Genomic DNA, 46,939 nt, shown 5'->3' on the forward strand with positions numbered 1-46,939 from the left:
TAACTGATAATCAATACTTTATGTTGAAACCTAAATTATTTTTTTAATATTATTTGGCAGTTAATAAAAAAATAATTTTCTTTATTTATTAGAAAATATTCAGTTGGCACGAAAAATGTGGAGGGGTCATTAAATGTCCCTAAAATGAATGAAAAAACTCTACTTACACGATGCAAAAATTAAGTCTTAATCAATCCCTACAGCAGCGTCTGTCTCCTCAGCAGATACAGTTCATTAAACTGTTGCAGATTCCTTCTGCCGAGCTTGAGCAACGAATAGAAGAAGAGCTTGAGATAAATCCAGCTTTAGAGGAAGGCATGGACATGGATGAGCGTGTAAAAGATGAGTATGAAGATGATTATAATGTTGATGACCATGATGATTATAGTGAATATAGTGAGTATGATACTTATGAGGGGCTTGATGTAAAACAATATTTAGACCAAGATGACTATGCCGGCTATAAAATGCAAGGTGATGGATGGGGCGATGATGACCGCGATGCGATGCCGGTAGTTGCTACCAGCACATTAGCAGAATCTTTGGTGCAACAATTAGGTTTTTTACGTCTTGATTCTCGTCAAGAAGCTATTGGAATGCAGCTTATTGGTAGTATTGAGGAAGATGGTTATATTCGACGTGCTCTTCGTTCGATTTGTAATGATTTGGCCTTCACGCAAAATATTTATACGAGTGAAGAAGAAGTAGCAAACCTTCTCAAAAAAGTACAAACATTTGAGCCAGCTGGTATTGGTGCAAGAGATTTAAGAGAATGTCTTTTACTACAACTCGACCGCAAAAACCACGATGATATTGCGGTGGAAACAGCTATTAGAATCATAGATGCTCACTTTGACGAGTTTACAAAAAAACATTACGAAAAAATCCAACGCCGCCTCGATATTGACGATGAAACGTTGAAGCAAGCTATTAAAGTTATCACTCGTCTGAATCCTAAACCAGGTAGTATTGGAAGCGGCGATAGTGCAGCAGCCTACTTAATGGCCGATTTTATCGTAACAAATAATAATGGCAAACTTGATGTTATTTTAAACTCAAAAAATGCCCCAGAATTACGTGTGAGTCGTTCATTTGCTGAAATGCTTGATGCGTATGACAAAACAGATAAAAATGGTTCTGCTCAACACAAAAGCATTAAAGAGACGGTTACTTTCGTAAAACAAAAACTCGATGCCGCTAAATGGTTTATTGATGCTATTAAACAGCGTCAGCAGACTTTATTGAAAACCATGAAAGCAATTGTTGAGTTTCAACGTGAGTTTTTCTTAGAAGGCGATGAGACAAAGCTCAAACCAATGATTCTGAAAGATATTGCTAACCGCATTGATATGGATATTTCTACGGTTTCGCGGGTAGCTAATAGTAAATCTGTTCAAGCAGACTTTGGTATTTATCCACTTAAATATTTCTTCTCAGAAGGTATCGCAACCGATTCGGGCGAAGATGCTTCAAGCCGTGAAGTGAAAAACATTTTGAAAGAATTGATAGAAAATGAGCCTAAGAACTCACCACTTTCAGATGATAAACTTGAAAAACTATTGAATAAGCGTGGTTATAATATCGCTCGTCGTACAGTGGCAAAATACCGTGAGCAATTGAATATTCCAGTAGCACGTTTACGTAAGCAGTTATAGATTAAAAATATCATATATATATGAAGGTCGGCATGATTCAAAATCGTGCCGACCTTTTTTTGCAGCAAAATCCAAAACAAAAAACCTTCTTGATTGCTCAAGAAGGTTTTTCAATTTCTTTATGCCTGTGAAATTATGCTTTCAATGCATTTTGTAACTCTTCCATAGGAACCATTTCTTCCTTGAAAGTGTAAGCACCAGTTTTTGGTGATTTCACAGCTTTGATAACTTTCGCAAAGTTTTTACCTGCGGTTTTATCACGGAGCGTTGCAACTACTTTCTTTGCCATTTCTAATTTGATTTTAGATGCGAGAAAAACTCACATTCATTTCTTTAATATTATTTAATTTCTTTGTGGAGCGTGTGAGCTTTCAAAAATGGATTATATTTTTTCAACTCTAAACGACCTGTAGTGTTTTTACGGTTTTTTGTCGTTACGTAACGAGACATACCTGCTACACCGCTTGTTTTTTGTACAGTACATTCTAAAATTACTTGTACACGATTGCCTTTCTTAGCCATTGTTTTATCTATTTGAATGTATTGACTTTTATTGATAAGCAATCAAATCAAGCCAAAATTGATATTTTAAAGAATAAATTTCATTTCAAAATGCTTAGACTCTTTAGCTAAACGCCTGTGTGTCTTGCATTTGGGGTTGCAAAGTTACAAAATTGTGATTGTTTTTTCAAAAATCTTTCAAAAGTTTTTTGATTAATTGTTTGATTTCTCTTCTCGAAGTATCAAACAAGTGCTTTCAAAGGTTTTCGGACTCAACTTTACACTTAATTTCTTGATGCTTTCTTGCATTTTGGCCACTCTCTTCAGAAGAGCCGTCAACCAAATAACGTTTTTATTGCACTTTTACTTCCATGGATTAGGTATATCAGCCACTTTAATCTGCTGAAAGAATCTTTTAATAAGCTACTGTTGTCGTTTACAGCTTCATAAAATATGTTGTTTGCCTTGGGCTATGATATAGAATGATATTTTTATGCATGCATACTATTTTCAGAAATTTGATTTAACTTCGCCAACATTTCAAATTAAATCGACTATTTAAACTAATAACCTAGTAATGAAAAATACCCAAGTAAACTTGATTGCACGCCCAATAGGCGAACCAACGGCCGCTTGTTGGGAAATTATAGAAAATGAAACCCCAGAATTGGCTGAAAACCAACTTTTGGTTCAAACGCAATATTTATCAATTGACCCAGCGATGCGTGGATGGATGAATGAAGGGAAATCGTATATTCGCCCAGTAAGAATTGGCGAAGTAATGAGAGCCTTAGGTGCAGGAGTTGTGATAGAATCGAAACACCCAGATTTCAAAGCAGGTGATTTTGTAACTGCTGGAATGGGTGTACAAGAATATGCCGTGATTGAAGGAAAAGATGCCGTAAAAGTTGACCCTAATTTTATTCCATTACCTGCTTATTTAGGCACTTTAGGAATGTCAGGTCTAACGGCTTACTTTGGTTTATTGGATACTGGACAACCAAAAGAAGGAGAGACTGTGGTTGTATCGGGAGCTGCGGGTGCGGTTGGTAGTGTGGTTGGGCAAATTGCAAAAATTAAAGGCTGTAGAGTAGTTGGCATTGCAGGCGGAGCAGATAAATGTAAATATGTTGTAGAAGAATTGGGCTTTGATGCTTGTGTTGATTATAAGGCAGGAGATTTAAGAAATCAACTAAAAAACGCATGTCCATCGGGCGTTGATGTGTATTTTGATAACGTAGGCGGCGAAATTTTAGATACAGTATTGACACTCATCAACCTTCGTGCAAGAATTGTTATTTGTGGAGCTATTTCACAATATAATGCTACTCAAAAGCCAGTTGGCCCAAGCAATTACCTCTCGCTTTTGGTGAATCGTGCGAGAATGGAAGGAATTGTAGTGTTTGATAATGCTGCTAATTATGGAAAAGCAGTCAAAGAAATGGCTGGTTGGATTGCTCAAGGCAAACTTAATTCGAATGTGTATGTAGCCGAAGGTGGAGTAAGAGCATTTCCTGAAACTTTAATGAAGTTGTTTAAAGGTGAAAATACAGGTAAATTGGTGTTGAAAGTTTCTTAGTCGATTTATAGTCAAAAGGCAACTGTCAAGAGATTGAGTAAGTGACAAGTTTTTATGACAGACGAGCGAAATTTACATATTGATTCTTTGATAGAACGCATTGCTTCGTGCCAGTCGCGAGGCGATGCGTTTTTTCCTGAAGGCATTTTTCCTTCTTATCGACATAATAAATATCTTTTTTATCGCAGACCTGATACAAATATTTTCTATACTGCTACGATTGTTTTTGTTTTGAATCAGGTAAAAGCAAAGGTTTCGGTAAAATCTCAAAAGATTATTGAAGAAATTACAGCAAAGGCCGTAAAAAACTACTCAGATTTTCAGAATAAAGATGGTTTAAAAACCTATAACTTCTGGAAAACAAAACCTTCGAAGCATTTTCCGAATGGACATATTTTTTATCGTTATGACCATTTTAGAATTCCTGATGATATTGATGATACTTCATTGATTTACCTAACTTTACCGCATTCAAAAGAAGATGTATTGTGGTTGAAGGAAAAAGTGAAACTACATACAAACTCTCCAGCATCTAATGGAGGAGTTTATTCAACTTGGTTTGGGAAAAATATGCCGATTGAGCATGATGTGTGTGCTTTGTGTAATTTGATGTATTTGTTTAAAAAACATGAATTACCACACAACGAATATGATGAAGCTGTTTATGGATTTCTGAAAAAGGTGATTTTAGAAGAAAAGTTTATAAATGATGCTTTTGAAATAGCTCATAATTATGCTACTACACCGCTTATAATTTATCACTATGCTCGCCTTTTGGGAGATTTTGAGATACCCCAACTCGAAGTTTGTCGAGAGAAGCTAATAGATGCTACTAAGCAATTACTTTTAAACCAAAAATTAGATAAAATGAATAGATTGGTTTTGGAAACGTCTTTGTTGAAGTTGGATAAAAATGAAAAATTCACAGGGAAGCAATTGCCAATTGCCAATAATCAATCATCGTTTACTTATTTTATTGCAGGACTTTTGAGTTCTTACAGAACCCCAATTTTATATTTTTTCGCCCCATTTAAAATCACGCAAATGGAATGGCAATGTGAAGCACATGAATTGGCACTCATTGTGGAGCGAATATTAAAATAAGATGAGTTCGGGTTGTGGATATTGTATAAGGTTTTGATAATCAGTAATTTAAAATTCATAAAATACTCCGTAGGAGTTAAGTATCGACCGCCGGCCACAGCCGTAGAAAATGCGACCTTCTTAGCAGTATAGCTCCGATGGGGCTGGAGATGAGGTTCTCACATATATTTCTACCGATATTCAACTCCGTAGGGGCAAATTCGACTCATTTTAACTCTGAATTCACGATAAAATAGTAAGGGTGAACATCATGTTCGCCCTATAGATTAGATTCTCATCGGAATACCTTTATCTTTCAAGTAGTTTTTCAGTTCTGGAATACCTATTTCTTTAAAGTGGAAAATACTGGCTGCCAAGCCTGCATCGGCTTTTCCCGAGGTAAATACATCATAGAAGTGTTCCATTGTACCAGCTCCACCCGAGGCAATAATCGGAATATTTGAATTCTCAGAAATTTCGGCCGTTAATTCTAATGCAAACCCTGCTTTCGTGCCGTCGGTATCCATCGAGGTCAATAATATTTCACCCGCTCCACGGTCTTCTACTTCTTTTGCCCAAGCGATTGTTCTTAGTTCGGTTGGTTTTCTACCTCCGTGTGTATGTACGATATGCTCATAGCCGTTGGCTTGCTCAATATATCGAGTATCAATAGCCACAACAATACACTGCGAGCCAAACTCAAGAGCTAATTCATTGATTAATTGAGGATTACGCACTGCCGAAGAATTAATTGAAACTTTATCCGCTCCAGCATTTAAAAGCTTGGAAACATCAGCAACTGAACCAATTCCGCCACCTACACAAAATGGAATATTGATGGTATGGGCAACTCTACGTACTAAATCGAGCAAAGTTTTGCGTTCTTCAACAGTGGCTGTAATATCGAGAAATACTAACTCGTCAGCTCCTTGACGAGCATATTCGGCTCCAAGTTCTACGGGGTCGCCCGCATCGCGAAGATTGACAAAATTTGTACCTTTAACGGTTCTACCGTCTTTTATATCCAAGCAAGGAATAATTCTTTTTGTGAGCATAGTTTCAAAGGTTCGAAAACCGTATGATTATTTTTCGTTATAAATATTTGGTCGGGCAATCTGCATCATTATATCGGGGTTATCCAGTGGAGTGAAGCCGAATTGTGCATAAAGTCCGTGGGCATCGCGAGTAGCGAGCATCCATCTACGAAGTCCTTGTAAATCAGGGTGTTGTGTAATACACTGCATCAACCATTTTGAAATCCCTTTGCCTCTTTCGCTCTCTAAAACAAAAACATCGGCCAAGTAAGCAAAAGTAGCATAGTCAGAAATGATTCGGGCATAGCCTATTTGAGAAGCCCCACCCCAACCCTCCCCGATAGAGAGGGAGTGTTTGTAAATACCAAAAGTTGTTGAATGTTCGGCGGCACGCTTCACGATTTCCATCGGAATATTGGGAGACCAATAACTTGTCGATAAGAAACCATGAATTACGTCAAATTGTAATTTGGCTTTATCGGTGCTAATGGTGTATTCGTCTTTTTGAAATTCGTGAATCATATCGGACGACTAATTTTATTTAAATTTTAACAATGACAGGTTTTAAACCTGTCCTACAAGAATCTTTTTTCTATTTCTTTCAAAGTTACACGCCCTTCGTAAATGGCTTTACCAACAATTACTCCAAAAATATTGAGTTCAGCCAAATCCTCTAAGTCCTTCATTGAACTTACGCCACCACTGGCAATAACTTGCAAATCAGGGAATTGTGCTTGCATTTTCTTGTATAAATCTACAGAAGGGCCTTGTAGAAGTCCGTCTTTCGCTACATCGGTGCTGATGGTGTATTTTACGCCTTTTTCTATCCACTGAGCAATGAAATCATATACCCAAACGCCCGAATCTTCTTCCCAACCACTTACGGCAATTTTTTCGTTTCGTGCATCGGCTCCCAAAATAATGGCTTCTCCACCAAATCGTTTGAGCCAATCTTCGAATAACGCTGGATTTTTGATGGCGATACTTCCGCCAGTTACTTGCTTGGCTCCGCAATCGAAAGCCAATCGGATATCTTCATTAGATTGTACTCCACCGCCAAAATCAATGTGTAAATTGGTTTTACTGGCAATGGTTTCGAGTACTTTAGCGTTGGTGATTTTTTTATTTTTAGCTCCATCTAAATCAACCAAATGAAGGCGTTTGATACCCGCATCTTCAAACATCTTGGCAACTTCGAGTGGGTTTTCGTTGTATGTTTTTTTCTGTGAATAATCACCTTGTGTAAGTCTTACACACTTACCTTCGATGAGGTCAATGGCTGGAATGATTTGAAACATAGTTTCTAACCGAAGCGTCGGACCGTCCCTAAATTGGGAATTTATATAGTTTAGAAATATAATATTGAAACGGGTTGATTTGATAAATGATTACTCTATCAAACCCCCAAAAAATTCTTGAAAATCTGTTCGCCTACATCACCACTGATTTCTGAGTGAAACTGTGCCGCAAAGAAATTATCTCGCTGCAACATGGCCGAATATTCAAGAATATAATTGGTTTTAGCTACTGTGTAATCACAAAGTGGAGCGTAATATCCGTGGTTATAATAGACGTATTCGCTTTCACGCAAACCTTTCAAAAGTGGATTTGGCTGCTCGGCCAAGATATTATTCCAGCCAGTTTGTGGAACTTTGAAGCCTTTTACTCTCGGAAACTTCAAGATTGGAATATCGAAAACTCCCAAACATTCGGTATTATTTTCTTCGGATGATTGGCAGAGAAGCTGCATTCCTACGCAAGTTCCCAAGAAAGGTTGTTTAAGTGTAGGAATTACTTTGTCGAGTCCGTTTTCTCGTAAACTTTTCATGGCAGTTGAAGCTTCTCCCACGCCTGGGAAAATTATTCTTTCGGCAGAGCGAATGACTTCGGCATCATCAGAGAGTTCGTAGCTTGCTCCGATTCTTTCAAGTGCGTACATAACCGACTGCACATTGCCCGCATTGTATTTGATAATGACTACTTTCAATTTTCAATGATTAAATGAGTACCACAATGTAATTGAACGATTTGTAATATGTTGAGAAAAAGCTCCTTCTCAACATATTACAAATCTAAACTTATAGCTAGACAAAACATTATTTTTTATAAAAAAGTACTATTTAATCTTGAATAAGTTTTATAAATATTGATTTAAACAAAAATATTCATTCAATCACCCATTCAATCATTTAGGCATTGGTTATCTTGCGGCGAAATTTTACGACCCCAAAAATGAATTGGCAAACGCTTTTCTCTAATAAACGACTTGGTGCCGAACACCGCAACGCTCAAGAACATTTCCGTACTGATTATATGCGAGACTATGACCGATTGATTTTTTCGTCACAGTTTCGCCGATTACAAAATAAGACTCAAGTTTTTCCATTACCAGGAGCAGTTTTCGTACATAATCGCCTAACTCATAGCTTAGAAGTGGCCTCGGTAGGCCGTTCGCTGGGGAAGGCAATTGGTGAGAAAATTGTTGAAAAATACCAAGATTCGCTTAATCAAGAAGCCATAGAGTTTTACAAATTTGAGCTTTCGGCGGTAGTCATGACAGCCTGTATTGCTCACGATATTGGTAATCCACCATTCGGGCATTCGGGTGAAGAAGCCATTCGTACATATTTTAGAGAATTGGAGGGCGAAAAACTTCAATTTTTAACTGAAAACCTAACTGAAAATCAATTTAACGATTTTAAATGGTTTGAAGGAAATGCAAATGCTTTCAGAATTTTAACAACAATTTTTAATAAAAGCAGTTTAAATTTAACTTATGCTACTTTAGCTTCAATCATTAAATATCCAGCTGATTCGAGTAGTGGATTTAAGAAAAAAACAGGCTTGATTTCAACCAAAAAATCTGGTTTTTTTGATTCAGAAAGTGAGTTTTTTCGCCGAATTGCCACCGAACTAAGCTTACATCCGCTTAATGATGAACAAACGGTTTTCGCCCGTCATCCTTTCGTATTTTTGGTAGAAGCGGCCGATGATATTTGTTATCGAATCATTGATTTAGAAGATGCTCATCGCTTAAATATTATTTCTATTCAAGAAGCTCGTGAGTTGCTCGAACCTTTCTTCGAAACACAAGAAGGCAAAAGAAGTATTAAAGAAAAAGTAGATACGATTGAAGATGACAAACAAAAATTGTCGTTTTTACGGGCGATGTTAATTGGTAAATTGGTCAATCAATGCACAGAAGTATTTTTTGAATACGAAAAACAGCTTTTAGACGGTACGCTCAATAAACCACTTATTGATTTACTAGATGAAAAAACAATTTCATTGATTAAACGAATAGACGATATTTCGGTCAAGAAAATTTATAACCACAAATCGGTTATTGAAATAGAAATTGCTGGTTATCATGTGATTGGAGGTTTGTTGAAAGAGTTTGTATCAGCGGTTTTATCGCCCGAGACGGCTAAATCTCGAAAACTTTTACAGCTCATGCCAAGCCAGTTTGAGATTAAAAAAGAAGATAATGCTTACCAAAATATTTTATCGGTAGTAGATTTTATTTCAGGTATGACCGACGTTTTTGCCATTGACCTTTACCGAAAAATTACAGGTATTCAAATTCCACAATTATAATTTTTACCCAAAGTGTGGCACACATTATTAATCGTTGAAAACTGGTTTGCCATGCTTAATTTGTAGATTTAAGCAATTAAGGAACTTCAAAACCGAAAAAAACTGTTGTTTCTGTAAGTACCTAAACCACAAAAAGTTCACACTTTTTGGCTGAAATTCGCATGAAACAAAGCAAAGACCCGTACGCAGCTCTGCGATACCCCGAATTTAGATATTTTATTTCGGCACAGTTTCTTTTTACTATTGCCGTATTAGTTCAAGAAGTAGTTATAAGTTTTTATCTCTACGAAATCACGCACGACCCTCTTTCGTTGGGTCTGATAGGCCTTTTCGAAGCAGTTCCTTATATTTCTCTGGCTCTTTTTGGAGGATATTTTGCCGACCGACGCGATAAAAAAACAATCATTCAAATTTGTTATGGCATTATTGTACTATGCTCTTTTTTATTGCTTTGGGTTACATATCCTTTAGAAAATCATCCACTTGATATTCAGAAAATTAAATTTGTCATTTATCTAACAGTCTTTATTTTAGGCTTAGCTCGTGGATTTTACGGCCCTGCATGGTCTTCACTTAAACCATTTTTAGTACCTGCCGAACATTATCCAAATTCGGCCTCTTGGAGTAGTCAATTTTGGCAATCAGGTATGATTCTTGGCCCAGCTTCTGCTGGATTTTTATATAGTTGGTTAGGACTTACGAATACCCTTATTTTGGTTATTGTGCTGTTTTGTGTGGCTTTTATATTGGTATCTCTGATTTCCAGAAAACCTATACAAGTACCCGAAGTTCACCAAAGTATTTTCAAAAGCTTAAAAGAAGGAATAGATTTCGTGCTAAAAAACAGAATTCTGTTTTATGCTATTTTGCTTGATATGTTCTCGGTGCTCTTTGGTGGAGTAGTAGCTATTTTGCCAGTATTCGCCAAAGATATTTTGCAAGTCGGAGCTGAAGGTTTAGGAATTTTAAGAGCCGCTCCAGGAATAGGAGCAGTGCTAACCATGCTCGGTACGGCATATTTCCCGCCTACACGTAAAGCATGGCGAAATATGCTTATTGCAGTAGCTGGTTTTGGTGTAGCTACTTTGGTTTTTGCCCTTTCAACCAACTTTTGGTTGTCGGTAGCAGCATTGTTTTTAACAGGTGCTTTTGATAGTATCAGTGTAATTGTACGCCAAACAATCTTGCAAGTGCTTCCTCCCGACGAAATGCGTGGGCGTGTAAGTGGTGTAAATGGTATTTTTGTGAGTTGCTCAAACGAATTAGGTGCTTTTGAATCGGGAGTGGCAGCTAAATTATTAGGCCCAGTTAATTCTGTTTTATTTGGAGGAGTAATGACATTAGTCATTGTCAGTATTTTATATCTGAGGTCTGGCGAATTGTTTGAAGTTAAATTAGAAAGAAATTGAGTTGTTAACTTAGAATCATAACAATATATTTGTGCAACCTCACAACTGTTGTTATGATTTTACTTTTTGCTGTTACTAAAAAAATATTTCAAAAAATTGCATTAAAATGCCCGCGTGTGGGCTTGCAAACGCTATTGATTTTATTGTCAATACAGGAAATTTCTGCACAAAACAAACCACGAAGTGAAATAAACCTCGATGCGTTTATTCAGCGGGTTTTTCCTGTTCAGCAAGAAAATATCAATTATGAAGACCTCTACGAGTCGCTTTATCAGCTTTATCAAAATCCATTAAATCTAAATACTGCAACTGCTGAAGAATTGGCTTCGATTTATATTCTTTCACAGGCTCAGATAAATAGCATCGTACAACATCGAGAGCAGAATGGCGATTTTTTGAGTATTTATGAACTTCAAGCTGTACAGAACCTTGATTTAGAAACTATTAGTAAAATTCTACCCTTTGTAGAGGTGAGATATAAATTTTCGGCAGGAGATTTACGAAATAGACTTACAAATCCTACGGAGCATTATTTAGTTTTACGAAATAGTCAGACTTTAGAGCAATCGAAGGGTTTTGCAGAAGATAAATACTTGGGTTCTCCTCAACATTTATACGCTCGTTATCGCTTGAGTCACCCAAAAGATTTTCAAGTAGGATTTATTGTAGAAAAAGATGCTGGCGAAAAACACTACCTCGATTTCTATACTTTTCATTTTCAGTTAAAAAATAAGGGAAACCTTAGAAACCTAATTTTAGGCGATTACCAAGCTCAGTTTGGTCAAGGCTTGATTATGTCGGCGGGTTTTTCCTTGGGAAAAAGCAGTGAAGCCATTGCAACTACTCGACGAAGCAATTTGGGTTTACGACCCTATGGTTCGTTGCTTGAAGGAGGCTATTTTAGGGGTGCTGCGGCCACTTATCAAATAGACAAAATTGATTTGACGGGCTTTTATTCTTATGCCAAACGAGATGCTAATATCAATGAAACAGATGGCGAACGAGAAGATTATTTTAGTTCGATACTAACAGGGGGTTTGCACAGAACAGCAACCGAATTGGCTCGAAAAAATCAATTAACTGAACAAAGTTTTGGCCTAAATGCTACCTTTCGGTTTAAAAATGGTCAGGTTGGAGCAACAATTCTAAATACACAGTTTGATGCATTTTTACAAAGAACACCCGTACTTTACAATAAATTTGAATTTGTAGGGAAACAAAACTTAGTTGCTGGTGCAAATGCGACCTATACTTGGCAAAATTTTAACTTCTTTGGCGAAGCTGCTCGTTCGAGTAGTGGTGGCGTGGGAGCAATTGGTGGCTTTGTTGCGGCTCTCAGTAAGCAAGTAGAATGGGCGGTGAATCTTCGCAACTTCGACCGCAATTTTCATAGTTTTTATGCCAATGCTTTGAGCGAAGGTAGTAGGAATATTAACGAACGGGGTATTTATTGGGGATTGAAATATACGCCTAAGAAAGGGCTTATTTTTAGTGGTTTCTATGACCGTTTTCAGTTTCCGTGGCTAAGGTATTTAGTAGATGCTCCTTCGAGTGGCTTCGATTATCTCTTACGAATGAGTTATCAAATCAATAAAAAGGCTCTCTTTTATGCCCAATATCATGAAGAACATAAAGGAAAAAATCTACCCAATAATACCACTGTTTCAGATTTGGTAGTAAATACCATTCGGCAAAGTGTTTTGGTCAACTTTGAATATGCAATTAATAGAGATTTTAAGACCCAAACTCGTGTGCAGTTGAATACTTTTCAATATGAAACACGTTCAAAATCTAAAGGGTATGTTTTGATGCAAGATATAGAAGGCACAATTAGAAAAGTACAGTTGAAAGGCCGAATCGCTTATTATAGTACCGATGATTATGATTCGAGAATTTATGTTTACGAAAATGATGTTCTTTATGCCATTTCGTTTCCTGCTTATTACGGAAATGGTTTGCGAACTTATTTGATAGCTCGTTATGGACTGACTAAAAATCTTGATTTATGGGTACGATATGCACGGACGCAACTGAGTGGCGTAACTAGCATCGGTAGTGGCAACGACCAAATTAATGCCCCGCATCGTAGCGAAATAAAGGCTCAGATTAAGTATTCGTTTTAAGTGTTTTATTCATGAAAATGTACCAAACCATCAATAGGGCTCTTTAATATTTTGCCTATCGTTAAATGATATTTTTGGGCAGTCTCGGTGAGTAAGTTATTATAATAAAATGCCACCGAACCGACAAAGTTGATAGTAACTTCTTGGCACATTGGATATTTAATAATGTATTTTTCGAAAAACTGTGCAAAGCAATTTTCTACTAAATTTTTACAAAAGTCATTTTCGAAGTTATCAAATAAGAACTTGGAAAAAGAAGCAAAATAACGATTTGGAAATGGCTTATGGTAAGCATTTTCGAGTACTGTAAGGCGGTCTATTGTGCCATATTTTTGCTCAAATCTTTCTCTTATTTCAAGAGGCATTTCATTGTGCAAATAGCTCAGTAAAAGACTTTTCCCTAAATGACCACCACTACCTTCATCTCCTAACCAAAAACCCAAAGGTGGAACCTGAAACCCCGTTTTTACACCATCAAAAAATATTGAGTTTGAGCCAGTACCTAAAATACAAGCAATTCCAGCGGTTCGCCCACAGGCGGCTCTTGCTGCACCAACAACATCGCTGTATGCTTCTATGTGTTGGCAATTGGGAAAAACCATTAAAATAGCTTCTTTAATGATTGCGGCTTTTTCTTCATTCGTCACACCAGTTCCGTAGTAAAATACCTTTTCAATGACTTTTGTACACAATGGAGCAACTTTTTCTTTTATTTCTTGAGCAATCGAATCGGCCCCTTGGTAGTATGGATTAAAACCAACGGTTTGTATTTCGGCAATTACCTTGTTTTGGTCTAAAAGTCTCCAATCGGTTTTGGTTGAGCCGCTATCTGCAATCAGAATCATATATAAAGTTGAGCTATTGATGATGATTTTGGGTGTAAATATCAGAATTGTAGGACAGGTTTGCAACCCGTCGATGCGTAGAAATAGCTTTTATCAATTCCTTGTTATTGACAACTTAAAGTAAAAAACATAATATTTTTAATTTTTTATTAAACAAATTCAATAAAATATAGTGTTAGTTAGATAGTAATAGACGGAAAACTTAAAAAATAGTTAAATTCGCAAAAAAGCAACAACACCACTTTATAGGATTATGGCAGAAGAAAAATCATTGAACTTTATCGAACAAATTATTGAAGATGACATTGCAGCAGGCAAAAACGACGGCCGAGTACTGACTCGTTTCCCTCCTGAGCCAAATGGCTACTTGCACATAGGTCATGCTAAATCTATCTGTCTGAATTTTGGAGTTGCCCAGAAATATGGTGGAAAAACAAATCTTAGATTTGACGATACTAACCCAGTTACCGAAGAAACCGAATACGTTGAGTCGATTAAGGCCGATGTTAAATGGTTAGGCTTCGATTGGGCAGAGGAACTATACGCCTCTGATTATTTTGACCAGTTATACGAATTGGCAGTAAAACTTATCAAGAAAGGCCTTGCTTACGTTGATGATAGCACATCAGAAGAAATGGCTGCTATGAAAGGTACACCAACTGTTCCGGGCATCAATAGCCCTTATCGTGAGCGTAGTATCGAAGAAAACCTTGATTTGTTTACTCGTATGAAAAACGGCGAATTTGCTGAAGGAACACGAGTTTTAAGAGCTAAGATTAATATGGCTTCGAGCAATATGCTCATGCGTGACCCAATCATTTATCGTATTAAATTTGCCACCCATCATCGCACAGGCGATAAATGGTGCATTTATCCGATGTATGATTTTGCACACGGACAATCAGATTCTATTGAGCAAATTACACATTCAATCTGTACACTTGAGTTTGTGCCTCATCGTGAATTGTATGATTGGTGTATCGAAAATCTTGAAATTTTCCCTTCAAAACAATACGAATTTGCTCGTCTGAATCTTTCGTATGCCATTACAAGTAAGCGTAAACTTTTGCAATTGGTGAACGAAAAATTTGTAAGTGGCTGGGACGACCCACGTATGCCTACAATTTCAGGGATGCGACGCCGTGGTTATACACCAGAAGCCATTCGTGAGTTTTGTGATAGAATTGGTGTAGCCAAACGCGATAATTTGATTGATGTAAGTTTATTAGAATTTTGTGTTCGCGAACATCTCAATAAAGTAGCTACCCGTGTCATGGCGGTGCTTGACCCGATTAAAGTTGTAATTACTAATTATCCAGAAGGAAAAGTTGAAGAACTAAAAGCAGAAAATAATCCAGAAGATGCTGAAAGTGGTTCAAGACCAATGCCATTTAGTCGTGAGATTTTAATCGAAAAAGATGATTTCATGGAAAACCCAACGAAAAAATACTTCCGTTTGGGGCCAGGCTTGATGGTTCGTTTGAAACATGCCTATATCATTAAATGTGATGAGGTAGTGAAGGACGAAAATGGCGAAATCGTAGAACTTCATTGTTCGTATATCGAAAACTCTCGCAGTGGTAGCGATACCTCTGGTATAAATGTAAAAGGAACTATCCATTGGGTTTCAGAGGCTCATGCAGTAGATGCAGAAGTAAGACTCTACGACCGCCTCTTTAAGGTAGAAGACCCAAGTCGTGAAGATGGAGATTTTAAAGAATACTTAAACGGAGATTCCTTAGAAGTTATAACAGCCAAAGTAGAACCTGCTCTAAAAGAAGCAACTGTAGGAACACCGTATCAGTTTTTGCGTAAAGGTTATTTCTGTTTAGACCCTGATTCAACAACCAATCAATTGGTCTTTAATAAAACAGTTGGTTTAAAAGATACTTGGGCCAAAGAAGCCAATAAATAATGCACCGATTAATTTTAAAACCTGCAAGTGTCAAAACTTGCAGGTTTTATTTTAGTATTTCAGAGACCTTTTTATACGAACTAAGTCAAATAGGCGTTAGTAATTGATAATAACAAAGAATCCTTACGATGAAAAACACAGCAATTAAGATTTTAACTTTTCTGCTTATTAGTGTAAGTACTTTTGCACAAACAGCCGATGATGTTTTCAATAAATATTATACCGCTACCGGTGGAAAAGCCTTATGGGATAGTATCGCTACATATACTATAAAACAATCTTATAAAGGCAATACCGCGGCCGATTATGATATGGAGCTCAGAGGTTCATTTAAAGAGGCAGGCCTCTATAAAGCCAAAACAATTTTGAAGCGTACTTTTATTTTTGGAATAAAAGGAAATGAAGGTTGGAGAAAAGTGCCTCTCGGAAGTACTGATAAAGCAACGCAGTATGAGACCAATTCATTGAGTGAAAAAGAGCAAGAAAATATGCGTAGAGAACTTAAGGAAAACTTATTACCATTTCTTGATTATGAAGCCAAAGGGTATATTGCTACACTCGTTGGAAGCGAAACACTTAATAATGTGAAAGTAAAACAAGTAGAATTGAGTGGTAGAGGCACAAAATATAATCTCTATTTTGATGAATCAACTGGTTTGTTAGTAAGAAAAAAACTTACACTCAATACGGGAGAGGTAATTACAGAAGATTACACTAAATATGCTGATACAGCTTACGGAATTAAGTTTCCTGTAGAATCAAACTATACCAGTAGTGTTGATAAACGTACTTTAAAAGTAACAACTTCAGTTATTTTAAATGATAAAATTGCTCCTGAATATCTAATGAAATAACAGAAATATAATAACAAGCTTTGAGGCCTCTCATTTTTGAGGGGCTTTTTTGTGTAACTTTAATTCTAATTCTGAAAAATCTTTAATCAACTTCCAACCATTCTATGTGAATCAGTGTCTTACTGATGTCAACCATTTAAAATTTAACACGGTTGGAATATAAAACTACCCTTTTCATGTATAGCGAACAAGATTTAATACAGGCTTGTATTCGCCAAGAACGACCAGCCCAACGGCAGCTTTACGAGCGTTTTGCTAGTAAGTTGTTCGCTACGGCTATGCGTTACATGAAAAATCGGAGTGATGCCGAAGATGTTTTACAAGATTCATTCATCAAAATCTTTCAAAAAATTGACACCTTCCGATTCGATTGCCCACTTGAAGCTTGGCTGCGAAAGATTGTAGTAAATACTGCTCTCAAACAATTACAAAGCCAGCCAAACTATATGGAGCATACTGATAGCCAATTGATTGCCGATGACCTAGAGCAAGATGAGTTTACACTCTCAGGTTTTGAATTTGAGCAACTCATGGGAATAGTACAGAGTTTGCCCGATGGCTGTCGTACGATTTTCAACTTATATGCCATAGAGGGATATCAACATAATGAAATAGCAGCAATGCTTGGGATTTCTGAAGGTACATCCAAATCTCAGTATTCAAGGGCAAAAATGCTATTACAAGGTAAATTGAAGGCAATTGGTATTGTTCCGAAAACCATAAAATAATTTAAGATTTAGATACGAAGGCGTAAATACAATAAAATGGAATTAGAAAGGCCAAATAATTTTGAAGAAGAGTGGAAAGATGCGTTTAATGACGCTTCCTTTGCTCCGCCTAATGATATGTGGGAGCGAATAGAGCGTGAATTAGATAAAAAAGAACGCCGTCCATTTTTGTTCTTCTTCAGTTCATCGGGCATGCTTGCAGGCATTGCCGCAACGCTTATTTTAGTGTTGGGTGGAATTCTATTTTTTATGAAAACCCCTTCGGATAATTTAGTAACATCGAGCATTGCAACTACTCCAAAATCAATTAATCAAACGCCTCAAAGTATTCAAAAAACAATAGAAGAAAGTAATCCAATAGCACTGAATTCGGCAGAACCTGCTATTTCAATGAAAGAAAAAGCTCTGACAGCTATGGCTGAAACGAGATTTAGCAAACGTATTACTAACCATAACAACTACACTCAAGAATTAGCTGTGATAGGTGCTCCTTTCTCGGCTAATTCGAATAGTGAAATAAATGAGCGAGCAGTTACAAGTTTAAAAGTAAGTTCGATAAGTGAAGGTAAAATTGGTCAAACGTCTGCACTTTTAGCCCAAAATAACCAACCAAAGGAGTTACAATTCCTTGTGCCGAAGACTTACCAGTATTTTGGTAGTAGATATACCTTAAAGCGAAATAAATTACTTTTCGATGTTCCTGAAGAAGAGGAATCTAAAAACTTAGCTTCGAATGATTCGAAATTTTGGTTGGGAGTACAATCTGGCGTATCTCCTTTCGACCCCAATATGAAACTCAATAATTTGAATACTGTAGCATTAGCTCAGGCCGATAATTTTGCCCAAGTCTCAAACAAACCATCTGTTGGAGCATCTCCTTCGGGCGATAAACAAGGACAGGTTTTGGTTTCACAGCCAGAAAATGCCATCAGAGGTGGTATTGGTATCAATACTGGAGTAGCAATGGGATATAAAATTTCAAAAAAATGGAATTTTGAGAGTGGTATTCGCTACCTAAGAGGTAACTCTACACTTAATAGCAATACGTATGCTTTTCAGCAAAATGGTTATGTAAATACTTTTTTTGCTGATTATTTATTGCAGAACTCAGCGAGTAAAGAATATTCCATAGCCAGTAGTACGGTCAATACAGTTGTAGCTGATGCGTCGAAGTTTGGGAATAGATATGAATATTTAATGGTTCCACTTCAAATGGGCTATGAAATTGCTATTTCTAAGAAAGTAGGTTTAAATGTATTGGCCGGTATTTCGGCAGATATTTTCTTGCAAAACACAATTATCAACGATAATAGTCTTGTGCAAGAAAAAAGTACCATTAATGGTTCGAGTAATATATATAAGCCATTAAACATGAGTGGCTTAGGAGGATTAAGAGCTACTTATCTGATTGATAAGCACTGGCAGTTAAATTTGGGCAGCTCGTATCAACATTCATTATTTTCAGGCATCAATAATTCTACTGATTTACAGATGCGTTTGAAGATGTTTGGACTGAATTATGGTTTAAATTATAGATTTTAAGATTAAATAGATACTTCAGCATCTATTTAATCTTATGTTCGCTCATATAACTTAGATATTTGACTATTTCATTGGCCTCTTCGGGCTTGATTCCCAAAGTTGGCATTTTTACTTCATTACGATAATCAGCAGGATTTTGTATAAAAGCTTTTAAATCTTCAGTTTTCCAGTATTCTGTCACACTTTTGGGGTAATTTAATTCTGGTCCCATTTTTCCACCTATTTTATTGATAGAATGACAAGTTTGACAACGATTTTTAAAAATTTCGTAACCTGCCATCGCCGATGCTTCGGTAGGTTTTAGCGCTGCATCATTTTCGTGTAGGGGTGCTAAATGTATTTTTACCAAATTATAGGGCCATTTATATAAAATATCATCAGCTGAAACACCTTCATAGACAACGTAAAAAGGTTCCATTTTTATAGGCTTATTATTACTTTCAACAGATTCCCAATCTTTCCCTTTACTTGCGTCAACATCACTTACTGCCAAAAAAGCTTTTGAACCAAGTAGTTTTTCCAATGACATTTCGGGCTTATAGCCATCTTCACACTCAAATACAACCTTCAAGTCAGCTACATTCATTCGTTTGAGAGCTGTATATTTTTCAAGGATTTCTTTTAACGGTAAAGCATTGAATTTTTTGTTTTTATGATAAACAGGGTCTGGCTTTACATTCGCAATAGTATTGGGTTTTAACAAACCTTGTTTTTGTAAGGCTACCAAATCAATAGAAAGAGAATCATTCGCTTGAACTTCTTCTTTTTCTAGTTGAGCTACCTGCAAAGAATCTTTATTGGTTGATTTTTCAGAATTAGTGCATGCAATATAAACTGTAGAAAGTAGGCAAAATGCGAGCGTTTTTTTCATAATTTAGATGAGGTAAAGAGGGTGATTTATCTACATCAAAAGTACTACAAATCTTCATGAAAACTTTTGAGTGAAGTATTTTTCTTCGAAATGTACTATCTTTAAGGCTGTATTCAAAAATTTAACCTATGAAACAATCCAAATTCCAAACGCAACTATGCGTACTGCTATCGTGCGTATTTGCATTCAACTCTGTATTGGCCCAATGGCAAATTTCGGCCAAAAATTTCGACCCTAACAATTACTATGGCGTTACCGTTGCCAATGGTATGGTTGGTATTACATCTTCGCCTGACCCTCTCAAAGTTAAAGAAATAGTGCTCAATGGTACTTTCGATACCTACGGGCGTGGTCGTGTGGCCAATATCATGAAAGTATTTGAATTTGCCAATATGGAGTTAATCATTGATAATGAAATGATTAATCGAAAAAATATCAGCAATTTCGTACAGACTATTGATATGCAGAATGCCATTTTTAGTACAACTTTCGATTTTGGAGCTAAGGCATCCGTAAAATCAAATGTGTTAGCTTTACGACATTTACCACACTCTGCCATGATTGAGATGGAAGTTACAGCCAAGCAAGACCTGGAGTTTACCCCGATAAGCATTATGCAAACACCAGATATGCTACGTGATGTAAAGAATTTCTTTCATACTATTGACCGACCGCACTCGCTCATTCCTTTGATGACCTCAGTAGCTAAAACACCAACTGGTAAACACACTATTGCGGCATCTAACTCTTTTTTATTCGAAGAGGAAAGGGGCAAAGAACCACAACTGATTCACGAAGAATGGGATAATGGTATGCATCGAATGAAATTTATCAAAAAACTAAAAGCTGGAGAAACATATAAATTTTCGATAGTTGGTTCGGTTATTTCTACGGCTCATGTCGTTGACCCGCACAATGAAGCGGAGCGATTGACAATTTTTGCCGCTCTCGAAAAGCGTGAACGTTTGTTAAAAAAACATAAAGAGGCTTGGGCAAAACTTTGGGAGTCGGATATTATTATTGAAGGTGATGATGAAGCTCAACGTGCGGCTCGTTTTTCGCTTTATAACCTTTACTCATTTTGCCGTGAAGGACAAGCCTATAGCCTTTCGCCAATGGGGCTTTCGGGCTTAGGCTATAATGGACACGTTTTTTGGGATACCGAAATTTGGATGTACCCTCCGCTATTAGCTATGAAACCAGAATTGGCAAAATCATTACTCGAATATCGTTTTGAGCGATTACAAGCGGCAAAATATAATGCAAAAGCACATGGATATCAAGGAGCAATGTTTCCGTGGGAGTCTGATGATTCAGGACAAGAATCTACACCAGTTTGGGCATTGACGGGGCCATTTCAGCATCATATCACGGGTGATATAGGTTTTGCTTTTTGGAAGTATTACCAAGTAACCAAGGATAAGAATTGGTTGAAAGAACGTGGGTACCCTATGCTCAAAGAAGTAGCAGATTTTTGGACAAGTCGAGTAGAAAAAGGTAATGATGGCAAGTATCATATTATCAATGTGGTATGTGCTGATGAGTGGGCAGAAAATGTAGATGATAATGCCTATACCAATGGTATGGCTAAGGAAGTGTTAGGTTTTGCTAACCAAGCTGCCAAAGAATTGGGTTTACCTGAGAATCCAAAATGGAAAGAAGTACAAGATGGAATCGTGATTTTGAAGTTTCCTGATGGAACTACGCGTGAACACGCCACATACAATGGAGAGCCAATCAAACAAGGCGATGTAAACTTGCTTTCTTACCCAATGAAACAAATTACTGACCCAGCTACTATCAAGAAAGATTTAGATTTTTATTGGAAAGTTTTGGCCGATAATCTTCCAGGAAGAAAAGGACAAAGCCCAGCGATGGCACATGGCGTTTTTTCTATCTTAAATGCTCGTTTGGGAGATACTGAAACCGCTTACAAACAATACATGGATAGCTATAAACCTAACGAAGTTCCGCCATTCGGAGTTTTGGCCGAAACCGCTGGTGGAACAAATCCATACTTCTCGACAGGTGCGGGAGGATATTTACAAACACTCATCAACGGCTGGGGTGGACTTGATTTTACTGATGCAGGAATCATCCAACTAAAAACCAAGCTTCCCAAACACTGGAAATCATTGACTTTAAAAGGTGTTGGAGTTGAGAAGAAGACGTTTGTAGTGAAGTAAGAAGTTTTTGAAAAAGTGCCATTGTAAGATTAAAAGTGGCACTTTTTCAATTTAATTGTCATAAAACGCCTTCAAACTGCTCCATCCAGAGACGGTTGTAAACTCCTTCTTGATAAAGCAAGCTTTCGTGTGTGCCTTCTTGCACTAATTTACCATTGGCAAGAACTAATATTTTATCCGCATTTTTGATGGTACTCAATCGGTGAGCAATGATAATGATTGTTTTATTCAAACTTTGTAATGATTGAATGGTTTGCTGAACGTATTTCTCCGAAATTGTATCAAGAGCAGAGGTGGCTTCGTCTAAAATCAGTATTTCTGGATTACGGTATAAAGCTCGTGCGATGGCCAAACGCTGGCGTTGTCCGCCCGAAAGATTTGCCCCATTTTCGCCAATGTGGGTATTAAAGCCATTCGGTAGTTTTTCTACAAATTCACTAATTCCGAGTTGACTACAAATGAATAAAATACGTTGCATATCTGGTTCAAAATCTCCGAGTGCAATGTTTTCAATGACCGATGCTCCGAATAAATCAATTTGTTGCGGTACTACACTTACCATATTTCGGAGGTTTTCATTATGAATGTGCTTGATGTCATAATCGCCAATTAGAATATTTCCACTACTCAGTGGATATAAGTTTTGCAACAACGACATCAACGTAGATTTACCCGAACCGCTTTCGCCAATTACAGCCGTAATTTGTCCTTTTTTGAGCGTAATCGTCAAATTATCAAATACTTGTACTCTCGTACCATAACGAAACGATACATTCTTAAACAGAATGTCGCCTACCATTTCGGGCGTAAGTTCAACTTTGTTTTCGGTAGATTCTCGCTCCAAGTCCATAATTTCAAATAATCGGTCGGCGGCAATAAGTGCCTCTTGAATAGTCCGATTTGAGCCAATCAAACTCATAGCAGGGCTTGTAAAATAACCAATTAAAGAGTAAAAAGAAAGCAACTCACCAGGGGTTAGTTGCTGGTCATTGACATAAGATGTACCAAGCCAAAGTAATAGAATGGTAAAAAGTCTGGAAATAAAATCGGTGATATTACCAATAAAAATGCTGGTTTTGCCTGATGTAAAAACGGTTTCGAGTAGCCTAACGAAATTAGTTTCGGTTTTGAGGTTGGCATAAGACTCAATGCCAAAACGTTTGATTGTGGTAGCGGCATTCAGAGATTCGACTAATTGAGCCTCTAATTCTGCTGAATTTTCCATCAACTTTCGCCCTTGTTTGCGGTTGATATAGTTACTGACAAAATAAATAATGACATAAAACGGAATAATTGCCAATAGCATTGCCGCTAATTTCCAATCGTAAGTAAACATCAGACCAAACGAAAACAGCACGATAAAAACATTGACCGCCAAACCAATAATCACATCATTGATAAAAACCCGAATCTTGACGGCATCGTTTACCCTCGAAATGATTTCGCCCACCCGCATCGTATCAAAAAACTGTTGTGGCAGTTTTAGCAGATGTTTATAATATCCTAAAATCAGTTGTGCATCTATCTGTTGGCCAGTTTTTAGAGCGAAAATACTTTTAACCGTACCGATGATGGTCTGCAAAACTAAAATAATAATCATGCCGATACTCAGCAAATTGAGCAGGTTTTTATTGCCTTCAATGATTACATTATCTGTGATTTTTTGGATATAAATGGAGGTTGAAAGCCCTAAAATGGTATAAACAGCAGCCCCAACCAAGGCTTGAAGCATAACGGTAGTGTGTGGACGTAACAATGTCCAGAATCGGCCAATGACCGATATTTTTTCATTGCGAACCTCAAAATCTTCATTGGGTAATAGCAAAACCAAGACACCCGTCCATTGTTTCGTAAACTCTTCGATGAATTTTTTGTGCATTTTCCCATCGCCAGGGTCCATGATAGTAATGTGGGTCTTTGAAACTTTGTAGATGACTACGTAGTGTAGAAGCCCACCGCCAGAGGGAGTAGTGATTTGAAGATGAGCAATAGCAGGCTTGGGTATTTTTTCAAGGCTTTCGAGTGTACCTTTTACTCCTTTTGCTTGAAACCCAAGTTTTTGAGCTGCTTCAATTAGGCCGAGTACATTTGTGCCTTTTTTATCGGTACTTGCATATTGGCGTATGCGAGCAATGGGTAGACGTAGGCGGAAATGAGCGGCCACCGAAGCCAAACAAGCTGCACCACAATCTCGTAAGTCGTGTTGTTTTATTTTGATAGACATAAATCTAAACAGATACTTTTTTGGCAAGATACTGCAAGAAAGTATCCAAAAAGTAAGCAAATAATGCCTATTTTATGACTGTGAGGAATAATTTATGAGTGAAGTGTTAATCCGCAAGTTTATCAAAAAATGATTTGAAACTATTCCATTGGTATTTTTTGTAACAAATTCCTAAAAAAATAACAGAGCCTAAAATCATACTAAACGACAAAAATGTAGTATCATAGTCCTTTATGTGATATATTGTACTGGTTTGTAGAGCAGATGAGGTATAACCTATGAAAATTGCCGAATAAAGGTTATTGATGATATGAACCCCGATTGCCAGTTCTGTACCATCATCCATAACAGTCATTATTCCAGCCACCAAACCCATCAACATGTAATTTAATATAAATACATACCCAAATGCTTTGAGTTCGGGATTCCCCAAGTGTAATAAACCAAATAATACTGATGTAATTAATACAGCCAACCACGGACGCTTAGTAGCCCAAGCAATACCTTGTAAAAAATACCCTCTCATCAATAGTTCTTCACCCGCTGATTGAAATGGAATCAAGACTAATGAAATAATTAGATACTGAAAAAAAGTTGATTTATCAAACGAAAATTGGTAAGATGACGGATTTTCGAACCAACTAACCAATTCAAACAAGAGCGTAATACTACCAAAACACCCCATTGCCCAAAAGATGCGATTCCATCTGATTTTCGTTGCATTGATGAGCGAATACCCAGAACGTCGATGTACCCATTTAAGTACCAAAAATGTACTAAAAACCAACATAGCACTTGGCAATAGTAATTGTAGATAACTTTGATAGGTATTTGGTTTAGGTTTTGATAAGATTATGAATGCTGGTACACTAAATAAAGCCGCCAAAATAACCACATATATTGGTACAAGAATGTAATTATACCATTTATTTGAGCCTTTGGGAGTCGAAAAGAAAGTTTTTGTAAGCATAGGTTGAGTATGATTTTTAGTGTTTGTTATTTAGAAAAGGCGTAAAACGGCTTGTTTTCTACTGCCGTTCTAAGAACGGCAATTCAATTGTGGCTACCACAACGACTGATAGTTCCACTACGGTTTTTAAATCAGCCGTATATTTCGCCTAACTGGTGATTGTCATTTTAACAACGGGCTGACAGCTTCACTGCGAATTTATATAACTTTCTTTACCAACACTAAGGCGAACTGGGGCTATTTACAAGTCGAAACCGATGGTGTATTTCCAAATTAAAGACCAAGAGTTATGAATCATATGAAGTAGCACTCCATACCAAAAACCATAACTGATTCGTATAAAACCAAACATGAATGCTCCATAAATTTGAATAATTACAATTAGAGGGGCAAAAAGAAGGTGACTGTTATCAATAATATAATTATCCAAATGGATTAAGCCGAATATTAAACAGATGATATAAAGCATCCATTTAAAATATTTTTTAGTTGCAAAAAATTTAAGAGGATACCTAAAGATGAATTCTTCAATTATTGGAGCTATAAAAATGCCAATAATTACAGTTTCAGTAATACTGTAATAAAAATCCTTTTTAGTGTTTAAAGGTGAAAATAATCCATATTTCTCAGTAATTTCAGTTAAAAACCATAATATGATGCTGATGATAAAGTCAATAATTCCAAAATAAACTCCTACATCTACTAATCTATTTTCTTTCAACTTTAGTGTTTGCGATAAAGAAGTAGGATTTAATATAAATCTTAAAAACTGGATTAGTCTAAATATAAGTTTTTGAAAAAAAGTAACAAAACTCATTGATGTAAATTCTTAGGTTGTTCTATTATAAAAAGATAACCAATAAAGTACCCAAAAATATATCCAATAACAGGTATCCAATCAAAAGAGCTATTGATGCGAAAGTTTGTAAGTATAAATAACCCAAAGAGAAAAATATAAATAAAGTTTTTCTGAGCGAACATTTTAGGGAGCATTAATAAGACTATAATAGGTTTTAAAGCAGAAACAATGAAAGTAATAAGTTGGGGGAGAATATAAATTTCCCCAAAAAAGTCAATAAAAAGACAAAATATAAGTAAGCTAATGCTTAGTATGTATTTATAACTTATTTTCATATTTTAGTTAGGTAGAAGGAATGATACAAAAGGTTTAATAATATTCTGTATCATTCCATTTCTAAAGTTTTCTACGCAAAAGCAGGACCGTGAGTTTTGACTTGACCATAACTTTTGGCGAAGTTTTCCACACCATTAACAACATGTGCTGCTGCTTGACCAATTTTGTACCAAATATAATCGTTTACTTCACTTCCCCCCTCAATATTAACTTCTTCAATATTAGTCAAAGGTGTGACATTGAAGTCTTCTAAGTTCATTTTGTTTAAATTCATAGTATTGTTTTTATTTAGAATTTTTAATGTTTATTTCTTACCGAATTGTAACCATCTTGCAAGTTTTTTACACTTGAGGTTGGATTTGTTGCTGACTCAATTAGAAAGTAAGATATACAAGCTACTGCATATCCTATCAAAGCTGGATTACCCCCATCAGTCTCTCTTTGCTCATCAAAACTTAATTCTGATGTACCATAATTTTCTAATGCTAAACTTTGCATAATTTTTAAAAGTTAAGATTTAATACTCCAAACCTCTGCAGTGGATTGTTGTTTCAAAAGTCTAATTTAAACTTTGGATAGTCAAATTTAGAAAGTGCTAAATTATGACTGTGAGGAATAATTTATGAATGTAGCCGAATAATAAGTTTTTTATGGGGCTTTAAATATCTTTTTCTGATTTTTCCTTTATTTGCAATACAAATAACTTTATCTATAAAACTTTTGCTGTAATGATGAATAATATAAATACTAAACTCCGTACACTTAGAGAACTTCACAATTACAAACAAGATTACGTTGCTACCGTATTGGGTATCACACAATCAGGCTACGCCAAAATAGAAAATGGAGATATTGGCAACGTCAGCCTCAAATACCTTCAAAAACTTGCCAAACTTTACGAACTAAACTTAGAACAACTCTTAGACTGGAATGGTAAAATAAATATAGATACTATTAATGGTGTTGGGGTCAATCAAGACACAATGCACTTACACATACCAGCTGATGAGCGTATTATAGAATTAGAGGAGAAAGTAGAAAAGCTATTGAAAATGGTAAGCAAATAATTATTTACGCTCAATTTTTGGGTTTAGCCAGTCGTCGGTTTTGTCATACAAAAGTTGGTAAAGGCTACGTTTGGTTACTACAAATCTTGCTCTGAAAGTTAGGCCTTTTTTCAGAGGTGCAGTATAGCCGTTTTTTAATTGGAGGGTTTTCTTATCCAATTGGCATTTTACTTTGAAAATTGGTTTTTCGTTTAGCACCACAAAATCATGGGCAATATCAGTGATTTTTCCTTGCACCAAGCCCCATTCATTATAATTAAACGCATCAATCTGAAAACTCACGGGCATGTTTTTTCTTAAAAGTCCGATGTCGTTTGGGCTAACGTAGCATTCTGCAATGAGGTTCGAGTCAGGCGAAATAATACCCAGCGTTTCGCCTATTTGCACATAACTACCTTCATACTTACCCACAATTTGCTGAATATTGCCACCGATTGGGGCTTTTATTTTATAATAACTTTTTTGCTGAGTAAGTTGCTTGGCTTCACTTTGGAGCTGTTTCAAATCAAAACGATGTTTGTTTAGTTCAGCTTGCCATTGGCTCAACTGCCGCTGAAAAATTGATTCAAATTCAGCCACCAAGCGGTTCATTTCGTATTCTTTGGCGTTGAGTTCTCGGCGAGCAATCACCTTTTCTTTATATAAATATTGGTCAGCATCTAATTCTTTCTTGATTTTCTTTTGGTGAAAGATATTTTCTTGTAATTGGCTACGAAAAGTATTGAGTTGTTGGGTGTAGATGGGGGTTTGGGTAGAATGATTTCCAAAAATATTGTTTTTCCCGATTTGGGTTAGCACTACTAAATCATGGATAAAATCGTTTTTTTCCTGTTTTTGAAAACTATTGGCATTGAGTTTTGTATCAATATCGTCGGTAGCTATCACAAAAAGTGTAGTATTTTGTGCAATATTTTGATTTTCTGATACATTTACCGCTTTCACAGTTCCCGAAATCAACGATTTTATCTCGGTTTTTTCTGAAACTGTCCTGATGATTCCGTTGCTTTGCACCGAAATATCAATAAAAATAAAAGGTAAACTCACTAAAATGCCAAAGATAGACAGCAGAATAAGTATATAAATCAACTGACTTCTAACCGCCACTTTGGGCAAATAAGCTTCTACGGTACTTTGAATAATATCGGATGGAAAAAGTTGCTTTTGCATGGTACAAAAATGCAAAAAAATGCAATACTTAAATTTTAAAGTTTATGACTGTGAGGAATAATTTATGATTAAGACTTCATAAAAAAAGGAGAAATACCTTTCGATATTTCTCCTTTCTAAAAAACTATTTTCTAAGATTTATCAGAAGAATTTAGCTCTATTATCTTTGATATTTGCGTTATCACGAATTGCTTGATTGGCCATGTAAGATACTCCGTATCCACCTGTGCGTTGCAATACTTGGTTTTTGTATTGTGTATAATCAGCAATTTCTGGAGCTTTTGTGATTTTCGTAGTTTCTACTACAAAGACGCCATTTTCACCAGCAAATGGTTTTGAACGTTTGCCAGCTTGCAAGCTGAAGATTTTACCGATAGCTACTGGGTCAATACCTGGTGAAGTAAGCATACCAGAAGCTAAGTTAATATCATTTGCAGCTTCAACCAATGCACCTGCTCCATATTTTTGTGCAGCTTGCTCTAATGAGCCTGATACATTTCCAAGTTTACTGATGATTTGCTGAGACTTGATTTCGTTACGAACTTTAGCAGTAAGAGCATCTTTAAAGTCTTCTACTTTAGGGCTATCTTTTTCAGTTTTTGACGTTACAGCAGCGATGATAAAGTTATCACCAACTTCAAATACACGGTCAGAAACTTTACCAACTTTCGTATCATCATTGAATGCCCACAAAACAACTTCACGTGCATTTTGAATAGTATTGAATGTAGATGCTTCTGGGAATACTTTATCAGCTTTTAATACAACTAACTTACCATCTTTCTTAATTGCTGCTTCGAATTCTTCTACTGAGCTACAACTTGCACGAAGAGTTTCTGCTTTTTGGTAAATAGCATTTCTTGTACTTTCACTTGCTGTCAATTCACGACTGATCGTAGCGATTTTGTATTTCAAATTGTTCTTTGCTTCTGTTACTTTAATGATGTGATAACCGAAGTCTGTTTCAACAATATTAGGAACTAAACCAGCACCACTCATGCCAAATACTGCATTCTCAAATGGCTTAACCATTGTGCCATTATTCTTGAAAGTACCTAAATCTCCACCTTGTTGAGCTGAACCATCTTGGCTGTTTGCACGAGCTAAAGTAGCAAAGTCGGCACCTTGTTGTAATTGGCTTAAGATATCTTGTGCCTTTGTACGGGCTGCTGCTTTAACTGAATCTGGAGCTGTTTTGTCAGCACGAATTAAGATATGGCTTGCACGTGCAGTGTAAAGAGAATCTGTCGTAGTACCTTCATATTTGTAAATAGAGTAGGTGCTTCCATCTTTAAATGGCCCAATAACTGCTCCCTGAATAGCTGTTGAAAGAGCTTCTTTCAATACTGGAGTAAGTTCGTTTGAACTACGCTCATAAGGCACGCGTGAATCAGAATTTGAAGCAGCATAAGCTTTAGCATCTTTAGCTGTAGCTAAGCCTTTCGCAAAACTTTTAATGTCTTCATACAAAGCAGAGCTATCTTCTTTTGTAGGCATTACTTGATACACTACATAATCAAATGAGCGACTATCATATCCTTTGAATTCTTCTTTGTGCTTACTCAAATAGTCTGACAACTGGCTATCAGTAACTTTGATAGTAGTATCAATGATGCTTGCATACGGAACATACAAGTAGCGAGCATCTGCTTTTGTTACTTGAGCATCATATTCTTTCTTAGCTTCAGCAGTTGTTACAAATGATGCAGAAGAAAGTAAAGCATTATATTTTTCCAACAAACGTTGTTGAATTGCTTGCTCTTTGATTTGGTCCCAAGCCGCTTTTTGTTGTGCTGGAAGTTGATTCGAAGCAGCAGCATTGATAAACTCAATATGACGATTACGGTCGTATTGACCAGTTTGTGGGTCTGTGAACTGTTGCTTAATGAGAGGGCTTAAGTTTTTAGTACCTTGAACCATTTCACGAAGTTCATCTGGCGTAACTTTCAAACCTAGTTTTTCAAACTCAGCTTTGTAAGTAATGTCAAAAATCATTTGCTCCCACACTTGGCTGCGTAATTGCTGAATTTCTTGCTCTTGCAAAGTTCTTCCTGCTTGTTGTTCGTAATTTGCACGTGCAACATCTAATTTTGCTTGGAAGGCCTGATAATCAATACTGGTGCCAGCAATTTCACCGATTTTATTATCATTACTACTAAATAAGCCACTTTTACCATTACCACCGAATAAATCTCCTCCGACAATGAATAAAATGAGTGCAACTGCAATGACTACGACTGCAACACCTGAACGCTCACGAATTTTGTTAATTAAAGCCATTTGTTTTTTTTAATTTATTACTGGACTTTTAGGACAGTTTGAATGCCTGATTATTGGTTTTTTTATTTATTTCCAAAAATTGAGGTGCAAAAATAAACAGATTCATATAGATTATCAAGGAAATCCAATTGATATATTCTTTGTTTTAACAAGTTTTATACCAAAACCTAGCCGACTTTTCTAGTTAACTGCCAGCAAGTTAGTGTTTTTTACTTATATTTACTTCATAACGAAGTTTAGGCTTAGTGCATATCTTTGAAAATATTTGAGGCTTTAACTCACAAAAAGGCTATATTGAGTTACTAAATGTGCTGCAAATGCCTTGTAATCAGAGAAGTAATCTTTAGTTTTGTTTGTATGGTATAATTTATAAAAAATTGCAGTAGTACTTCTTGAATTTTTTAATATTAGACTCGAATATCTTCCTGAAAGATTATTTTTTAGTGCATACATTAAATTGACTTCGCCTAATATTTGATATTTTTAATGAGTTTCTCTTTTCTAGTGCTTAGTAAGCAAGTTTTTCCTAATATCTGCTAATCTTAAAAATTAAGATGATTTAGGGCAAATAATTGTCTATTTTTGTGCGTTTTTTGAAAAAATATTTAATTATTTATGCAAATACGGCACCTTATTGTCTGTCAAATAAGTCTATTAATTGGCTTGTTTTTTCTAAATTCTTGTCAAAATTCAGCATCAACGGAAGATATTGATACTTCGAAGATTTCAGTAAAGCTTGATATTCTGCGATTTGACGAGGCGATGATGAAGCTCACCACTAGAGAGCAAATTAAAGATTTTCTGAGTAAAAATGCCCGATTCGTCAATGTCTTTTATCAGACTACTCCCGATGATAACGCTCTGATAGATAGATTAATGTTGATTCATAATAACCCAGACACGAAAGCTTTTTACGAAGAAACTAAGCAATCCTTTGGAAATCTTGATGCCTTGAAAAAACAATTTGAGGTGGCTTTTAAGCATATTAAATATTATTACCCAGACTTCAAAGAGCCTCAAATAATTACAACATTTACCGCTCTTGATTTAGAGTTGGTGGTGGCTGATGATATGATTGTGATTCCACTCGAAACTTTTTTAGGCCCTAAAGCCAAGTATCGTCCGCAATATCCCGATTATCTTTTACGAAGATTTGATAAACCTTATATTGTTCCATCAGTGCTCACGATTCTTGCCAAAAAATATAATGCTATTGACCCTAACGATCATACTTTGATGAGCGATATGGTATTTTATGGAAAAAGTTATGAATTTACACGAGCAATGCTGCCTGAGGTGGCAGACTCTTTGCTGATTGCTTATCCTGATTCTGATTTAGTAAAAACATGGAATTCGCAAGATTTAGTTTGGGGTTATTTTATTGATAATAAGCTTCTTTACGAAACCAATGACCGTATAAAAGATAAGTATTTATCCGAACGCCCAAGAGTACAAGAAATAGGAAATGATTGCCCAGGACGTATCGGTCAATGGTTAGGTTGGCGAATTGTGAGTCGTTATAGAACCGAAAACCCGTCAATTACGTTAGTTGATTTGATGAAAAATCAAAATGCTCGTGATATTTTTGAGAAGTCGAAGTATAAAGGGCAAGTAGAAGACTAAAAACTGACAAAATTATAAATCTTAAGACATTCATTAGAGTGGCTGTTGAAGACTTTTAAATATGGCAAAAGGAAGACATTTAGGGGTAGAAATTTCGGAAGAAGATAAGAAAAAGAAAGTAACCAAAGAGGGTTTTACAAAAGCTCTCAAAATATATCGATTCACATTGCCTTATAAAGGCACTTTTGCGATAGGTTTTGTTTTCTTAATATTATCACAAATTACATCAATGAGTATTCCGCTCTTGATGGGGCAAATGGTAGGAGCAATAGTTTCGCCTCAAGGGCAGGGTGCAGCGGCAATGAATTCCTCGAATATGATGGGCAATAATATGGCCATGCAGAAGTTTCAAAGTCTGATTGGGTCATCTGCACATCGACTTACACTTAATGAAGTTACCTTCCTTTTTATAGGCTTATTATTTTTGCAAGCAGGCTTTTCATTTTTAAGAGTTTATACTTTTACGAGGGTTTCTGAGCGTTCGATGCGTGATTTACGCCGTGAGCTTTATACAAAAATTATTACTTTGCCAGTTTCGTTTTTTGAGAAAAGTCGTGTAGGCGAACTCATGAGCCGCATTACATCCGATGTTTCGCAACTACAAGATGTATTATCTATCACCTTGGCCGAGTTATTCCGCCAAATTTTTACATTGGTAGGTGGAATATTGCTCATCACAATGCTCTCGGGTAAGCTTACCCTCTTCATGCTTTCTACATTCCCGTTATTAGTAGTAGCAGCAATAGTTTTTGGGCGATTTATTAGAAAGAATTCAAGAAAAGTGCAAGATGAGTTGGCCAAAACCAATATCATTGTTGAAGAAACCTTACAATCAGTAAATGTTGTAAAGGCGTTTACCAATGAACGTTTGGAAGTAAATCGCTATGGTTTATCTATTCAACGTGTGGTTGATTATGCCCTCAAAGCGGCTACTTTTAGAGGTGGTTTTATTTCATTTATTATTTTGGTGCTTTTCGGTGGGGTTGTCGGCGTGGTTTGGTATGGTGGAAATTTGGTATTATCAGGTGAATTAGCTTTTCAAGATTTATTTACTTTTATTCTCTACACTGGTTTTATTGGAGGTTCTGTGGGTGGTTTGGGTGATATGTACGCCCAGATTCAGCGGACAATTGGGGCTTCTGAACGAGTATTAGAAATTTTAGATGAAACATCAGAAGTAGATGTGGCTCGTAAGCTTAACTTCAAAAAGGCAAAGGGCGATATTCAGTTCGATAAAGTAGGTTTTGCTTATCCATCACGCACAGATGTGACGGTGCTAAAAGAACTTTCATTGAATGTAAAAGCTGGCGAAAAAGTAGCATTAGTTGGGCATAGTGGAGCTGGAAAATCAACCATTGTACAATTACTGATGAAACTTTATCCAATCAATAAAGGTAAAATTAGTATTGATGGTGTAGATATTGCTAGTCAAGATGTGACCGAACTCCGTAGCAATATCGCTATTGTGCCTCAAGAAGTAATGCTATTTGGTGGTACAATCTTCGAAAATATTGCTTATGGTAAACCTGATGCAACTAAAGAAGAGGTAATGGAGGCGGCACGAAAAGCCAATGCCTTAGAATTTATTGATGTTTTCCCAGAAAAATTCGAAACCATTGTGGGTGAGCGGGGTGTAAAACTTTCAGGTGGGCAGCGTCAGCGTGTGGCCATAGCTCGAGCCATCTTGAAAGACCCTTCGATATTGATACTCGATGAAGCCACAAGTGCTTTAGATTCAGAATCGGAGAAATTAGTGCAAGATGCCTTAGATGAATTAATGAAAGGCCGAACAACCATTATTATCGCTCATAGATTAGCCACAATTCGTAATGTGGATATGATTTATGTATTGAAAGATGGTGGAATTGCCGAAGCAGGCAAACACGAAGATTTGATTTTGAAAGAAGAAGGAATTTACGCAAACTTAGTGAAATTACAGTTTGATAATGTAAATTTGCTCGTAGAATAAATGTAGTCGGAGGGCTACCTTATAAATATGAATCCTGCGAAAGATACACTTAAAGAGTATGATTTACGGCACACTGGTTGTCGAGCTGATATTCTACAATCGTTTCAGAGCAATAATTATGCACTTTCGCATGGCGATTTGGAAGCGATGTTTGGACAGCGTTTCGACCGTGTGACTATTTACCGCACATTAAAGACATTTGTAGAGAAAGGAATAGTACATAAGGTGCTTGATGATGAAGGCGGAACCAAGTACGCTCTTTGCAGGGTTACGGAGTGTAGCCACGAGAAACATCATCATGACCACGTGCATTTTAAATGTATTGTTTGTGGAAATACTACATGTATAGAAAGTGTGCATATTCCGATGATTCATTTGCCAGATGGCTATAAACGAACAGAAGTTAATATGTTGGTGCAAGGTACTTGCCCGACCTGTGTAAAATAAATTTCCCAAAAAACCTTTACGATACCATTTTGCCAATTTTATTGGCGAAATGGTAATTTTTTTTCTTTAAACTTAAAACTTTAATGTCGCAGAAAACAAAAATACTCATAGCCTTAGGAATTGTGTACATCGTGTGGGGTTCGACTTATTTGGGTGTAAAATTTGCCCTAGATTCGCTACCTCCTTTGTTGATTTCTTGTACAAGATTTTTGCTTGGAGGTTCTTTACTCTTTCTTTTTACATTACTTCGTGGACAAGGTTTGCCTACGCTTCAACAAGCACGTAATGCCGCTTTGATAGGTGTGTTGCTCAGTGGGGTGGGTAATTGTGCCGTTGCATATGCTCTTTTATTAATGCCTTCGGGTTTGGTGGCTTTATTAGTTGCCACATTGCCTGCTTGGATGATTCTACTCGATTTCTTATTCTTTAGTAATGAGAAACCATCATTTATTGGTACTATTGGTCTGGTTTTAGGTTTGGTTGGAATGGCTGTTTTGTTGAATCCTACCCAGCAAATTGGACAGAGAGAAGTAGCTCTTTTTCCTGCATTTATTGTTTTTTTAGGTTCGATTGCTTGGGCGTTTGGTTCGCTTAAATCACCTTATTTGGTTTTGCCAAAGTCACTTCAGTCAACCGCTATTCAGATGGTAGTGGGTGGATGTTTTTCCCTGACCATGAGCATTATTTTTGAAAAAGACCAAATTCACTCATTGCTCAATATGAGTAATAGTACATTTTGGGCGATGGTATATTTGATTTTGATAGGTTCTTACGTAGGTTATACTGCTTATGTTTGGTTGATAAATAATGCTCCTCCACAACTTACAGCTACTTATGCGTACGTAAATCCGGTTGTTGCTATTTTTTTAGGGTGGATTTTTATTAATGAGCGACTCACCTCTCGCTCAATGTTAGCTTCGGCGATAATTTTAGCGGGTGTAGCCATGATGACTTTGGGTAGAAAAAGAAAGCCGCATGAAGTTGATGTCTAAAATGCTTTATTTCAATGGTTTTGTTAGTTTTTGGATAATATTATCAGATATAAAAAAAACTAAACAAGAAAGACACCCATTGGGTGTCTTTCTTCAATTATTTTCCTGACAAATTTAAATTTTACACTAAATCATCTACGTAAATGTAGAAATGAGAAGCATAATTATTTTGGAATGCCAAAAGCTTTGGCAACTTCTTCAAAATTAGAGTAATCAAGATTTGCTCTTGATTTTATCCCGCCTGGAATAATTACATATCGAAATTGTAAGCCTGTGGCAGGTTTTCCTTGAATATCCAATAACTCTACAAACGTAATGTTTACCTTCCCTATTGCGGCCGAAACATTGTAGTTTGTTAGTCCAGAACCAGTTTGGAGCATTAGTGGAAGTAAATAGGCTGGACCGTTCGCCACTTGTCTGCAGTAGGCCAATACCACACCTTTATCAATAATATCTTGTGTAATTTTGGCTTCTGTGATGCCAAATATGTAATTCTTCTCCGTGAGTTTTTGCCAATCTGATGAAGTTGGTGTTGACCAATCAGAATAGATTACATTGGCAGTGCCAGGTTCTCCTTGAGCCCCTTGTGGGCCAGTTGCTCCTTGTGGGCCAGCTGGTCCTTGCGGTCCGGTTGCTCCCTGTGCTCCTGCCGGCCCTTGAGCCCCAGTTGGCCCTTGTGGGCCAGTTGCTCCTTGTGGGCCAGCTGGTCCTTGCGGTCCGGTTGCCCCTTGTGGCCCAGCAGCTCCGGTATCTCCTTTGGGGCCTTGTATTCCAGGTTGACCTTGAGCACCTTGTGGTCCTTGCGGCCCTTCGCAACTACAGAGCATTAAATACCCTAGCAACATAACGCAAAGCGTAAGTTTAACTTTAGTTTTCATAATACGTGGTTGGGTTTGTTGTACTAATTTTGAAAAGCACTTTTACTAAATTTCTTCAAGTTTTATGCCAAATTTAGTTGTTTAAGAGCATAATATTAGTGATTCTCATTGACTTATAAACAAAAAAAGCTCAAAAAATCTATTTAGACTTTTTTGAGCTTTTATATCAATAAACTTTCTTTTTATTGGAGTGGCTTTGAAGATTGCGTAAATCTAACTTCTAAACCTCTATCTAAGTTATTTTTAATTACTTTGATACTTACCTTTCCGTTGGGTTTTAAGGCCCAAGTTTGTAGCTTACCATTGGGTAAAGGTTGCCCATAGAGACTGGTAAATTGCTTTACCATTTCATTTTTCAAACTATCATTGGAGGTATCAGTATTCATGTAAATGTCTAATTCAATACCAGATACACGATTATTCTTATCTTTTTGGTAGAGTATATCAATTGTTTCAAGGTTTGGAGTATCAAAAGAATATCCAACATGCGTCTCATCTTCTTCAAATAACTCAGCTTTTTCTTTCTTTTTAACGTCTGCAATAGCATCGCCAAACTGGATACCTCTAACTATACCTTCGCCTGTACCCATGATTGTTTGTAGTAGTTTCTGCGAGTTATTTATTTCAATAACTTGGTCGGATGGAGGATTTAAAACTTCCAAGGTCTCTGTTTTTTTTGGGTTACTACATTCAACAGCTAACAAAAGTAGAACTAAACAATGGGCTTTCATAAATTTATTTGGTGAAATATACACAATGTAAAATGGTTTTTGGGTAAGTCGTATCAGAATTCTCTAGATAAATTAAAAAATAATCTTCGTTCACCTGCTTGATTTAAAGAGTAGTTGAGTCTGCCAACTACATTATACCAGGTTACTACATCAAGGCCGACACCACCACCAACTAACCATTGATTTGCAAATTTAGTATTATTTAATTCGGGAAATTTATTTTTTACATAACCCACATCAAAAAAGGTATTTATGTAAGCCGCAACGGGTAATGTATTAAACTGCTTTACTTTTAGGTAACGACTCAAATCAAAAACTTTATCTAACATGCGATACTTAGTATTCGTTTTAAGGAGTCCGTAACTCTGGCCATCAATTACGTAAAGTTCATATCCTCTAACCAAATCATTCCGATAGCCTAATCCTTGGGTTTGTAAAAATGGTTGTCTTTGTGGAAATGAGACTTTTGCTCTAATACTATAATTCGCAAAAAAGTTTTTGTGAATTTGAATGTATTGGCTTGCCGTTCCGCTGAAACTCAACATATTTACATCATCTTTGGCCGAGATACCATATTTAATAGCATCAAAACTAAATCTATATCCTTTCAGAGCATATTGTCGATTATCTCGGCGGTCGAAAATATAAGAATAACTGATTAGAAAATACTTTTGCAGTGTTCGCCCATTTAAAAAATAGTTGGGGTTCAATCTGGCAATAGTATCCCCAATTTGGGTATGATTATAAGTTAGTTGTAAATATTGATTTTGAAAAAAGCCTGTTCTTCGAGATAAAACTGCATAGAAATTTAGGCGTTCTCGTTGCCGATTTTCACTTTCGAGAAACTGAAATTTATCTTGCCAAGTTCTGTAAACCATTGTTTTGTTAATGGCATAAAAAGCTCCCAGCGAAAACGTTGTTTGTAGGGATTTATCAAGATAAGGAGTACTATACGCAATTTCGAAATTTGGAATAAACCCAACTTCAGCTCTGATTTTTAGTTGGTCATTATTGCCTGTAAGATTCGCATGTCGGGCATAAATGCCATAAATAGTTCGCCTAAAATCTCGGTTTCGCTCATACCACCATTCATTGAGATTACGGTCAGCTAAATAAAAAACAGGTAAAACAACTAAGTAAAGTCGTTCTTTTACTTCTACTGTTATATCTACTTGATTATCTTCGAGTTCTTGCGAGGTTAATTTGACCGTAACAAACAAATTGGTATTAATAATCTTTTTCTGGTCGGCTTCAAGTGCTTCGCTTAATTTATCCTTGACTAATTTATCTCCTTGTTTGATGGCCATATCCCTAAAAATTATTTTTTCTTTGGTTCGAAGATTACCAATAACTTTTATCTGATGCACAACCAACGAATCGGAGGCAAATACTTCTTGGAAAGCAACTTGCACTAAACAAAGACCAATAAAAAATAGACGATTAATCATTAAAAAAAGCTTATCAAAATGGGGTTTTATAGCAATGTACGAAAATCTTGTATGATAGATAACGCCAAATCTAAACTATTTTTTAAGAAATGTGATAAAATATTGTGCCATCAGGAATGTAAAACTAACTTTAAGTCATAATTTATGGAATCAACAATAAAAACCAATAAGTATGGAAACCCTATTTGTTACCGAGAAACTTAAAGAACTCTTACCAAAGATTAAATCATTTGTAGAAACAGAGCTTTATCCACTTGAGACAACCGAAAATCTTCAACATAATTTTTCGCACATAGAGCCACTGCTACAGGAAAAAAGAGTATTAGTAAAAAAAGCAGGACTTTGGGGGCTGCACTTACCCGAAGAAGATGGTGGTTTGGGTCTGAGTCTCTGTGAGTTTGGGCAGATTAGTGAAGTGTTGGCAAGTTCGCCTTTTGGGCATTTTGTATTTAATACACAAGCTCCTGATATTGGCAATACCGAGCTAATGCACAAATATGCTCCTAAGCATTTAAAAGATAAATATTTGAAGCCCTTGATGAATGGGGAAATCAGAAGTTGTTTTTCGATGACTGAACCAGAATTTGCAGGATCAAATCCAACTCGTATGGGAACTATGGCTGTAAAAGATGGCGATGATTATATAATTAATGGCCATAAATGGTTTACTTCTTCAGCCGATGGAGCAGCTTTTGCTGTTGTGATGGCTGTAACTAATCCTGAAGCAGCACCGCATAAAAGGGCAAGTCAGATTTTAGTGCCACTCGATACGCCGGGTTTTAAGTTTGTACGAAATATCCCAATAATGGGGCACGTAGGCGATAGCTGGGCTAGCCATGCGGAAGTAATCTACGATAATGTGCGTGTACCTCAAGCTAATTTAATTGGAGTAGAAGGAAGTGGATTCTTACTTGCACAAGAACGCCTCGGACCCGGACGTATTCATCATTGTATGCGATTCATTGGCATTGCCGAGCGTAGTTTCGATTTAATGTGCCGATATGCCGCTTCAAGAGAAATGGCTGAAGGTGTGATGCTAGGTGAGATGCAATTTATCCAAGGCTTTATTGCTGAAAGTAGAGCAGAAATTGATGCTGCACGATTATTAGTACTTCGTACGGCCAAAAATATAGATGAAAAAGGTGCTGCGGCTGTACGTGATGAAATTTCGATGATAAAATTTTTCACTGCCAACATGATGCTTCGTGTAATCGACCGTGCCATTCAAACTCACGGAGCATTGGGTATTACGAATGATATTTTATTATCTTATTGGTACGCTCATGAGAGAGGGGCACGTATTTATGATGGGGCTGATGAAGTTCATAAAACGGCCTTAGCTCGCGGTATTTTGAAAGGTTATGGCCTTGATACACGGAAGAAGTAGTTAAGTTTGAGAAAACTATTCAACACTAACAAACCTATAATGAAAAACTTAACGCACTTCCGTACATGTAATCTCTGTGAGGCCATGTGCGGCCTTGAAATAACAGTAACTGATGGAGTTGTGAGCAAGATAGAGGGCGATAAAAATGACTCATTCAGTAGAGGGCATATTTGTCCGAAAGCAGTTGCTTTGAAAGATATATATGAAGACCCAAACCGACTAAAATATCCAGTAAAACGAACCCCAGAGGGCTGGCAACAAATTTCTTGGGAAGAAGCTTTTGAAGAAGTTATTGAGAAAATCAAGCAAATTCAAGCAAAATGTGGCAATAATGCTGTAGCTATGTATCAGGGTAATCCCTCGATTCATAATTTAGGCACAACAATGAATTCGCCATTATTTGCCAAGTCTTTGCGAACAAAAAATATGTTTTCGGCCACCTCGGCCGACCAACTTCCGCATCATTTTGCTGCTTGGCAGATGTTTGGGCATCCGATGCTCATGCCCATTCCAGATATTGATTTTACAGATTTTATGTTAATCATTGGTGGAAATCCGATTGCATCAAATGGAAGTATTATGTCGGTGCCTGATGTAGCTAATCGCTTGAAAGCTATTCAGAAAAGAGGAGGAAAAGTAGTTGTGGTTGACCCACGCTTTACCGAAACTGCGGCCAAGGCCGACCAGCACTTCTTCATTCGCCCCGGAGCTGATGCTCTTTTGCTTCTAGCAATGATTCATATAATTTTTGCGGAGAATTTAGTGAAATTAGAGCATTTAGCTGAATTTACAGATAATGTTGACTTATTAAGAGAAATATCAAGCGATTTTACTCCCGAAAGAGTTGAACGCCAAACGGGTATTTCTGCTGAAAATATTCGCCAATTGACGCTAGATTTCACGCAAGCAAAAACCGCAGTTTGCTATGGTAGAGTAGGGGTTTCGGTGCAAACTTTTGGAAGTATTGCACAATGGCTCATTAATGCCATTAATTTATTAACAGGAAATTTGGATAAAATAGGCGGAGCAATGTTTACTGCTCCAGCCGTCGATTTTCTGGCAAGAGCAAAAACCGATAATCGTTTTAACCGTTGGCAAAGTAGGGTTAGAAAATTACCCGAATTTTTGGGTGAATTGCCAGTAGCGACGCTTTCAGAGGAAATCCTTACTGAAGGAGAAGGACAAATCAAGTGTTTAATAACAAGTTGTGGAAATCCTGTTTTATCTACACCTAATGGTGGAAAACTTGACGAAGCCCTTGAATCATTAGAATTCATGGTGGCAATTGATATTTACATCAATGAAACAACTCGCCACGCCGATATTATTCTGCCTCCTGCTACTGGGCTAGAAGTTCCACACTACGATATGACGTTCCACGTTTTAGCTGTGCGGAATACTGTTAAATTCTCGGAAGCACTTTTTTCGAAGGCTGAAGGTGCAAAATATGATTGGGAAATTTACCAAGAATTGGCCTATAGAATGGCTCATCCTACCTCAAGTAATGAAGGATTCATGGCAGAACCACCAGAACAAAAACTAGATTTAGGGCTACAATTTGGTCCTTACGGACTGTCTTTAGAAAAGCTTCGGGCAAATCCTCATGGAATAGATTTGGGGCCACTCAAAAGTTGTTTGCCAAATAGATTACTTACCGAAAATAAGCGAATTAATGCTGCTCCCGCAATTTTAGTGAAAGACATTGAGCGACTGAGTCAACAGCTTTTACAGACAGGTTCGGGTGAAGGCTTCGATTTTACGCTCATTGGAAGAAGGCATTTAAGAGATAATAATTCTTGGATGCATAATTCAGAAAGGTTGGTAAAAGGACGCAATCGCTGTACGTTAATGATACATACTGAAGATGCCAAAAGATTAAATATAGAAAATCAAGCTATCGTGAAGGTAAGTTCGCGAGTAGGTAGCGTAGAAATTCCAGTAGAAATCACCGACCAAATGATGCGTGGAGTAGTGAGCATGCCACACGGCTATGGACATGCAAGAAAGGGCGTAAAGTTAGATGTGGCCGAAAAATATGCGGGTGTAAGTATCAATGACTTAACCGATGAATTGGTTATTGATGAACTTACTGGCAATGCCGCTTTCAATAATGTGAATGTTAGAATTGAAAAGATTTAAAATAAATATTTGATAAATAGTGTCTGCCAAAACAGAAAAAATAGCTCAATCCACCCGATTTTATCGAAAAATTCATAAATGGATTTCAATACCCTTGTTTGTATTCATGTTTTTAATTGGATTCACGGGTTTGCTTTTAGGTTGGAAAAAGAATATTGGCTTATTGCCAAGTACGAAAAAAGGGTCGAATGTAGAAGTAAAAGCATGGGTTTCGCTCGATTCTATTCAAGCATCAGCACAACGGTTTGCTAAAGATAGTTTAGGGCTTTCGACTGAAATAGATAGAATTGATGTTCGTCCACAAAAAGGAGTTGCTAAAATTGTTTTCATTCAAAACTTCACTGAGTTACAGGTTGATTGTGCCACAGGAAAGGTGGTTTCGATAGCTACTAGAAAATCAGATATTATTGAAAAAATTCATGATGGTTCAATTCTTGATTTTTTTATTAAAACACCAAATGATGAAATTAAACTCTTTTATACAACAATTCTAGCTTTAGGTTTAATTTTGCTTTCTTTTAGTGGGTTTTGGTTATGGTATAATCCGAAACGCATCAAAAAACAAAAAGCACTTTGATAATTTTATAATTCTTAAGTTTTGACAATTATTACATTTTTTGCCTGTTTAGCTGCATTTGTAGCTGGTTTTATTGATTCGATAGTTGGCGGTGGAGGGCTTGTGCAAGCACCTGCTTTATTTATTTTATTCCCGCATTATTCTGTGCCACAGATTATCGGTACGAATCGCTTCGCTTCTTTTATGGGAACGGCCGTAGCTGGTTATCAGTATTCTAAAAAAGTAAAAATACCACTAAAAACGGTACTTTTTGCTGGAGTAGGGGCAGGCGTGATGTCGTATTCAGGAGCATTGATTTCGAGCCACATGAGCGAGAAAATTTTAAAGCCAACGATTCTGATTTTAATGACACTTATTGCGATTTATACCTACCGAAAGAAAGATTTAGGCCAACATGACCGCCATAAATTTGAACTAAGTAAAATTCCGATTTATGGTTTATTAATAGGTATGACAACAGGCTTCTACAATGGTTTTGTTGGACCCGGAACTGGTAGTTTGTTGGTTTTTGGTTTTGTAAGTATTGTCGGATACAATTTTCTTACAGCTTCGGCCATTTCTAAAGTCGTAAATGTTGTGGCTGATATATGCTCACTTATCTTTTTCGTGGCCAAAGGATATGTTGTTTTTGGGGTAGCTTTACCAATGATGGTTTGCAATATGGCTGGTTCATTTGTAGGAAGCCGAATGGCCTTGCTTAGAGGTAATGGCTTCATACGGGTTTTATTTTTAGTAGTAGTTTTTGGCTTAATTCTAAGATTCGGCTACGATATTCTGAAAATGTATGGATTTTATCAATGATATTTTTACTTAAATTGTAAAAGGAAAATATAAAGTCTTTATGATTTGAAAGATATTTTTTTTCTCTATTTCAACCTCATAATCACGCCCGAACTCATACATATTCTTTTAATATCTGAATAAGTAAGGCTTTAAACCTAATCAAGCAAAGGTATTTTCTATTATTTCTGCTAAATCATGGTGTTTTGGCTGAATTACCCTATTATTGTATATTCTTTGGCTGATATTTTTATAATTATTAGCTAAGGAATTTACGACATATTCAACCAAAACTATGACAAACTTACCAAAAATACTCTTCTTGGGTCTTTTGTGGGGTCAATCTTTTGCCCAAAATCTCCGAAAAATAGAGCCAGTCAAATTTTCAGAGGTTTCCATTACTGATGCTTTTTGGAAACCCAAAATGGATAAGGTAGCTACCACTACGTTGCAAGCCTGTATTGTGCAAACTGAAGTAAAAACACCTCGTATCAGAAATTTTGAGAAGGTAGCTCGTAAATTAGGTGAAAAACACGAAGGTATTTATTTCGACGACTCAGATGTCTATAAGGCTATTGAGGCGATGGCCTATTCGCTCAAAAATCATCCCGACGCTGAACTCGAAAAGAAAACCGATGAATGGATTGATAAAATTGCGGCAGCCCAATTGCCCGATGGTTATTTGAATACCTATTATACGCTCAATGGCCTCCAAAACCGCTGGACAGATATGGAAAAGCACGAAGACTATTGTGCTGGTCATCTTATCGAAGCAGCGGTGGCTTATTATAATACTACTGGCAAACGCAAATTACTCGATGTGGCTATTCGCTTTGCTAATCACATTGACGAAACTTTCCGACTTGCCAACCGTCCATGGGTTTCGGGGCATCAAGAAATAGAATTGGCTCTTGTAAAACTCTACCGAACGACTAAAGATGAGCGTTATCTAAAGCTTTCGGAGTGGTTTCTTAATCAACGAGGCAGAGGAAATGGCAAAGGCGTAATTTGGGATGATTGGAAAGACCCCGCCTATTGCCAAGATGCAATTCCTGTAAAAGACCAAAAAGAAATTACGGGTCATGCCGTGCGTGCGATGTACTTATACACAGGTGCAGCCGATGTGGCGGTAAATACGGGTGATACGGGTTATATGAACGCCATGAAAACAGTTTGGGAAGATGTTGTACACCGCAATATGTATATCACAGGAGGAATTGGTTCGTCGGGAAGTAACGAAGGTTTTAGCCAAGATTTTGATTTACCTAACGAAAATGCCTACTGCGAAACCTGTGCTTCGGTCGGAATGGTTTTTTGGAATCAGCGAATGAATGCACTCACGGGAGAAAGTAAATACATTGATGTTTTGGAAAGAAGCCTCTACAACGGAGCTTTAGATGGACTTTCGCTTAGTGGCGACCGCTTTTTCTACGGTAATCCTTTGGCTTCCATTGGGCGTCATGCTCGCCGTGAATGGTTCGGAACTGCTTGTTGCCCATCGAATATTGCTCGTTTGGTTGCCTCTTTGGGCGATTATATCTACGGAAAATCTGAGAATGGTATTTGGGTCAATCTTTTTGTAGGAAGCAATACGAATATCAAGCTGGGAAATACTGAAATTCTAACAAGTATCGAAACCAATTATCCGCTCAATGGAAAAGTGAAAATTTCGATGAATCCGAGTACAAAAACAAAATATACGCTGCACGTAAGAATTCCGAGTTGGACAACCAATGAGCCAGTTGCGGGCAATTTATACCATTACTTAGGTAATTATGCGGCAAATATCGCCATGATGGTCAATGGAAGAAAGATTGATTATAAGATCGAAAATGGCTATGCTATCATTGACAGAGAGTGGTCGGCAGGGGATATTGTGAGTTTTGAATTGCCAATGGATGTGAGAAAAATAGTGGCACGAAATGAACTGAAACAAGATAACGATAGAATGGCTCTACAACGTGGCCCCTTGGTGTATTGTGTAGAAGGCATTGATAATGAAGGTAAAGCATGGGATTTTATTGTGCCAGATAATGCCAAATTTACCGAAGTTTCGCAACAAGTTCTTAGCGAGCCAATCATTGCAATTCAGACCGATGCGACGACCTTCAAACCAACACCAGATGGTTTAAGTTTTAAGCCTGTGAAGAAGCGTATCACTGCGATTCCGTATTATACATGGTGTAATCGTGGAAGTGGACAAATGCAAGTTTGGCTCCCACGAAAAGTGAAAAATGCCATGGTGAATTATTGACATACTATTTCGGAACTGAATTTGATTCAAATTCAGTTCCGAAATCTATACAAATACGGAGCCTTATTAGCCGCACCCGTAAATTTCTTTTCGAGGCGTTCGAGTACGTTCATATCTAAGATTTTCTTTTGGAAGTTATTTCTTGCAAAAGGTTTATCATACACCGCCTCGTAGAGTTCTTGCACTTCACGAATGGTAAAAGTTTCGGGCAAAAGATTAAAGCCGATTAGTTTTTGGTCAAGGAATAATCTAAGCGTTTCGAGGGCAAATTGAACCATTTTATTATGATCCATAATCATGGACGGCAATTCTTTTACATTATACCAGTCAACAGACTCATCAAATAAACCTTTCTGCGGACTCACTTTATTGATATCAACTAATGCATAATAGCCAATGGAAACAAATCTTTTTGATAGCCAGTTAATATCATTCTCATCCAAAACACCTTGTTCGAGCCATTCTTTTTTCAAACTATTGATATTCTCAAAAATTTCGTGATTAATGCGGAAAGGCTCACCAAAAACTCTGTATTGTTCCAAAAAAATATCTTTAAGTCCAGTTCTTTCTTCTAAAATACGCTTGGCTGCTTCGTCAATACTTTCTTCTTGCTTAATAAAACCACCGGGCAAAGTATATATATCAAGTTCGACTTTTACCTTTGAAATCAATACTTTTAACTCTTTCTCTTTATACCCAAAAATCACACAATCTATTGATAGTTGCTGAATAAAATTATGTTCGTCAAAAAGTTTCATGATGGTGTGCTTTATGATTCGTAAGGATAAGTTTAATCCTTAAAATAAACCGCTTGTAAAATATTACTATTCAAAGATACAATATAAAAAAATAATATTGTCTATTTTTCAGACAATATTATTTTTATTTATACATTTGTCTCAGAAATAATTTTTCACTTCTATATCAGCCTGTTAGTATGAGAAAGCTC

At 36.7% G+C, this 46,939-nt stretch carries 40 protein-coding genes; 21 read left to right on the plus strand and 19 right to left on the minus strand.

All coding sequences use genetic code 11. The features are described 5' to 3' along the window. The first annotated feature begins 170 nt into the window (after window positions 1-170). Window positions 171-1,655 (plus strand): RNA polymerase factor sigma-54, encoded by a 1,485-nt coding sequence (rpoN, locus tag A6M55_RS00035; RefSeq protein WP_015029007.1) that lies wholly within the window; start codon window positions 171-173, stop codon window positions 1,653-1,655. A 133-nt stretch (window positions 1,656-1,788) separates the two neighbouring features. Here the strand turns inward: rpoN and A6M55_RS17170 are convergent, their stop codons facing one another. Further along, window positions 1,789-1,944, minus strand: a complete 156-nt coding sequence (locus tag A6M55_RS17170) for a DUF4295 domain-containing protein (protein WP_015029008.1) — start codon at window positions 1,942-1,944, stop codon at window positions 1,789-1,791. Between the two features lie 50 nt (window positions 1,945-1,994). Next, on the minus strand, window positions 1,995-2,177 hold the full coding sequence (gene rpmG / locus A6M55_RS00040; RefSeq protein ID WP_015029009.1) for a 50S ribosomal protein L33: 183 nt from the start codon (window positions 2,175-2,177) through the stop codon (window positions 1,995-1,997). Between the two features lie 556 nt (window positions 2,178-2,733). Here rpmG and A6M55_RS00045 point away from each other — a divergent pair. Together A6M55_RS00045 and A6M55_RS00050 are read left to right on the plus strand one after the other, a co-directional pair. Continuing rightward, the gene (locus A6M55_RS00045) at window positions 2,734-3,735 is read left to right on the plus strand and encodes an NADP-dependent oxidoreductase (protein WP_015029010.1); all 1,002 of its coding nucleotides are present in this window, start codon (window positions 2,734-2,736) and stop codon (window positions 3,733-3,735) included. 54 nt (window positions 3,736-3,789) lie between these two features. Beyond that, window positions 3,790-4,839, plus strand: a complete 1,050-nt coding sequence (locus A6M55_RS00050; RefSeq protein ID WP_064196061.1) for a hypothetical protein — start codon at window positions 3,790-3,792, stop codon at window positions 4,837-4,839. A 266-nt stretch (window positions 4,840-5,105) separates the two neighbouring features. On the opposite strand, the gene hisF is transcribed toward A6M55_RS00050, so the two are convergent. The 4 genes from hisF to hisH form a co-directional block, all read right to left on the minus strand. Further along, entirely contained in the window at window positions 5,106-5,873 is a 768-nt protein-coding gene (gene hisF, locus A6M55_RS00055; RefSeq protein ID WP_064196062.1) for an imidazole glycerol phosphate synthase subunit HisF, read from the minus strand. 27 nt (window positions 5,874-5,900) lie between these two features. Continuing rightward, the gene (locus A6M55_RS00060) at window positions 5,901-6,374 is read right to left on the minus strand and encodes a GNAT family N-acetyltransferase (protein WP_064196063.1); all 474 of its coding nucleotides are present in this window, start codon (window positions 6,372-6,374) and stop codon (window positions 5,901-5,903) included. Window positions 6,375-6,427: 53 nt separating this feature from the next. Further along, window positions 6,428-7,150 (minus strand): 1-(5-phosphoribosyl)-5-[(5-phosphoribosylamino)methylideneamino]imidazole-4-carboxamide isomerase, encoded by a 723-nt coding sequence (hisA, locus tag A6M55_RS00065; RefSeq protein WP_064196064.1) that lies wholly within the window; start codon window positions 7,148-7,150, stop codon window positions 6,428-6,430. A gap of 98 nt (window positions 7,151-7,248) precedes the next feature. Next, a complete protein-coding gene (gene hisH / locus A6M55_RS00070; RefSeq protein ID WP_015029015.1) occupies window positions 7,249-7,839 on the minus strand; it encodes an imidazole glycerol phosphate synthase subunit HisH in 591 nt (196 codons plus the stop codon). 245 nt (window positions 7,840-8,084) lie between these two features. Here hisH and A6M55_RS00075 point away from each other — a divergent pair, with 245 nt between their 5' ends. The 3 genes from A6M55_RS00075 to A6M55_RS00085 all read left to right on the plus strand — a co-directional run bounded on the left by A6M55_RS00075 (window position 8,085) and on the right by A6M55_RS00085 (window position 12,981). Beyond that, window positions 8,085-9,449 (plus strand): deoxyguanosinetriphosphate triphosphohydrolase, encoded by a 1,365-nt coding sequence (locus A6M55_RS00075; protein ID WP_015029016.1) that lies wholly within the window; start codon window positions 8,085-8,087, stop codon window positions 9,447-9,449. 161 nt (window positions 9,450-9,610) lie between these two features. Beyond that, complete coding sequence (locus tag A6M55_RS00080; RefSeq protein WP_015029017.1) at window positions 9,611-10,858, plus strand: MFS transporter; 1,248 nt, start codon at window positions 9,611-9,613, stop codon at window positions 10,856-10,858. 53 nt (window positions 10,859-10,911) lie between these two features. After that, a complete protein-coding gene (locus tag A6M55_RS00085; protein ID WP_082892873.1) occupies window positions 10,912-12,981 on the plus strand; it encodes a helix-hairpin-helix domain-containing protein in 2,070 nt (689 codons plus the stop codon). Window positions 12,982-12,986: 5 nt separating this feature from the next. Here the strand turns inward: A6M55_RS00085 and A6M55_RS00090 are convergent, their stop codons facing one another. Beyond that, complete coding sequence (locus A6M55_RS00090; protein WP_015029019.1) at window positions 12,987-13,826, minus strand: hypothetical protein; 840 nt, start codon at window positions 13,824-13,826, stop codon at window positions 12,987-12,989. A gap of 253 nt (window positions 13,827-14,079) precedes the next feature. Here A6M55_RS00090 and A6M55_RS00095 point away from each other — a divergent pair, with 253 nt between their 5' ends. From A6M55_RS00095 to A6M55_RS00110, 4 genes are all read left to right on the plus strand, one after another. Next, complete coding sequence (locus tag A6M55_RS00095; protein ID WP_015029020.1) at window positions 14,080-15,741, plus strand: glutamine--tRNA ligase/YqeY domain fusion protein; 1,662 nt, start codon at window positions 14,080-14,082, stop codon at window positions 15,739-15,741. 128 nt (window positions 15,742-15,869) lie between these two features. Then, window positions 15,870-16,595 (plus strand): hypothetical protein, encoded by a 726-nt coding sequence (locus tag A6M55_RS00100; protein ID WP_064196065.1) that lies wholly within the window; start codon window positions 15,870-15,872, stop codon window positions 16,593-16,595. A gap of 176 nt (window positions 16,596-16,771) precedes the next feature. Then, on the plus strand, window positions 16,772-17,323 hold the full coding sequence (locus A6M55_RS00105) for an RNA polymerase sigma factor (protein WP_015029022.1): 552 nt from the start codon (window positions 16,772-16,774) through the stop codon (window positions 17,321-17,323). Window positions 17,324-17,359: 36 nt separating this feature from the next. After that, entirely contained in the window at window positions 17,360-18,865 is a 1,506-nt protein-coding gene (locus A6M55_RS00110; RefSeq protein ID WP_064196066.1) for a hypothetical protein, read from the plus strand. A 22-nt stretch (window positions 18,866-18,887) separates the two neighbouring features. On the opposite strand, the gene A6M55_RS00115 is transcribed toward A6M55_RS00110, so the two are convergent. Next, complete coding sequence (locus tag A6M55_RS00115) at window positions 18,888-19,736, minus strand: cytochrome c family protein (protein WP_064196067.1); 849 nt, start codon at window positions 19,734-19,736, stop codon at window positions 18,888-18,890. Window positions 19,737-19,864: 128 nt separating this feature from the next. Here A6M55_RS00115 and A6M55_RS00120 point away from each other — a divergent pair, with 128 nt between their 5' ends. After that, window positions 19,865-21,922, plus strand: a complete 2,058-nt coding sequence (locus A6M55_RS00120; protein ID WP_064196068.1) for a glycosyl hydrolase family 95 catalytic domain-containing protein — start codon at window positions 19,865-19,867, stop codon at window positions 21,920-21,922. Between the two features lie 58 nt (window positions 21,923-21,980). On the opposite strand, the gene A6M55_RS00125 is transcribed toward A6M55_RS00120, so the two are convergent. The 5 genes from A6M55_RS00125 to A6M55_RS00150 form a co-directional block, all read right to left on the minus strand. Continuing rightward, window positions 21,981-24,146, minus strand: a complete 2,166-nt coding sequence (locus A6M55_RS00125; RefSeq protein ID WP_064196069.1) for a peptidase domain-containing ABC transporter — start codon at window positions 24,144-24,146, stop codon at window positions 21,981-21,983. Window positions 24,147-24,252: 106 nt separating this feature from the next. Further along, window positions 24,253-25,116, minus strand: coding sequence for a CPBP family intramembrane glutamic endopeptidase (locus tag A6M55_RS00130; protein ID WP_015029027.1), 864 nt, complete (start codon window positions 25,114-25,116; stop codon window positions 24,253-24,255). A 241-nt stretch (window positions 25,117-25,357) separates the two neighbouring features. Further along, window positions 25,358-25,933, minus strand: a complete 576-nt coding sequence (locus A6M55_RS00135; RefSeq protein ID WP_064196070.1) for a type II CAAX prenyl endopeptidase Rce1 family protein — start codon at window positions 25,931-25,933, stop codon at window positions 25,358-25,360. Between the two features lie 388 nt (window positions 25,934-26,321). Then, on the minus strand, window positions 26,322-26,510 hold the full coding sequence (locus A6M55_RS00145) for a hypothetical protein (RefSeq protein ID WP_156510948.1): 189 nt from the start codon (window positions 26,508-26,510) through the stop codon (window positions 26,322-26,324). A gap of 38 nt (window positions 26,511-26,548) precedes the next feature. Then, entirely contained in the window at window positions 26,549-26,749 is a 201-nt protein-coding gene (locus tag A6M55_RS00150; protein WP_064196073.1) for a hypothetical protein, read from the minus strand. A gap of 230 nt (window positions 26,750-26,979) precedes the next feature. Between A6M55_RS00150 and A6M55_RS00155 the strand changes: the two genes are divergently transcribed. Further along, window positions 26,980-27,318: a helix-turn-helix domain-containing protein gene (locus A6M55_RS00155; protein WP_015029030.1), complete on the plus strand. Its 339-nt coding sequence runs from the start codon at window positions 26,980-26,982 to the stop codon at window positions 27,316-27,318. Here A6M55_RS00155 and A6M55_RS00160 read toward each other — a convergent pair whose 3' ends face one another. Together A6M55_RS00160 and A6M55_RS00165 are read right to left on the minus strand one after the other, a co-directional pair. Then, a complete protein-coding gene (locus A6M55_RS00160; protein ID WP_064196074.1) occupies window positions 27,319-28,485 on the minus strand; it encodes an HlyD family secretion protein in 1,167 nt (388 codons plus the stop codon). A gap of 141 nt (window positions 28,486-28,626) precedes the next feature. After that, entirely contained in the window at window positions 28,627-30,765 is a 2,139-nt protein-coding gene (locus A6M55_RS00165; protein WP_015029032.1) for a peptidylprolyl isomerase, read from the minus strand. 615 nt (window positions 30,766-31,380) lie between these two features. On the opposite strand from A6M55_RS00165, the gene A6M55_RS00170 reads away from it, so the two are divergent. The 4 genes from A6M55_RS00170 (at window position 31,381) to A6M55_RS00185 (ending at window position 35,796) form a co-directional block, all read left to right on the plus strand. Next, complete coding sequence (locus A6M55_RS00170) at window positions 31,381-32,388, plus strand: hypothetical protein (RefSeq protein ID WP_064196075.1); 1,008 nt, start codon at window positions 31,381-31,383, stop codon at window positions 32,386-32,388. A gap of 61 nt (window positions 32,389-32,449) precedes the next feature. After that, entirely contained in the window at window positions 32,450-34,357 is a 1,908-nt protein-coding gene (locus A6M55_RS00175) for an ABC transporter ATP-binding protein (RefSeq protein ID WP_015029034.1), read from the plus strand. A gap of 27 nt (window positions 34,358-34,384) precedes the next feature. Beyond that, on the plus strand, window positions 34,385-34,804 hold the full coding sequence (locus A6M55_RS00180; protein WP_015029035.1) for a Fur family transcriptional regulator: 420 nt from the start codon (window positions 34,385-34,387) through the stop codon (window positions 34,802-34,804). An 83-nt stretch (window positions 34,805-34,887) separates the two neighbouring features. After that, a complete protein-coding gene (locus A6M55_RS00185) occupies window positions 34,888-35,796 on the plus strand; it encodes an EamA family transporter (RefSeq protein WP_015029036.1) in 909 nt (302 codons plus the stop codon). 164 nt (window positions 35,797-35,960) lie between these two features. On the opposite strand, the gene A6M55_RS17650 is transcribed toward A6M55_RS00185, so the two are convergent. The 3 genes from A6M55_RS17650 to A6M55_RS00200 all read right to left on the minus strand — a co-directional run bounded on the left by A6M55_RS17650 (window position 35,961) and on the right by A6M55_RS00200 (window position 38,853). Further along, window positions 35,961-36,674: a collagen-like protein gene (locus A6M55_RS17650; protein ID WP_015029037.1), complete on the minus strand. Its 714-nt coding sequence runs from the start codon at window positions 36,672-36,674 to the stop codon at window positions 35,961-35,963. A 182-nt stretch (window positions 36,675-36,856) separates the two neighbouring features. Further along, entirely contained in the window at window positions 36,857-37,336 is a 480-nt protein-coding gene (locus A6M55_RS00195; protein ID WP_156510949.1) for a hypothetical protein, read from the minus strand. A 122-nt stretch (window positions 37,337-37,458) separates the two neighbouring features. Next, complete coding sequence (locus A6M55_RS00200; protein WP_064196076.1) at window positions 37,459-38,853, minus strand: BamA/TamA family outer membrane protein; 1,395 nt, start codon at window positions 38,851-38,853, stop codon at window positions 37,459-37,461. 172 nt (window positions 38,854-39,025) lie between these two features. On the opposite strand from A6M55_RS00200, the gene A6M55_RS00205 reads away from it, so the two are divergent. From A6M55_RS00205 to A6M55_RS00225, 5 genes are all read left to right on the plus strand, one after another. After that, window positions 39,026-40,240: an acyl-CoA dehydrogenase family protein gene (locus tag A6M55_RS00205; protein WP_064196077.1), complete on the plus strand. Its 1,215-nt coding sequence runs from the start codon at window positions 39,026-39,028 to the stop codon at window positions 40,238-40,240. A 39-nt stretch (window positions 40,241-40,279) separates the two neighbouring features. Then, window positions 40,280-42,379 carry a molybdopterin oxidoreductase family protein gene (locus tag A6M55_RS00210; protein WP_064196078.1) on the plus strand — a complete coding sequence of 700 codons (2,100 nt, stop codon included), beginning with the start codon at window positions 40,280-40,282 and terminating at the stop codon, window positions 42,377-42,379. Between the two features lie 19 nt (window positions 42,380-42,398). Continuing rightward, window positions 42,399-42,956, plus strand: coding sequence for a PepSY-associated TM helix domain-containing protein (locus tag A6M55_RS00215; RefSeq protein WP_064196079.1), 558 nt, complete (start codon window positions 42,399-42,401; stop codon window positions 42,954-42,956). A gap of 21 nt (window positions 42,957-42,977) precedes the next feature. Next, complete coding sequence (locus A6M55_RS00220; protein WP_015029043.1) at window positions 42,978-43,757, plus strand: TSUP family transporter; 780 nt, start codon at window positions 42,978-42,980, stop codon at window positions 43,755-43,757. 274 nt (window positions 43,758-44,031) lie between these two features. Continuing rightward, window positions 44,032-45,990, plus strand: coding sequence for a glycoside hydrolase family 127 protein (locus A6M55_RS00225; protein ID WP_064196080.1), 1,959 nt, complete (start codon window positions 44,032-44,034; stop codon window positions 45,988-45,990). 32 nt (window positions 45,991-46,022) lie between these two features. Here the strand turns inward: A6M55_RS00225 and A6M55_RS00230 are convergent, their stop codons facing one another. After that, entirely contained in the window at window positions 46,023-46,748 is a 726-nt protein-coding gene (locus A6M55_RS00230; RefSeq protein ID WP_064196081.1) for an NrtR DNA-binding winged helix domain-containing protein, read from the minus strand. Between the last annotated feature and the right edge of the window lie 191 nt (window positions 46,749-46,939).

The organism is Emticicia sp. MM, assembly GCF_001649495.1.

Bases quoted from the DNA above. Each gene is read 5' to 3' on its own strand.
- rpoN (WP_015029007.1), top strand. From the start codon at position 171: ATGCAAAAATTAAGTCTTAATCAATCCCTACAGCAGCGTCTGTCTCCT.
- A6M55_RS17170 (WP_015029008.1), bottom strand. From the start codon at position 1,944: ATGGCAAAGAAAGTAGTTGCAACGCTCCGTGATAAAACCGCAGGTAAA.
- rpmG (WP_015029009.1), bottom strand. From the start codon at position 2,177: ATGGCTAAGAAAGGCAATCGTGTACAAGTAATTTTAGAATGTACTGTA.
- A6M55_RS00045 (WP_015029010.1), top strand. From the start codon at position 2,734: ATGAAAAATACCCAAGTAAACTTGATTGCACGCCCAATAGGCGAACCA.
- A6M55_RS00050 (WP_064196061.1), top strand. From the start codon at position 3,790: ATGACAGACGAGCGAAATTTACATATTGATTCTTTGATAGAACGCATT.
- hisF (WP_064196062.1), bottom strand. From the start codon at position 5,873: ATGCTCACAAAAAGAATTATTCCTTGCTTGGATATAAAAGACGGTAGA.
- A6M55_RS00060 (WP_064196063.1), bottom strand. From the start codon at position 6,374: ATGATTCACGAATTTCAAAAAGACGAATACACCATTAGCACCGATAAA.
- hisA (WP_064196064.1), bottom strand. From the start codon at position 7,150: ATGTTTCAAATCATTCCAGCCATTGACCTCATCGAAGGTAAGTGTGTA.
- A6M55_RS00075 (WP_015029016.1), top strand. From the start codon at position 8,085: ATGAATTGGCAAACGCTTTTCTCTAATAAACGACTTGGTGCCGAACAC.
- A6M55_RS00080 (WP_015029017.1), top strand. From the start codon at position 9,611: ATGAAACAAAGCAAAGACCCGTACGCAGCTCTGCGATACCCCGAATTT.
- A6M55_RS00085 (WP_082892873.1), top strand. From the start codon at position 10,912: ATGATTTTACTTTTTGCTGTTACTAAAAAAATATTTCAAAAAATTGCA.
- A6M55_RS00090 (WP_015029019.1), bottom strand. From the start codon at position 13,826: ATGATTCTGATTGCAGATAGCGGCTCAACCAAAACCGATTGGAGACTT.
- A6M55_RS00095 (WP_015029020.1), top strand. From the start codon at position 14,080: ATGGCAGAAGAAAAATCATTGAACTTTATCGAACAAATTATTGAAGAT.
- A6M55_RS00100 (WP_064196065.1), top strand. From the start codon at position 15,870: ATGAAAAACACAGCAATTAAGATTTTAACTTTTCTGCTTATTAGTGTA.
- A6M55_RS00105 (WP_015029022.1), top strand. From the start codon at position 16,772: ATGTATAGCGAACAAGATTTAATACAGGCTTGTATTCGCCAAGAACGA.
- A6M55_RS00110 (WP_064196066.1), top strand. From the start codon at position 17,360: ATGGAATTAGAAAGGCCAAATAATTTTGAAGAAGAGTGGAAAGATGCG.
- A6M55_RS00115 (WP_064196067.1), bottom strand. From the start codon at position 19,736: ATGAAAAAAACGCTCGCATTTTGCCTACTTTCTACAGTTTATATTGCA.
- A6M55_RS00120 (WP_064196068.1), top strand. From the start codon at position 19,865: ATGAAACAATCCAAATTCCAAACGCAACTATGCGTACTGCTATCGTGC.
- A6M55_RS00125 (WP_064196069.1), bottom strand. From the start codon at position 24,146: ATGTCTATCAAAATAAAACAACACGACTTACGAGATTGTGGTGCAGCT.
- A6M55_RS00130 (WP_015029027.1), bottom strand. From the start codon at position 25,116: ATGCTTACAAAAACTTTCTTTTCGACTCCCAAAGGCTCAAATAAATGG.
- A6M55_RS00135 (WP_064196070.1), bottom strand. From the start codon at position 25,933: ATGAGTTTTGTTACTTTTTTTCAAAAACTTATATTTAGACTAATCCAG.
- A6M55_RS00145 (WP_156510948.1), bottom strand. From the start codon at position 26,510: ATGAACTTAGAAGACTTCAATGTCACACCTTTGACTAATATTGAAGAA.
- A6M55_RS00150 (WP_064196073.1), bottom strand. From the start codon at position 26,749: ATGCAAAGTTTAGCATTAGAAAATTATGGTACATCAGAATTAAGTTTT.
- A6M55_RS00155 (WP_015029030.1), top strand. From the start codon at position 26,980: ATGATGAATAATATAAATACTAAACTCCGTACACTTAGAGAACTTCAC.
- A6M55_RS00160 (WP_064196074.1), bottom strand. From the start codon at position 28,485: ATGCAAAAGCAACTTTTTCCATCCGATATTATTCAAAGTACCGTAGAA.
- A6M55_RS00165 (WP_015029032.1), bottom strand. From the start codon at position 30,765: ATGGCTTTAATTAACAAAATTCGTGAGCGTTCAGGTGTTGCAGTCGTA.
- A6M55_RS00170 (WP_064196075.1), top strand. From the start codon at position 31,381: ATGCAAATACGGCACCTTATTGTCTGTCAAATAAGTCTATTAATTGGC.
- A6M55_RS00175 (WP_015029034.1), top strand. From the start codon at position 32,450: ATGGCAAAAGGAAGACATTTAGGGGTAGAAATTTCGGAAGAAGATAAG.
- A6M55_RS00180 (WP_015029035.1), top strand. From the start codon at position 34,385: ATGAATCCTGCGAAAGATACACTTAAAGAGTATGATTTACGGCACACT.
- A6M55_RS00185 (WP_015029036.1), top strand. From the start codon at position 34,888: ATGTCGCAGAAAACAAAAATACTCATAGCCTTAGGAATTGTGTACATC.
- A6M55_RS17650 (WP_015029037.1), bottom strand. From the start codon at position 36,674: ATGAAAACTAAAGTTAAACTTACGCTTTGCGTTATGTTGCTAGGGTAT.
- A6M55_RS00200 (WP_064196076.1), bottom strand. From the start codon at position 38,853: ATGATTAATCGTCTATTTTTTATTGGTCTTTGTTTAGTGCAAGTTGCT.
- A6M55_RS00205 (WP_064196077.1), top strand. From the start codon at position 39,026: ATGGAAACCCTATTTGTTACCGAGAAACTTAAAGAACTCTTACCAAAG.
- A6M55_RS00210 (WP_064196078.1), top strand. From the start codon at position 40,280: ATGAAAAACTTAACGCACTTCCGTACATGTAATCTCTGTGAGGCCATG.
- A6M55_RS00225 (WP_064196080.1), top strand. From the start codon at position 44,032: ATGACAAACTTACCAAAAATACTCTTCTTGGGTCTTTTGTGGGGTCAA.
- A6M55_RS00230 (WP_064196081.1), bottom strand. From the start codon at position 46,748: ATGAAACTTTTTGACGAACATAATTTTATTCAGCAACTATCAATAGAT.